This is a genomic window from Cognatishimia activa, assembly GCF_026016445.1.
Lineage (GTDB): Bacteria > Pseudomonadota > Alphaproteobacteria > Rhodobacterales > Rhodobacteraceae > Cognatishimia > Cognatishimia activa_B.
The window spans coordinates 1,550,810-1,606,036 of record NZ_CP096147.1; the positions used below are offsets into that span (position 1 = coordinate 1,550,810).

Below are 55,227 nucleotides of genomic sequence, written 5' to 3' on the forward strand. Positions count from 1 at the left end.
CAATCGGCTGGCCGGCGTCGGTCTTAATCATAACATCTTCACCCTCAAAGAAATCACCGTAGACCGGCATTGGCGAGCCGTGTGACACTAGGGGATCGCGACCATCGATGCGTTGAATCACCCGAAACAACGGGAAGGTTCCATCATTGTTTTCAGATAAGATCCTTAAATCTTTGGGCTTGATCAACATGACGCTCGCCATCCCGCCCTTGCCATCCAAATCTACCCCATGACAGGCTGCACAATTGTTCAGATAAATCTCTTCACCGAGTTCTAAGTTGCTTTCAGCTGCGACCAAAGTCGCTGCGAGACTTGCAGAAACGGTCATCAAAACACTCGACTTCATGATAGCTCCTCCTGTTATTGCAAAGTCATTTTGCCATGACAGAAGGAATGCCACCTTGCGCGGGATCAACTAACGGCTATCCCGAAGTGAGAATACCGTCATCAAGTCGCAGAACACGATCCATCCGCGCCGCCAGTTCCAGATTGTGGGTCGCGATCAAAGCTGACATCCCCGTGCCACGCACGAGTGTCATCAGAGCATCAAAAACCTTATCAGACGTGCCAGGATCAAGGTTACCGGTTGGCTCATCTGCCAAAAGCACCTTTGGCTCATTTGCCAAGGCCCGGCAAAAGGCCACGCGCTGTTGTTCGCCACCAGATAGCGCGGCTGGACGGTGATCGGCCCGATCAGCGACGCCAACCGAAGAGAGCAACTCCTGTCCGCGCTTCCGGGCTGCTGTGGTTGAGACTCCATTGGCCTGTTGCGGAAGAGTGATGTTTTCCATCGCGGTGAATTCAGGCAACAGATGGTGGAACTGATAGACAAATCCTACATCTTCGCGCCGCGTAATTGTCCGGCGGCGGTCGGACTTTCCGGTCATCTCACGTCCAGCAATTTCAACAGTACCAGCATCGGGCGTATCAAGCAGACCTGCAATATGCAGGAGCGTCGATTTCCCGGAACCAGAGGGTGCGACAAGAGCAACGATTTCGCCTGCAGCAAGGGTCAAATCACAGCCACGCAGAACGGATACTTCGTTTGGCAGGCCGGCATTATAGGTCTTTGTGACCCCGGAGAGTTTTAAAAGATCACTCATAGCGCAGCGCCTCCACAGGGTTCATACGCGCCGCGCGGCGGGCTGGGAAAATGGTGACGACAAAAGATAGCCCAAGCGACAGGCTGATCGCTTTCAAAACGTCTTCCAGGCGCAACTCAGCTGGCAGTTGGTAAATCCCGCGCACTGCGGGATCCCAGACACCGCCCCCGGCGATGTAATTTACAAAGGAAAACACCTGGTCGATGTAGATTGCAAAAAGGCAGCCAAGGATGACGCCTAAAGCTGTACCGATGACTCCTGTGAACGCGCCACAGATGAAGAACACCCGCAAAACGGAGCCTTCTGTTAAACCCATAGTGCGCAAGATACCAATGTCCTTGCCCTTGTTTTTCACCAGCATAATCAGGCCACTGACGATATTCATAGCCGCGATCAAAACGAGAATAGAAAGGATGATGAACATCACATTATCCTCAATCTCAAGCGCCCTCAGAAAACCACCTGAGCTGTCTCGCCAGGTCCAGACCAGAGCACGTTCTCCGGCAGCGCGGATCAGATCGAGCGCTAAAATGTCAACGCCTTCTGGATCCTCAACCATGACCTCAATCTCATTTGCGCGGCCTTCGGCATTGAAATAACTCTGCGCCTCCGCAAAGGGCAGATAGACCCGTGTGCGATCAATGTCATAGCGCCCAGCGGTGAAGATATAGACCACCTCATAGGACTTCACTCTTGGGCTTGTACCAAAGGCCGTCTTCACCCCGTTGGGAGAGATCAGTTTGATGCGATCACCCAGAGACGCACCAATTTCACGCGCAACACCTGAACCGATGGCGACACCGTCGGAGAAACGGTCAATATCGCCCTGAGCGGTTTCTGAGCGCGCCACACGTGGAATGGTTTTGAGATCCTCAAGCGATATTCCAAAGACTTCAACGCCCGCATTGCGCTGCCGCAGGTTGGCCATTACCTGCCCTTTGATCAAAGGCGCGGCTCGTGTAACACCCTCAACCGCACGAAGTCGCTCAGCCATTGCTTCGTAGTCGTGAATGCTGCGATCAAGCTGGCCGCGCTCGGTGACTTCCGCGCTCTGATAAACCGTTACATGGGCATTTGACCCCAGGATGGTGTCGACAAACTCAGTTCGAAAACCGGACCTTACAGCCAAAGTGGCAATCAGCGCGAAGACGGCGAGCGTAATGCCCAGAAGGCTGATCCAAGTCATAACACTGACGCCACCTTCGGCGCGTCTTGCGCGCAAGTATCGCCACGCGATCATCCATTCAAATCGTGAAAAAGGCGCTGTGCGGGCCATAATCTGCTCTCTTCAAATCTCGCCCCAACATAAGAGCTATATTTTGAGCGCACCGTAAGCAGCCCCTGCAAAGGGGTCAAGCAGCGCTCTCGGCTGCATTCCGCCGCCGAAAAGGCAATCGAAAGAGTCCGATCAGCATGGAAATTACCAACCACCCTGAGACAAGGCCAGCACCCGAGAACACCGCACCTTCAAACGTCAAAGGCACGGCAGGTTTGAATTCCGCCCAAGCAGCTTGTGCGATATCAAGATCATTTAGATGCGCGGCGTGATAAGCGCGCATAAAAGGACCGGCATCCTTCATATCAACTAGCGCTGTTTCCAGTCGATCATACCGTTCGATGGTGGCCCGCATGGTCTCAGCTCGCGCTGCGCCCAGCGCACCGGCTTCGGCCAATTCCACAAGTGCTGTTTCACGCTCAAGCCCTACGCGGGCCGCATCTGCATCGAAATCACTGATAAACAGGCGAAGCTCATCCACAGCCCCACCGAGGCGCTGCGCATACTGCTGTGAAAACTCTGGAAACTGCGATAGCGCTGCCGCACCGCTCAATCCGCCCGCCAGTGTGAGAACCCGTGCAAACAAGTGCCCTGCCCTTTCTTCTTTGCTCAAATACTCCCGCCGGAGGCATCCCAAAGCAACAACAATCGAATACGGCCAAGATTTAAGCGACAAAACACAAGAAAGGCGGGACCAGCCCGCCTTTTCTAAATCTGTCTGAAATTGAAGATTACAGCCCAATCACGCGATGATTTGCGTAAATCTCCGCAACCTTCTTCACCGCCTCTTCCGGAGACAGCTCTTCGCTTTCACCTGTCCGGCGAGAGGTCAGCTCAACAACACCATTCTTCAGACCACGCGGGCCGACAGTGATGCGCCAAGGCAGACCGATCAGATCCATGGTCGCGAATTTACCACCCGCGCGTTCTTTACGATCGTCATAAAGCGGCTCAAGGCCCAGCGCTTCGAAACTCTTCTCAAGAGCCTCACATGCGGCGTCAGCTTCTTCGTCGCCTTGCTTGAGGTTCACAATACCCACGTGGAACGGAGTGACACCTTCCGGCCAGATGATCCCTTTGTCATCGTGGCTCGCTTCGATGATCGCACCCAACAGACGGGATACGCCAATCCCGTGGCTCCCCATGTGCACGGGCACGTTCTGCCCTTCAGGAGTCTGAACCGTCGCACCCATCGCTTCGGAATACTGCGTGCCAAAGTAGAAGATCTGACCAACTTCGATACCGCGGGCGGTCCGACGACGTTCTTCAGGTACCTCGTTAAAGGCCGCCTCATCGTGGGTCTCATCTGTACGTGCGTAGCGAGAGGTGAACTCTTCTAGTACGGCCTGACATTCCGCATGGCTGTCAAAGTCGATATCGCGGTCGCCGAACTTCAGATCGGTGATTTCACTATCATAGAAGACCTCAGATTCACCTGTCTCTGCCAGCACAAGGAACTCGTGTGTGTAGTCGCCGCCAATCGGACCAGAGTCCGCGCGCATTGGGATCGCTTGCAGGCCCATACGTTCGTAAGTGCGCAGATAGCTGACAAGGTGGCGGTTATAGGCGTGCAGCGCGTCTTCTTTGGTGAGGTCAAAGTTATAACCGTCTTTCATGAAGAATTCACGGCCGCGCATCACACCAAAACGGGGGCGCACCTCATCACGGAATTTCCACTGGATTTGGTACAGTGTCAGCGGCAGGTCTTTGTAGGACTTCACATGGCTGCGGAAGACATCTGTAAACATCTCTTCAGCGGTTGGGCTGAACAGCATGTCGCGCTCATGGCGGTCTTTCATGCGTAGCATCTCGGCACCGTAGCCGTCATAGCGGCCACTTTCACGCCAAAGGTCCGCAGATTGCAGGGTTGGCATCAGCATTGGCACGTGACCCGCACGGATTTGCTCTTCGTGTACGATGTTCTCTAGCTTACGCAGCACCTTGAAACCCATCGGCAGCCAGGAATAAATACCTGCGCTGGATTGTTTAATCATACCTGCGCGCAGCATATAGCGGTGGCTGACAATTTGAGCTTCTGAAGGGGTTTCCTTCAGAACCGGCAGAAAATAACGGGACAGGCGCATCTGGGCTCCATAGTCTGAATGTCTAGTTAGTCTCCGTTTAGGCCCTTCCCCGCAGACAGGCAAGCGGGCAGCACTTCCGAAGAATTGCAATTTTTTTTGAGGCCGCGGTATCCTAACCGGTCTGCCATTCGTCTTAGCCATAAGAGTTTAAAACGAAAGGCATCAGAAATGACTCAGGGATTTACTAAAATCATCGAATACACGGTCAAACCGGAGGCGCGCCAAGGCAATGCCCAGCGCGCTGCGGAATTGACGAAGGCATTGGAGGGCCAGCGGCCTGACGGGTTTTCCTATTTGGCCATGGATCTTGGCAATGGCCGCTTCATGCATATCGCCAATGCCCGGACCGAAGCCGCAAAGGACGTGATCTATGGGCTTCCGGAATTCAAAGCCTGGGCGGAACCTTTGAATGAGATTTGCTCCGATGGTTTGAACTTCACGGACGCCTCAGAAATGTGGACAGCCGCAACCGCCGATCTGCCAATCGATATCACCTACACGAAGGAGGCTTAAGCATGTCACTCTCTGGAAAAACCGTCATGATCACTGGGGCCAGCAAGGGACTGGGGCGCGCGATGGCCGAGAAAGCCGCGTCTTTGGGCGCGACGGTCTGGGCCATTGGGCGTGATCAAGCGGATCTGGCGTCTCTTGCAGCAACTTTTGATGCCATTCATCCTTTGGCCTTGGACATCACCGCAGATGACGCTGCCGACAAAGCCTTCAATGTTGCTTCTCCTGATATTCTGATCCTCTCCGCAGGGGCCGCTCCCAAAATGGCGCCTGTCCGAGAGCTGAGCTGGCAGGAATTCTCTACCAATTGGCAAACAGATGTGCGCCAGTCCTACAACTTTGGTAGAGCCGCTTTGACAAAACCACTGAAGGATGGCTCGACCGTGGCCACGATTTCCAGTGGCGCCGCTCTGAGCGGGTCTTTTGCCTCAGGTGGGTATGCCGGTGCGAAACGCATGCAGTGGTTCCTCTCTGGCTATCTGCAAAAAGAGGCTCAAGAGCTTGGTCGCGATATTCGGTTTCTGACGATCCTGCCCAAGCAACAGTTTCGGGACACCCAGTTGGGGCATCAAGCGTCTACAGGGTATGCGGAGCGGCTTGGTATTCCGCATGAAGAGTTTCTGTCGAGGTTTAAGAATGCGCTCACTCCCGAAGGCTTCGCGGAAAAAGCCTTTGAGGTTCTTCTTGGCCCCGATACCGTTGAAACCAGCAGCTTTGGGATCAACGGCGCTGGCATCGAAAAGCTCGACTAGGCTCCCCCCAATAGAGGCGCGATAGGAACATGACCCAATCAATGACAGAATTTGAAACTCAGTTGATTGCCCTAAGGCCCAAGCTCCATCGCTATTGCGCGCGTATGGTGGGGTCTGCCCTGGACGCTGAAGACATTGTGCAGGATGGCATCGCCGCCGCTCTGCGCAAACTCCCTTCCCAAACGGTCCGCAATCCCGAAAGCTGGCTCTTTCGCATCGTGCATAATCGCGCATTGGATCATTTGCGGCGCGCTGAAAATGTACCGATGCTCCCCTTACCCGAAGACCCCATTGATGAAGACAGCCCTCCCCCTTTTGAACAAAAAGAGATGGCGACTTTTGCATTGTCGATCTTCATGCAGCTCACCCCACTTCAGCGCTGTGCTGTTATACTGAAGGATGTGATGGGGTATTCCCTTTCTGAGGTGTCAGAGCTTTTGGACCTTAGTGTCGGCGGCGTGAAATCTGCTCTGCATCGCGGGCGGGATAATCTCAAACAGATATCCGCCAGAGAGCCAACCACGCAACGAATTGAAATCAAAGACAATCAGCGCGCGTTGTTAAAGGACTATGTGCAACGCTTCAGCACGCGAGACTTCGATGGTATCCGCGCAAGGCTATTAGAGGATGTCGAACTTGAGCTTGTTCATCGTATTCAATCCAAAGGGGCAAAGCGTGTCGGTCGATATTATTCCAACTATGAAGCGGTTGATCTTTTCTCAGTTGTCCCATGTTCTGTGGAGGGACGCCTCGCCATGCATGTGACCGATGAAGTAGGCGCATATTTTGTTTTGCTCAACTGGTGTGATGACCGTCTCTCTGCCATTAAGGACTTCCGCTATGCACGATATGTCTGTGACAGCGTTGAGGTCACCTTCCTCTAGTTGGACTTACAAACCCATCGCATCAGAAACACTCCTATTCTGAGGCTAACTATTTTGCTGCGCGCAAACCACTGTTGCAGTAGCTCATATTCCAAATCGTCGGCCAATTCATAAAGCGATTGTGAAGGATTGCTTGGTTAGATCATCCCCTTTAGTTTCAAATTTGGGATGACTACTAGGAGTAAACTATGACTGTTACCGTCGTGGCAATGACGTCTATAAACGACGATGAACCTCTGGCATTGGCTGAATATTTCCGGGTGACCGGGCCTTTGTTAGAGCGCGCTGGCGCAAAAATTAAGAAATCGTTCCATATCAATGAGGTCGTGGTTGGGCACCGACCTGCAAAGACTGTCTTTATCGTGGAGTACCCAGATAAAGCAGCAGTGGATATGGTTTTTGGAAGTCAGGAATATCAAGATGTTATTCCGTCACGCGACCTCGCCTTTTCAGAGTATAACGTGACAATCGCCGCCGATGATAGTCAGGCCTCAGAGGATTTCGCCTCCGCCGAATAACCAGCTTCGATCAGTGAGCTGGCTTACGGGGCAGAAAAAAATTTGATCCAAAGTGAACAGGCCTGCGTATTCCTGATCAGTTGCACCCCAAATGTGGTGCACACAGAGAGAGGAAAAACCCATGTCGTTCGCAAAGAAATTTGCGGCCACCGTAGTGGCCGCCACCATCGGCTCGTCCGCAGTCGCGTCTAACACCATCGTAGACATCGCTGTTGGCGATGATCGTTTCTCAACACTCGTGGCTGCAGTCAGCGCTGCTGGCCTGGTTGAAACGCTACAAGGACCTGGTCCGTTTACAGTCTATGCTCCAGTCAACGAGGCTTTCGCTGCGCTGCCTGCCGGAACCGTTGAAACACTGTTGAAGCCAGAGAACAAAGGCGATCTGACCAACGTCCTGCTTTACCATGTGGATGACCGCAACCTGACCTCAAGCCAAATCCCTGCTGGCTCCAACTACTTCAAGCCGGTTCTGGCGTCTGAGCGTCTGTGCATCACTAAAGACAGCAATGGCGTTATGATCTCCGATGGTACCGGCGATATGGCGACTGTCGTTATTGCTGACATCAAAGCCGATAATGGCGTCATTCACGTGATTGATAAGGTTCTGCTGCCAGGCACACGCCCAAGCTGCTGATCCATTAGTTACCCCCCCGAGGCGCTTGTAGGGTCAATAGCCTTGCGAGCGCTTCACATTTCCATGCCAGTCCGGAAGCCCATGCTCTTGGCTCGTGCCCAGAGAATTAAACCGGAGGTCTGGTATTTCGACGTAAGACCCCACCCCAAATCCTACTAAAGCAGCGATCATAGTAATCACGGGCCAAATTCCTGAGGAGGCCTGAGCCGGGTGATGCTGTGAATATGTGGTCATGATCTTTCTCCCTGAGTGATGAGAGAAACATGGGGGCTAAGAAAGCATAATGAAAACGAATTAAAGTTAGCGAAGCCATCAACAATTGTGATATTATGGTACCAGTAGATATCGACCGCTGTCTTAAATTCCGCCACCAAAGCTTGCTTTGACCTGCCCCATACGCCATGTGTCACAGCAGAAACGTAGCGAGGCGACCATGGCACTTCCGGTACAAGAACAAGCCAAATATTGGGGCATAGTAACGACGGTATTTCTCGTCGCACTCTGGTTCTTAGGCGATGTCATTTTACCCTTTGTACTGGGTGGTGCGATTGCCTACTTCCTTGATCCAGTGGCAGATAGATTGGAAACCATGGGGTTTTCCCGCGCCATGGCAACAACCGTAATCACCTTGGTTGCCATTTTGATCTTTGTCATCATGGTCTTGGCAGTCGTTCCAACGCTTGTCTCTCAGGCGACCTCCCTAATTCAAACGGCACCGCAACTTGCCTCTGATCTTCAGACCTTCTTAACCACTCGATTTCCTCAGCTACTTGAGCCTGATAGCGCCGTCAGCCAAACACTCGCGGCGATTGGTCAGCAAGTTCAGACCAAAGGCGGAGCTCTACTTCAAACTGCGCTGACATCGGCAGCCTCGATTTTGAATGTTGCGGTACTTCTGGTGATAGTGCCTGTTGTGGCTTTCTACTTGCTGCTCGATTGGGACAACATGATCGCGAAGATCAACGACCACCTGCCATTGGATCACGCACCGGTCATTCGGGATCTCGCTGGGCAAATTGACCAAACACTGGCGAGTTTTGTGCGAGGCATGGGCACCGTTTGTTTGATCCTTGGTACCTATTACGCCATCGCTTTGATGATTGTGGGCCTGCAATTTGGCCTCGTTGTTGGATTTGTCGCAGGTCTTATCACCTTCATTCCTTATGTCGGTGCCCTAGTGGGCGGCGCTTTGGCCATCGGTTTGGGCCTGTTCCAATTCTGGGGCGATTGGGTTTCTCTGGGATTGGTCGCTGGCATCTTTGGGCTTGGCCAAGTGATTGAAGGCAACGTGCTGACGCCAAAACTCGTAGGCAGTTCCGTTGGCCTCCACCCAGTCTGGCTGATCTTCGCCCTTTCAGTATTCGGTACGCTCTTTGGCTTTGTTGGCATGCTTGTGGCTGTCCCTGTCGCCGCCGCCATCGGCGTGCTGGTGCGCTATGCGGCCGACCAATATAAGACCTCTCGCCTTTATGTTGGCGAAACAGGACGCAAAGACGGCTGATGGCAGAACAACTGAGTTTTGATCTCCCCGTTCGCCCGGCTTTGGGGCGGGATGATTTCTTTGTGTCAGAAGCCAACGCTATGGCTGTGGCTCTGGTGGAAAACTGGCCCAATTGGTCAGCAGGCAAGCTGGTGATCAGCGGCCCCGTTGGCAGTGGGAAAACACACCTCGTCCATGTTTGGGCCAATCTCAGCAACGGGCGTATTATTGACGCGACAGAATTGCTGGCCGCCGATATCCCATCACTCGCATCTGACCCTGTTGCCATTGAAAACGTGCATCTGATTGCAGATGACGCCAAGGCTCAAGATGCACTCTTTCATCTGCACAACCTTGTTCTGGCAGAAGGCAATACGCTGCTCCTGACCGGGGTCAGCGCGCCGAAGCATTGGGGCCTGACACTTCCTGATCTGGCCAGCCGTATGCAGGGCACAATGAACGCGACTCTGTCTGACCCTGATGACATGCTGCTTTCGGTGCTACTGGCAAAGCTTTTTAATGACCGCCAGTTGGTCCCATCGCCTGACACAATCCCTTATCTGGTCAAACAGATCGATCGCAGCTACGCCGCTGCACGCGATCTTGTCGAAGACCTAGACCGCGCATCGCTATCTGAAAAGAAGCCCATCACCCGCGCCTTCGCCAGCCGCTTTCTGCGCAATCAAGCGGGATGAGCATCTGCGGCGAGACCATGCTGCCACCCGCAATAAAAATCAAATATGGGTGCCGTAAGCACACCGCTAAACAGCGTATTTTAAAAGATAATCACGCTGGACATCTCTGATATCCCCGTCCAAACTGACATCTTCCCGTTACCGTCTTATGGAATATACAGGTTTATGACACAGGCTGACTTTCTAAAATCTGATTTTCCGACACCGGTTGAACTCCCAGAGATCGATCTCTCCGGTCCATCCCGTTTTTTCAACCGCGAGCTCAGCTGGCTGAGTTTCAACTGGCGTGTTCTTGAAGAAGCGGAAAACCCTTCTGTCCCACTGCTTGAGCGCCTACGGTTCCTATCGATTTCTGCAGCAAATCTGGATGAATTTTACACGGTGCGTGTCGCCGGTCTGCGCGAACTCCAGCGCGAAGGCAACACAACTCCGGGCCAGGATGGTCTATCACCATCGGAACAACTGGTACTGATCAACGAAGACGCACGTAACCTGATGCAGTCCCAACAGCGTATCTTTGTGGCGCTGCGTGATGAGATGGAACAAGAAAACATCGCTCTTCTAAACCACAAGGCGGTCACCAAAGCAGATAAGCCGTTTCTGCAAGAGTTTTTCCTGAATAAGGTGTTTCCGGTTCTCTCCCCTCTGGCGATTGACCCCGCACACCCTTTCCCGTTCATTCCGAACCTCGGATACTCACTGGCGCTGGAGCTAGAGCGCAAGAAAGACAAACGTTTCCTGCAAGCACTTTTGCCGATCCCGCAACAGATTGACCGCTTCATCGAATTGCCAACTGAAGGCGATCAGAAACGCTTCTTGCCTCTCGAAGACCTTCTGCTTTTGCATCTGGACAGCCTCTTCCCAGGCTATAAGGCTAAAGGTCATTGTACGTTCCGCGTTCTGCGCGATAGCGATCTTGAGGTTGAAGAAGAAGCCGAAGACCTAGTGCGCGAATTTGAGGTTGCACTAAAACGCCGCCGCCGTGGTGAAGTGGTGCGCATGAAAATGTCAGCGAATGCGCCCAATAGTCTGAAAACACTGATTATGGCTGAACTGCATGTGAAAGCCGATCAAGTGGTTGAGATCGAAGGCATGATCGGCATTGCTGACCTCAAAGAGCTGGTCTTGGATGAGCGCCCCGATCTGATGTGGCCTTCCTTTGCACCGCGCGTTCCCGAACGTGTACAAGACCACGGAGGGGATATGTTTGCAGCGATCAAGCAAAAAGACATGCTGCTGCACCACCCTTATGAGACCTTCGACATGGTTGTACGCTTCCTGACGCAGGCAGCGCGCGATCCAAATGTGGTGGCGATCAAACAGACCCTTTACCGAACCTCCAATCGCTCCCCTATCGTGGAGGCGCTTTGCGAGGCTGCAGAAGATGGCAAATCCGTCACTGCACTTGTTGAACTCAAAGCCCGTTTCGACGAGGCCGCCAACATTCGCCAATCCCGGCGCCTAGAGCGCGCGGGTGCCCATGTGGTTTACGGTTTTACCGATTGGAAGACTCACGCCAAGATCTCTACTGTGGTCCGCCGCGAGGGCGACCGTCTGGTGACCTACACACACTACGGCACTGGGAACTATCACCCGATCACAGCCAAGATTTATACCGACCTCAGCTTCTTCACCTGTGATGATGCACTGGGACGAGACGCCACCAAAGTCTTCAACTATCTCTCAGGCTACGTTCAGCCCGACAGTCTGGAGAACCTCGCGATCTCACCAATCTCATTGAAGTCCACCTTGATCGATAAAATCAAAGCCGAGATCGAACACGCAAAGGCAGGAAGACCTGCTGAGATTTGGGCCAAGATGAACTCGCTGATTGAGCCACATGTCATCGATGCTCTTTATGAAGCCTCCCAAGCGGGTGTGAAAATCAGTCTTGTTGTGCGCGGTATTTGTGGTCTGCGCCCCGGCGTGAAGGGACTTTCTGAAAACATCCGCGTCAAATCCATTGTCGGACGATTCTTAGAGCACAGCCGCATCGCCTGCTTTGGCAATGGCCACGGGTTGCCATCAAAAGAAGCCGAAGTCTATATCTCCTCTGCCGACTGGATGGGACGAAATTTGAATCGCCGCGTGGAAACCCTGGTGCAGATCAAAAACCCAACCGTGAAGGCACAAATTGTTAGCCAGGTCATGGCAGCCAATCTCGCGGACGTAGCGCAAAGCTGGGTTATGAAGCCAGACGGGAGTTTTGATCGCCTGCCCGTGCCTGAAGGCAAGTTCGCTTTTAATTGCCATAGATTCTTCATGGAATACCCGTCTCTGTCAGGACGCGGCTCTGCAGGCGCGGCAGACGTGCCGAAACTCACGCACACGAATTAAGCACCTGAGACACCGCTGCGCATTGACGCGTCTTTCCCGCTAGCGCATCTTTTAGGCGAAGCTCTAATGGGGTGATTCATGGACGGAACCGGCGATTCCACACAGGAATGGGGGCCCTTTGGTCGCCCGCTATTTGATGATGCCGCGGCGCGCAAACTCTCGCGCGTGGGTGTCGTTGATGTTGGATCGAACTCCGTCCGACTTGTGGTTTTTGACGGCGCAGCGCGCAGCCCTGCCTACTTCTACAATGAAAAGATCATGTGTACGCTGGGCGCTGGCCTATCCGAAACCGGTCGCCTGAACCCTGAAGGCCGCGTTCGCGCGCTCAACGCTATTCGACGCTTCCAGGATATAGCCGCAAATATTTGCGATGAACCGCTTACAGCCGTTGCGACAGCAGCGGTGCGCGAAGCGAAAGATGGACCGGACTTCTGCGCCGAAGTGCTGCGCGAAACGGGCCTCGATATTCACGTCATCGACGGTCAAGAAGAAGCACGGCTTTCTGCGCAGGGTGTCCTCTTAGGCTGGCCGGGCTCATATGGGCTGGTCTGTGACATTGGTGGTTCTTCGATGGAACTCGCTGAGATGAGCGATGGTGAGATTGGCAAGCGCGTCACCTCACAGCTTGGCCCATTGAAACTGCGCGACGTGCCCGGCGGTGCGGAAGGGCGTCGTAAATACATCAACGAAACGCTTGATCAGCTCAAAGACTATATGGGAGATCAGCAAAACCGACTGTTCCTTGTGGGTGGCTCCTGGCGCGCCATTGCACGTATTGACATGGAGCGGCGCAACTACCCGCTCAGAGTTCTGCACGAATACCGCATGAGCACGGATTCCATCAGGAAAACAGCGGCTTATATCCATGCCTATGACCCTGACGATCTGCGTCAGCGCTGCGGAGTTTCCTCACTGCGGATGTCTCTTATTCCGATGGCAGCCGAAGTTCTGATCGGCATTGCAGACCGTTTTGCCCCGGTTGATATCGCCATTTCTTCATACGGCATCCGCGAAGGCATGCTTTATGAGCAAATGCCCAATAAATTGCGCAAGCGCGACCCTTTGATCGAAGCCTGTCGCTTTGCTGAAAACAAAGATGCGCGTCTGCCGGGTTTTGGCAAATCCCTCAATCATTTTGTCACGCCACTATTCCCGGACGCCACACAAGATCGCAAACGCCTGATCAAGGCCGCCTGTCTGTTGCATGACGTCAGCTGGCGCGCGCATCCGGACTACAGAGCTGAAGCCTGTTTTGACTATGCAACGCGTGCAAATCTTGGTGGGCTGAGCCATCAGGAACGGGTTTTCCTAGGTCTCGCCCTGCTGCACCGCTATCGCAACAAACGCGAAGGCACGCGATTTGAAGACATGTTTGCCCTTCTCAGCGAAGAAGAACTGCAAGATGCGGAAATCCTTGGCAAGGCGCTCCGCTTCGGGGCCATGCTGTGGATGAAGAAAGACGCTGAAATGGGGCAGTTCACCTACAATCCTGAGGCAAACACATTGGAGTTCTCCCTACCGCAATCCTCGGCATCGCTGTTTGGAGAAGTGGCCTCTGCCCGATTGAGTTCTTTGGCGACGACCATGGGTGCTGAGCTAAGCATCGTTTCGGTTTAAGCAATCGATCACGACTGGAGCTGCTTCCGTACTGACCGGAGGTACTTCGCAGCAGATCGAAAGTGACTTGGTCCGGCGGCTTCGGCCCATCGTCCAGGCGTCCAGGCATTCTTGGCTCCCTTCATCGGCGCGCCATAAAGCTCAGCCTCTGAGCGATTTTCAATGAACCGCATGAGTTTTTCATAGCCGTCCTGCAACAATATTTGCGCCGTGGACCAATCAATATCGCTCTGAGAAGCTCTGAGGTCAGCGTTATAGCGCTTTAAATCGTTCCATTTGTAGCCTTCTGCTGGAAAATACACCGCCTTTCCGGCCAGCCCGTCCCAATACCAGCCTAGGAACAAATCAATCCAATGCGCCCGATGCGCAATAATATCCTTAACAGAAGTATCCTCGTCCTGCTTTTCCATCGCCTGATCGGGCTGGAAGGACTTAACGAGTTTGATCAGCTTATCAAACTCCTTATCAGACACTGCAATGAGTTCAGCTTTGCTTGTTGCGGCCATCTCAACACCTAGCTTTTACAGCGCAATTTTAGGCGCAACACATGGGAGGTGGCTTTGGTCTAGGTCAAACTATTCTGCCCACCGGACTACAAATCAATCGTCCCGTCTTCGTTTTCTTTAACAGGTGCATCGGGCTTTCTGCGAATAATGATATCCCCATTAGGCAGAACTTCTGGTGCCTCATAAGCGCTCCAGTCTTCGATATTTTCCAAGAGTTCGCCAAAAGCCGGACCCATCTGCGAGAAGAACTCCAGCATCTGTGGACCCATTTCCTCGGTCAGGGCTTTGAGGTCTTCCAGAGCAGGTTCCATCTCGTCAGTCAGCCCACGCAGGAACATCTCGACGCCCTGCTGCATCAGGGATTTGCCCTGTGTTTCCTCTTCGGCTGCAACAGGCGCAGCAAAGGTCATCAGTCCAATCAGAAGTAGCTTTTTCATATCCATGATCTGGGTCCTCAGGCGGCCAGTTTCAATTCAAAGATCAATATCCATTGTAACAGGAAAATGGTCTGATGCGGTCAACAATGCATCGCGCAGTTCGGGGACGCGCCAGCAGTCGCGATCATCAAAGGGATGCCAGATGTGCCACTTGGGGCGTTTGGTGCGCAAATCGGCTGACACCATGATGTAGTCAAGAAGCGCCTGTAAGTATCTGTTTTCTTTTTCAATATAGAACCGAGACGTCGTCGGTTGCGCACCCAGCCTGCGGTTCAAAGCCGCCCTCGCATGTGGATCGTGGAGGCAATCCTGCCCCTCTTCACCCATGACAATTTCAACCGATGATCGGCCAAATAAATCTTCATATTCATCCAGACCCGGACCATCGTTGAGGTCGCCTGCAACGATCAGGGACTCGCCGTCCTGAAGGTGCTGTACAATGCGTCGTCTCAACCATACAGCCTGCGCCAACTGCTTGCGCCGGTTCGCAATCGAAATGCGCATGACCTCATCGCGGTTCCGCGCCCCATGCGGGGCTTTGGATTTCAGATGCGCACCGATCAGTCGGACCTCTGCACCTGATTTGGCTGTTATTGCCAGTTCCAGCGGAGGTTTTGAGAAAACCACGGTGTCCGCGCGCTCATCGACATCAAGGTCGATATCAAACTTCTGATCAAACCGTGGTGCATCTGGCGTGCTTATCGGATCGTGACGGGCCGTCAGAACGTCCGGATCAGATAGCAGCGCCAGTTCCTGCTGAGTGTCGTTTGAGAACCCTATGACGGCTTCGCGCGTGCGTAGATTGAATGCCTCAGCAAAATGCTCAAGCGCTGGCACAGTGGCGCGTTTACTGTTCTGGTCGGGGGCTTCCACCACTAGGATTGCATCAGCATCCATCGCCGTAAAAACAATACCCAAGGCCTCTGCCTGCTGGCGTTTGGTCACGTCATGGCGCGAGGACCAGCTGTCATCCAGGATCAGCTGGTTCTGATCATCAAAGAGATTAGAGAACCATTCGACGTTATAGGTCGCGATGCGCATTAAGCCGCCTTGCCGCTGATGGTTTCCCAAGCCTTATTCACGTCGATCATCTTTTTCTCAGCGATTTTAACGGCTTCCTCAGGCAGACCACGCGCGATCATTGCATCGGGATGCGTGTCCCGCACCAATTGCCGCCAGGCCCGGCGCGCCTCTTCCTGAGAGGCATTCGGATCGATCCCCAAAACCGTGTAGGGGTCAGGCTCCGCATCCGGCACAAAGCGCGTTTTGATGGCCTGAAATTTCGCGGCATCCATTTCAAAGATTTCCGCAACACGTTCCAGGAACACATCTTCATTCGGATGAAACTCTCCATCTGCCATCGCGATATGAAAGAGACCCTCCATCAAATCGCAGAAACAGGCGTGGTCTTCGGAAAACAGATTGCGAATGCGCTGTGCGTATTCTTCAAACCCGGCAGCGTCTTGTCGGGCAAGGTTGAAAACCTTTGCCGCCCCTGCTTCGTCCTGCGGGGCAATGTGAAACACCTCGCGGAACGCTGTAACCTCGTCTCGTGTCACTTGCCCGTCCGCCTTGGCCATTTTGGCCCCAAGCGCAATCACCGCAATCGTGAAAGCAACTGAGCGCTCTGGCGGCGTGCGAAGACGCTCGAACACCTCGGTAAGGCTTTCACCATTCGCAAGGGCTGAAATCGCCTCGCTGATCTGTGTCCAAATGCTCATTGCGTTATCCTAATTGCCCTTAACACTAAGCGATCACAGAAATTTCTGCATCAAAATCAAGTCCATCCAACGATTGAACTTGTAGCCAACCTCTGGGACACGCGCCACATGTTTGAAGCCAAGCGCGGCATGAAAGCGGACACCCGCCTCATTTTCCCCTGAGATGCCAGCCATCATCGAATGCACGCCATCGGCCTTTGCTGCCACCAGAAGCGCATCCATCAAGGCTCGCCCCGCACCAAGACCACGCGCATTGGGTGAGAGGTAGATCGTGTGCTCCTTGCTATGACTATAGCCCACCCCACCACGAAATGGGAAATATGTTGCAAAGCCAATGACTTCGCCCTCGTGTTCCGCCACCTGAAACGCGGGGCCACGGGATTGGATTTGTTCTTCAAGTTCGGCCACGGATTTTTCGACCGAGTTGAAAGTGCTGATCCCATCGCGGATCTCAGCATTCCAGATTTCAGCAGCGACTTCTGCGTCTGACAGTTTGGCAACGCGAATGATCATGCCAGAACCCTCTCCCCTTTTGGCGTTTGAAATAGAGCATCCAGCCGCAATTCACCCCCTAGCGTAAATTCTATCTGAGGTTTCGCCGAAACCGTCGGGAAATGTGATGCGGCCATTGGTGACGTCACAGACAACCGTTTCAGCGCGCATCCAGAAGCGGGCAGCAAATCGCTCGGTATTGGTGTCACTTGCCATTCCAGTAATGAAGGAAAGGCTCCGTTCAGCGGTAAACCGCCATCCGAAGCCACGCTCATCCGCCAGCGCAGGTCTCCGCGCTGCATGTCTATGCAGTTGCCCGCTAAAGGATAGGTCGCAAGTGCGTCCGATAAATCAGACACCCGCGCAGCCCATGTGATCAGTCGCGGAGCTCCGCGGAACTCATCCAGCCCAAACCAGCGCGGCGTATTCTGTGGCGTGGCATCCGGGTTGATGGCAATGGCCTCCAGATAGATGCCATCTGCGAGCCCTAAGAGCCTGTTATGCGTGCCAAAACGCGAATGCTCACCGCCCGGCCCCATTGCAACGCCAAGCGCGTCTTCGACGTGGGCCACAGCCTCTTCCAGAGTTTCCCCTGCTACAACAAGATGATCCAGTTGCATATTTTCCCCTCAGGCCAGATGGTTGGCCGGAGGCAAAGACTAGCAAACTACACGCGCTTGCAAAGGATTAGTTTTGCATAAGCCCCATACAAAAACGGGCCACCCGAAGGCGGCCCGATAATGATGAGATGTTAAGCAGATCAGCTACGTGCTTCGCGGATCAGACACAGGATGTCTTGTGCGGCTTCCGGGATATTTGTGCCCGGACCAAAGATCGCCTTCACGCCAGCGTTTTTCAGGAAGTCATAGTCCTGCTGCGGAATCACTCCGCCGCAGATCACGATGATATCGCCCGCGTCATTGGCTTTCAGCGCTTCAATCAATTGCGGCGCCAATGTCTTGTGGCCTGCAGCCTGAGACGAAATGCCAATGACGTGCACGTCATTGTCGATCGCGTCTTGTGCTGCTTCTTCCGGTGTTTGGAACAGCGGGCCTACATCGACGTCAAAGCCGATATCCGCAAAGGCAGTTGCGATCACTTTCGCACCACGGTCGTGACCGTCCTGACCCATTTTGACCACCAGAAGACGTGGGCGACGGCCCTCTTCTTCTGCAAAGTCTTCGATGGACTTCTGGATGCGTGCAAAATCTTCGTCGCCTTCATAAGCCGCGCCATAAACGCCAGCCAATGTCTTCACTTCGGCGCGGTGGCGGCCGAATTCGTCTTCCATTGCCATGCTGATCTCTCCGACTGAGGCACGTTGGCGTGCGGCTTCGACGGCGGCTTCCAGCAGGTTGCCACCCTCTTTCGCGCGACGTGTCAGCTCGGCCAGAGCCGCCTGACAGGCGTCATTGTCGCGGGTTTCACGGATCTTGTTCAAGCGAGCGATCTGGCTATCACGGACGGCGTGATTGTCCACGTCCAGAATGTCCAGCTCGTCCTCTTTCTCAAGGCGGTATTTGTTAACACCCACAACCACTTCGTCTCCGCGGTCGACAGCGGCCTGACGACGCGCTGCAGATTCCTCGATCCGCAGTTTCGGCATGCCAGAGGCTACAGCCTTGGTCATGCCACCCATTTCCTCGACCTCTTCTATCAGCGCCCAGGCTTTTTCAGCCAGCTCTGCGGTGAGGCTTTCCACATAGTAGGAACCCGCCAGCGGATCGACCACATTGGTCACACCGGTTTCTTCCTGCAGGATCAACTGGGTGTTGCGCGCAATACGTGCAGAGAAATCTGTTGGCAGCGCAATCGCTTCATCCAGAGCGTTTGTGTGCAGCGACTGGGTACCACCCAGAACCGCAGACATCGCCTCATAGGCTGTGCGGATCACGTTGTTGTATGGGTCTTGTTCCTGCAGAGACACACCAGAGGTCTGACAGTGGGTTCGCAGCATTTTGGAACGCTCAGATTTCGCACCGAATTCTGTCATGACCTTGTGCCACAACAGACGCGCAGCACGCAGTTTCGCGGCTTCCATGAAGAAGTTCATGCCGATGGCGAAGAAGAAGCTCAGACGGCCAGCAAACTTATCTACATCCATACCCGCATTGATCGCGGCGCGGACGTATTCCCGACCATCGGCGATGGTGTAGGCCAATTCCTGCACCAAGTTCGCGCCCGCTTCCTGCATGTGATAGCCGGAAATCGAGATCGAGTTGAACTTCGGCATTTCATTAGAAGTATACTCGATGATGTCCGAAATGATCCGCATGGAAGGTTCCGGCGGATAGATGTAGGTGTTGCGCACCATGAATTCTTTCAGAATGTCATTCTGAATGGTGCCCGCCAGCAGCGCCTTGTCGTGCCCCTGCTCTTCCCCTGCAACGATGAAGTTCGCTAGGATCGGAATAACCGCACCGTTCATGGTCATGGAAACGGAAACCTTGTCGAGTGGAATTCCGTCAAAGAGGATTTTCATACATTCAACGGAGTCAATCGCCACGCCGGCTTTACCGACGTCGCCAACCACACGTGGGTGATCTGAGTCATAGCCGCGGTGTGTTGCCAAATCGAAGGCCACGGATACACCCTGCTGTCCTGCCGCGAGGTTACGGCGATAGAAAGCGTTGGATTCTTCTGCTGTCGAGAAGCCCGCATACTGACGGATGGTCCAGGGACGACCCGCATACATCGTTGCCTTCACACCGCGTGTAAATGGCCCAAAGCCCGGCAGGCTACCGAGGTGATCCAGATTGTCGGTATCTTCTTGGGTATAGAGTGGCTTGACGTCGATGCCTTCAAGCGTATCCCAGTTCAAATCTTCAAGCGGACGGCCGCGCAGTTCTTTCTCCGCGAGTTTTGCCCATTCTTCTTTGGTGGTCATAGCGACGTCCTCTTTGCTTCAAGACAGGGAGAGGTTTCACCTGTCTGCTTGCATCCCTTCAATCGCAGGTCTGCAAAAATATTTCTGTCGTTTGCGCCAGCGGCCATCGAATTTGCGTTTTCATGGCCTATATTGGGTGACATGACGCACTTGAAACGATTCTGCTTAGCTCTTGTTTTGCCATTATTTATTGGCCCGGCGCTTGCACAGGACCAAGAGGCGGAAGCCCCCACGCCAAGCATCTTTTTTGATGCCGAAGGTGTGGATATTTCCGAATTCCAATGGGTCAATCGCTTGGTGATTGTCTTTGCAGACAGCCCTGCAGACCCGCGGTTTGTCCAGCAAATGGAAATGCTGGAGGAACTGCCAGAAGAACTGGCAGAACGTGATGTCATAGTGTTGTCGGATGCCAACCCAGCATTGAAAACCGCCTTGCGGACAAAATTCCGTCCGCGTGGCTTCATGATGGTTTTGGTGGGTAAAGACGGTACCGTGTATCTGCGCAAACCCCTGCCTTGGGATGTGCGCGAGATTTCACGCTCCATCGACAAGCTGCCGACTCGCCAGCAGGAAATCCGGGACCGGCGGTTAACGCAGTAAGCCGCGCGCAACGGAGCATCGGGCCGCGAAGCGACCCCAGCCCTTATTTCGCGCGCAGCCAGCATCGGTTTATTCGAACTCCATGATCACATCATCAACCGCAAGACTGTCGCCAGCCCCTGCGTTGATTTTGGTGACCACAGCGGTCTTTTCAGCCCGCAGGATGTTTTCCATCTTCATGGCTTCCACAGTGCAGAGCGCCTGACCTTCCTGCACTTCCTGGCCCACTTCCACGTCGACCTTCACAATCAGACCTGGCATTGGGCACAAGAGCATCTTGGAAGTATCTGGTGGCAGTTTCTCTGGCATCAGCTTCGCAAGCTCTGCCTGACGTGGGGTGCGCACGTGCACCTTCATGTCAGCACCACGGCTGCGGATGCGGAAACCGCCAGAGATTTTGCCGACCTTCAGAACCAATGGGGAGCCATCCACGTCGAGCGTTGCCAGTTGGTCACCCGGTGTCCAATCAGAGGCCACACGCATTGCTGCGCCATCATCGAAAGTCACGCTCGCGCCGTCATGATCCGCATCGATTTTCAATGCAAATTCAGAACCTTGCAGAGTCACAACCCAATCTTCACCAACGCGACGCTCGTGGTTGTCCATGCGACCAGAAACACGAGTTCGGCGGATTTCGGCAACACGGTGCATTGCAGCGGTTGCCGCCGCGATCCGGCGCAGTTCGCCCTCGCCCAGCTCAACGCCTTCGAACCCATCAGGGTATTCTTCGGCGATGAAGGCTGTGGTCATGTCGCCGGAAACAAACTTCTCGTGATCCATCACAGCTGCCACAAACGGCAGGTTGTGACCAATGCCTTCCACTTCAAAGCCATCCAGCGCATTGCGCATCGCTTCGATGGCAGACGCACGATCTGGGCCCCAAGTACAGAGCTTCGCGATCATCGGGTCGTAATACATGGAGATCTCGCCACCTTCGTAAACGCCAGTGTCGTTACGAACCGCTGTTTCGCCTTCCGGCGCATCACCATGCCATGTGTTGTTCACTGCCATTGGGCCAGCTGCCACTTCGACCGGTGGGCGGTAGCGGGTCAAACGACCGATAGACGGAAGGAAGTTGCGATATGGGTCTTCTGCGTAAAGACGGTTTTCAATCGCCCAACCTGTCAGCGTCACATCTTCCTGACGGATGCTCAGCTCTTCGCCGTTAGCCACGCGGATCATCTGTTCCACGAGGTCCACACCGGTGATCAGTTCGGTCACAGGGTGTTCCACCTGCAGACGAGTGTTCATCTCAAGGAAATAGAAGTTCTTGTCGCCATCAACGATGAATTCAACAGTACCCGCAGAGGAGTAGCCCACGGCTTTCGCCAGCGCGACGGACTGTTCGCCCATTGCTTTACGAGTTTCCTCATCCAGGAACGGGGATGGTGCTTCTTCCACGACCTTCTGGTTCCGTCGCTGGATCGAACATTCCCGCTCGCCCAGATAAATGCCATTGCCGTGCTGGTCGCAGAGAACCTGAATTTCGATGTGACGTGGCTGTGTCACGAACTTCTCGATGAAGATACGGTCATCACCGAAAGAGTTCGCGGCTTCGTTCTTGGAAGATTGGAACCCCTCACGGGCTTCGTCGTCGTTCCATGCAATCCGCATGCCTTTACCGCCGCCACCAGCAGAGGCTTTGATCATTACCGGATAGCCGATTTCGTTAGAGATTTTAACGGCTTCGTCCGCGTCCTCAATCAGGCCCATGTAACCCGGAACGGTGGAAACGCCCGCTTCCTGAGCGATCTTTTTCGAGGTGATCTTGTCACCCATTTTTTCGATGGCGCCTTTAGGTGGGCCGACAAAAGCCACGCCAGCCGCTTCCAGAGCTTCGGCAAAATTCGCGTTTTCAGACAGGAAGCCGTAGCCCGGATGCACAGCCTGTGCACCGGATTGCTTGATGGCGTCCATAACCTTGTCGATGACGATATAAGACTGGTTCGCCGGTGGTGGGCCAATGTGGATGGCTTCATCGGCCATAGACACATGCAGCGCATTTTTATCGGCATCAGAATAGATGGCGACCGTAGAGATCCCCATTTTCTTGGCCGTCTTCATCACCCGGCAGGCGATTTCACCCCGGTTGGCGATCAGGATCTTATTGAACATCGAAAGTCCCTTCTGGTTCGTGATCCGCGCAGGCCTGCTGCGAGGACAAAGGCAATAAAAAACCACCAAGGCCTAAGTGGGCCTTGATGGTTCTATTCATCGGTTGCGCCCGCAAAGGCGCAGATGTCAGGTTAGTTGCAGCGTTCTGGATAGGTCTGGCAGTAGGCCAAGTTGGCTGCTGCGCCGACAACGGCTGCTGTTTTGGCGTTGCCGCCTGTGACAATGGCCGCGCCTGCACCTGCACCGGCGCCAAGGACACCCTGTTCAAGCGCCGTGTCGCCACAGGCCGCAAGGCCACCGAAGGCGACACATGTGATCGCCGCAATCTTGAGAATTCGCATCTGCTTTTGCCCCTTGTTCCACTCTGAGTGTGGCGCGAGAATGCCACGCTTTTCAGAGCGCGCAATTCATGACGGTTTCCAGCCTGTCGATCGGCAATCACCCGCGCATCTGCGCTTTGAAAATAAGGGGATAAAGAAATTGCAGCCGGCGCGGTGGGGACAGTACCGGGCCAGCTGCTTTGGGAAGGGTAACGGAATACACAGTTACAGACATCAGCGGGGGTCGCCGTCGATGCCATGTCCTGACTATTCTCGCGTGTTACGCCGCGTGCAACCTCAGCCTTTACGATAGTCAAATTGTCAGCACTATCCCGCGCAATTTTCCGCACCATCGGCGAAGACATGCCAAAAGGCATGCCCTCACAGGTCGCATGGGGCTGAAAATCAGCGGAATATGGCTGACTTAGGCTCATCTCCAATCCGCTCCATCAAAGGCATCAGGAAAGGAGGCGCGCGCCACATCAACGTCAATCCGCAACAAAGCCTCATAGCTTTCAGGATCAAAGGGGTCTTCCGCAGGAACAACCTCACGACCAAAGAGCCAACTCAGACGGCCCGCATCCAGATTGCCGCGTTCAAAGGTCTCTTCGCCAAAATGTTCCCAAAGTGCCTGCATAAAGCCGAGATCGGCTTTACGATCAGGCGGACGACGATCCCGGAACCGCTCAAGACGTTTCAGCGGTGTGACCCCTTTGGGGTTTGGACGGCGAATGGTGAACTGGAAATCTGTACCCGGCAAACGACCCGGGAAGCCACGGTGCTTCAGCATGATGCGCCCTCCGATCCAAAAGACTGACCGGAAGGTCGCGTTGTCAGTCCCCGCTTATGGGCGTCCAGGCGTACCAGGTGTGCTGGTGCTGCCACCTCCGGATGTGCTGCTGTCATCCGGATCATCGTCACGCCCTGGCGGCGGACAAATGACACCGGGCGGCGCAATGGAACCGTCTGGCAAGATACATGGGTCTTCGTCATCGTCAGGCACACAGGTGTTGGTGCCGGGGATGACGTCACATTCGAAATTGCCGAATTTGTCGTATCTGGGTTCTGTTGTGATCGCTTCGGGTTCTGGTGACCCGCAGGCTGCGACAAGGTACAGAGCGGCGAAGGCCGCGACGTGTAAGCGCATAATTCCTCTCCCTCATTGTTCCGAATGGACCAATTCAAAGAGAAATTTGCAGCTGCGTCTAGTTTTTTATGTGAATTTTCAAGCGACCTAACCAAATGATTTAGATCGAAAGATGTAGTTTTGGAGGCAGTCTGGGACTGCCCCCAAAAGGAATTACTTGTATTTGCCGGTGTGTGTCGGCTCAGTGGAGATCGGCGCTGGATCTGTGACCACGAATTCTTCTTCTGGCTCTTGCGCACAGGCTGCAACAAACGCTGCGAGGCCGAGTGCGACCATGACTTTGATGCTCTTGGACATCTTATTCTCCTAATTTTCTTTTCATTAACAACAAGACCGTTAAGTCCTGCCTGCCCCTTGTTTGGGCCCCCGATGGGGAACGAGGTATCTTGGGAATACCCGAGGCAGAATGTAGCGGAAAATGCCAAAGAAATAAACGGATAGGCACGTGGCTCACGGTCATGTGGCGTCAAAGACGCAACTTCCCGCCGATGGCGCGGCGCTACCCCTATATGTTGTGATTGCATCAGAATGCCTCCCAGATACAGGTATCGTTTTCCAAGGTGAAAACCTCGAAATACTGGGTGACATCGGGGTTGGCGACCCCAAATGCGGTTTCACGGTCCGAAAAGGACACAATGATTTGATCAGCTGATTGGCCGGTTTCAGCGAGTTTTGGCAGCCCAACGCCTTCACAGAGAGCAAGGAAGTCATCCGCCACTGTGGCGTAGCTCACATCATCATACCCAATCGCAGGCGCAACAAAGCGCAAACGCAGGGCAGAAGTGCCATCTTGCATGTGATCTGTCAGGACTTCTTGCAGCGTCATCGAAAGACCGGAGGGCACAGCCGGAATATCCTCCAATGCCCCGGCTGTGGTCGCAAGCAGCAAGCTGCCCCCGAATGCGACGATTTTGAGTGGATTAAACACGCGAACCCCCTCCCCGACGCTGCGCAAATCGCACCCAACGGTCTCGCTTGCTGGCATCGTTCAAAAGGTCCGCAATGCGGCTCTCCAAGGTCTGGCGTGCAACTTGGCGATCACATTGACCACCTGCACGGATCGACAGAGATCCATCGCTTTCGCTGACTTCCACCACCGGGGAAAACCCCCGCTGGTTTTGCAGCGCACGCCACAGATCCTGGCGCACTTGCTGTGCCACCCGCAACTTGTCCCCAAGGGGCAGCTTGGCTTCTGAGACCACATCAAACCGGGCCGGGACCCGACGGGCCACGGTCACAGACTGATCGTCTTTCAGGATATGCCAAGCATTGCGGGTCACAGCTTTCGTGCCTCCGATCCAAACAACTCCCGCCTTATAGCGGGATGTTGTCGTGCTTTTTCCAAGGGTTTTTCAGTGACTTGTTGCGCAGGGACGCAAATGCACGGCTCACGCGGCGACGCGTGGAGTGCGGCATGATCACCTCGTCAATAAAGCCCTTCTCTGCCGCCACAAATGGGTTCGCAAAGCGGTCTTCATAGTCTTTGGTGTGCGCTGCAATCTTCTCCGCATCGCCCAGATCGGCACGGTGAATGATCTCTGTTGCGCCCTTGGCACCCATCACCGCGATTTCCGCTGTTGGCCAAGCGTAGTTGAAGTCACCGCGCAGGTGCTTGGACGCCATAACGTCATAGGCACCGCCGTAAGCTTTACGGGTGATTACAGTCACCTTTGGAACTGTCGCTTCGCCGTACGCAAAGAGAAGCTTCGCACCGTGCTTAATAACGCCACCGTATTCCTGCGAGGTGCCTGGCAGAAAGCCTGGAACGTCAACCAGCGTGAGAATAGGGATTTCAAAGCAGTCACAGAAGCGCACAAAACGCGCCGCCTTGCGAGAACTATCGATGTCCAGACAGCCAGCGAGAACCATTGGCTGGTTGGCGACAACGCCCACGGTCTGACCTTCCAGACGGATGAAACCTGTGATGATGTTCTTGGCGAAATCCTCCTGGATTTCATAAAAATCACCCTCGTCTGCCACCTTAGTGATCAGCTCTTTCATGTCATATGGGGTGTTTGGGTTCTCTGGCACCAGCGTATCGAGGCTATCCTCGATGCGGCCTGGTTCATCAAAGAATGGACGAACCGGAGGTTTTTCCTTGTTGTTCAGCGGCAGGAAGTCGACCAGACGACGTACTTCAGCCAGCGCCTCAACGTCGTTTTCAAATGCGCCATCAGCCACGGAAGACTTCTTGGTGTGTGTAGATGCACCACCCAGCTCTTCGGCTGTTACCACCTCGTTGGTCACGGTTTTCACAACGTCGGGGCCGGTGACGAACATGTAAGATGTGTCTTTCACCATGAAGATGAAGTCGGTCATCGCTGGGGAATAGACCGCGCCACCCGCACATGGGCCCATGATTACAGAAATCTGCGGCACAACGCCAGACGCCATAATGTTGCGCTGGAACACTTCCGCATAGCCTGCAAGGGAGGCAACGCCTTCCTGAATACGCGCGCCACCAGAGTCGTTGATGCCAATCACAGGTGCGCCGTTCTGAACAGCCATATCCATGATTTTGCAGATTTTTTCCGCGTGGGTTTCAGACAAAGAACCACCAAAGACTGTGAAGTCCTGAGAGAAGACATAGACCATACGGCCATTGATAGTGCCCCAACCTGTGACAACACCGTCGCCCGCTGGTTTTTCCTTTTCCATGCCAAAGTCCGTGCAACGGTGCGCTTTGAACATGTCAAATTCTTCGAAGCTGTCTTCATCCAGCAGCAATTCAATGCGTTCCCGCGCCGTCAGTTTGCCTTTGCTGTGCTGGCTGTCGATACGACGTTGACCACCACCCAGCCGGGCGACTTCGCGGCGATCTTCGAGCTCTTGAAGAATATCTTTCATTTTGGGTCCCCTTGGATTTGGCAGAAGCATAGCTGCGGCGCAGCATCTCGCAAGGAATAACCCGCAAATTTGCAAATCATCGCAAATTAAGCACTTGCTAATTGCAAATACGCAAACTTTAGACCGATCGGTTCACTTTTTCATAGAGATCAATGGACAAGTCTCAGGATGAACCATAGGGCTATCTTATGTCCGATATGTCCTCGGCGCGATATTTTCACCGCGCCTCCCCACCTCATATCTCAACATTGATCCTGCTGGCCGGGCTTGCTGCGCTTAGCATGAATGTGTTTTTGCCAAGCCTTCCAATTATGGCCGAGCATTTTCAGACCGACTACCGCGTTATGCAGCTTTCAGTTGGCATCTATCTGGGGTGCAGTGCTTTTCTGCAAATTCTGATTGGCCCGATTTCTGATAAGTTTGGCCGTCGTCCAGTGATCCTTTGGGGGCTGGCACTCTTTATGGTGGCCACTGTGGGATGCCTCCTGGCACCGAATATCGAAATTTTCCTCGCCTTTCGAATGGCACAGGCTGTCATTGCGACCGCCATGACCCTTAGCCGAGCGGTTGTGCGTGATCTTTATGACGATGAGAAAGCCGCCTCGATGATTGGCTATGTAACCATGGGCATGTCCGTCGTTCCGATGGTTGGCCCAGCATTTGGGGGTCTTTTGCAGGAGTATTTCGGCTGGGCATCCAACTTCTGGATGCTCCTTATATTTGCAGCTCTGCTCTATTGGATCACCTGGTCCGATCTTGGCGAAACCAAAATGCAAAGCGGCAAAACCCTTGGGGCGCAGTTCCGAGAATATCCAGAACTTCTAACGAGCCCCCGTTTCTGGGGCTACACCATGGCCTCCGCACTCGCCTCAGGCACTTTCTTTGCCTATATCGGCGGCGCGCCGTTTGTGGGCAGCAACATTTTTGATCTTGATCCCAAAAGACTTGGATTGATTATCAGCGCACCCGCTGTGGGCTATATGGCGGGGAACTTCATCTCAGGCCGGTTCTCTACGAGAATTGGCATTAACCGTATGATTTTATTAGGATGTATCATCAGCTCTGCCGGGCCAGGTTTAGCCCTTTTGACGCTGATCGCAGGATCAATTAATCCGTTGGCATTCTTCACCCCAATGATCCTTATCGGACTTGGAAATGGCATGACCATCCCCAATGCGACCGCAGGCGCACTTTCTGTGAGACCACATCTGGCAGGCACCGCTTCAGGACTGACTGGTGCAATGCTGATTGGAATTGGCGCAGCGCTCTCAGCCTTCGCTGGCACATTATTAACGGATGAGACCGGTGCAGCACCGCTTCTGATCCTCATGCTGATCTGCGGGCTGATGGGACTTGTAACCATCGGTCTGGTCGTTATGCGCGAGCGCCAGATCCAAAACTAAATTTGCAAGATTTGCAGACTTGACGTAACAAGACTGCAAATCTGCAAAGGATGTTCACATGGCCACCCAAAAACTCTTTGCTGGTGCGAAACTGCGCGAAATCCGCAATCGTGTCTCACTGACACAAAAGGATTTCGCCGGGAAGCTCGGCGTCTCGCTGCCCTATCTGAACCAGATGGAGAATAACAACCGGCCTGTATCCACCACGGTTGTCCTGGCCCTGGCACAGGAATTTGGGATTGACGTCACCGAGCTGACAACAGGCGACAGCGAGCGTCTGGTCAGCGATATTCGTGAGGCTTTGGCGGATCCTATCCTCTCTGAAGACGATGTGCCACTTGCAGATATACGACTTTCTGCTTCAAACGCCCCCACGCTTGCACGGGCTTTCCTAAAGCTGCACCGCGCCTACAGACAGACCCATGAAAGGCTTGCCTCACTGGACGAAGCACTCGGCCGTCAAGACGTTAAAATGCAGGCCAGCCCCTGGGATGAAGTCCGAGACTTCTTTCACTATTGCGACAATTATATAGATGCGGTTGATCACGCGGCAGAGAGCTTTGCCGAACAGGCTAAATCGAAAGGCAGCATTCAGACCGCAGCGATAAATGCCCTCGAACATATCGGTGTTCGGGTCACTTTAGAGAGCATGAATGCCCTCAGACGTTATGATCCGGAGAGCAAAACGCTCTCTTTGTCCAATCTGGCGACACCCGAGACACGCAACTTTCAACTTCTCCTACAAGTCGCTCTTTTACAACGAAATTCCTTACTTGAAGCGACCCTGGATTTGGCGCGCTTTCAGTCGGAAGCTTCCCGGCAGATCGCGAAAATTGGCCTCGCTAACTATTTTGCGGGCGCTGCGGCCATGCCTTATGGAGATTTTTTGGCCGCCGCACAGAGCACACGCCATGACCTTGAAGTTCTTTCCCGGCAATTTGGTGCTTCGATTGAGCAGGTCGCTCACCGGCTTTCCACACTGCAGCGCCCGCATCACAAAGGGGTACCCTTCTTCTTTGTGCGTGTGGATCAAGCAGGCACAATCACAAAACGCCATTCGGCCACGCGATTGCAATTTGCCCGCTTTGGCGGCGCCTGCCCGCTTTGGAATGTACATCGCGCCTTTGAAACGCCCGGCCGATTCTTGCGTCAATTGGCAGAGACACCCGATGGTGTGCGGTATTTTTCGCTCGCACGCGACGTATCCAAATCAGGCGGGCACTACGGTGCCCCAGTTCGGCGCTATGCGATTGCGCTCGGCTGCGAGCTCAAACACGCAGACCAAATCGTTTACGCAGATAATATGGATGTCTCCACCGCAGCGTCATTTGAACCCATCGGGATTTCGTGCAGGATTTGCGAGCGACCAGATTGTCACCAGCGCTCTGTACCGCCGCTTGAACGCAAGCTGACGATTCACGAAAATGAACGCGGCGTTGTGCCCTACGATGTCAGCTAGTTCAGCCGAAAATCAGCTTTGCAGCAATGGCCCACATAACAAATCCAACCAGAGCATCCAATATGCGCCACGCCCGCGGGCTCGTGAAGAGCGGACGCAAGAGCTTCGCGCCGTAACCTAATGAAAAGAAAAATACAAAGCTGGATACGACTGCGCCAATTCCAAAGCCCCAACTGGGGGAATATTGCGCGGAAATACCACCCAATAGTACAACAGTATCAAGGTAAACATGCGGGTTTGCCCAGGTCAGCAAAAGACAGGTGCTGACTGCAGCCCAAAGGCCTGCAGCGGTTTTGCCATCCGCTTCCAGAGCGCCCCCCTCGCGTAGGGCGGAGCGGAAACTTAGCGCTCCGTAAACGACCAGAAAAGCCGCTCCACCCCACTTTGCCAGGGATACTACGAGTGGGAAAGCAAGGACGAGAGCTCCGAACCCGGCGACGCCTGCGGCAATCAACAGCGCGTCAGATATGGCACAGGTCAGGACCAGCGGCAGGACATATTCTCCTTTCAGACCTTGACGTAAAACAAAGGCGTTTTGCGCGCCGATTGCCAAGATCAAGGAAAAGCCGAGAAAGAACCCGGCACCCATCGCTTCGTACAATTGAAATCTCCACTTCGCATCTCTTGTATCGCCGCAAATCTTTGATTATTCAAATTAAAGTTTGTGACCCAAAATAAGATTCCCTTATGAAGTTAGACGGCCAACATCTAAGAGCACTATCCGCCATACTCAGAAATGGCAGTTTTGAGGCTGCGGCTGCAGAACTTGGTGTCACGCAATCCGCTATATCCCAACGGTTGAAGGCGCTCGAGGAAAATGTGGGTGTAAAACTCGTGCACCGCGAAAAACCCTGTTCCGGAACCGAAGCAGGCCTTCGAATTGCAGCCCATGCGGATCATATGCAGGCGATGGAACAGGCGCTGGCAGTCGACCTGGGCAAGCAAGTGGATACCCAACAAGGCCGCCTACGCATTGCAACCAACGCAGATAGCCTGTCGACCTGGTTCCTGGACGCTGTCGCTGAAGTTCCCGAATATCTTTATGGCATCCATGTAGACGATCAGGATTTCTCTGATGATCTATTGCGCCGCGGTGAAGTGGCTGCGGCGGTCACGTCAAACGGTGCGGCACTTGCCGGTTGTGACGTGCATTATTTGGGTAAACAGACCTATGTTGCCACCGCAAGCCCGTCCTTTGTGGAGGTATACTTCCCAAATGGCATGGACGCGGTGTCGATCGCACGGGCTCCGATGCTGCGCTACAATGAAAAAGACGATCTCCTCTTTCAGTGGCTCGACCGCCATTTCCCTGGGAAAATACGCCCCCCATTCCACCTGATCCCCTCTTCCGAAGCCTATGCGCGGGCGACTCAAGCCGGGTTAGGTTGGGGATTGAACCCTCTGGCGTTGATCAAAGAAGAGCTGATCAACGGCAAGCTTGTTGAAATTCACTCCAAGGCCACATTGGACGTGCCTCTTTATTGGCAAGTTAGCCGGCTTTACAAAGAGCTGCTGGCGCCCCTAACCCGCCGCATTTGCCAAACAACAATCCAATCCCTGCCACAATAACGCCTTAGCGACCGGTCATTCAGCTCCTCGGAGACTTGTATTTCGACCGGAGTTCGCATGAGCGCCATTACAACAGATACGGTCCGCCAAGGGCCAACATTCGCCGGCATCCTTTGGGTGCAGGGCGTTCTGTTGCGTTTGGTTATCAGCTGCTGCGTCGCTGGTTTGACGTTTCTGCAACCCCTGCCCTTAGCCCTGGTGGCTTGTGTCTTGGCCACTGATCTTTTCAGCTTTATGTGGGCCCTCGTCAGATACAACAACGTGGCTGGTCTGCATTTGCAATATACAGGACGATTTTGGCCTGTGGTCTTTGGCTACGTATTCTTTTTCTTCGCGGCCATCGCAATGATGTTGACCTGGTGGTTGCTCATCATCAGTACAGATACATCATCGGTCCTTCGTCACGAGCCTAAAAGCGCATCTTCCAGCCCGGCAGCGCTTGGAGAGCGTTTTGTGGCGGAAATCTCTCGCGACCGTACTCAGGTCATCTTCAAAGGCGTAATCACTCAAGGGCTTGCCACACAGATCGAGCCGACTTTTGAGGAATCAAATAAGATTGATACTCTGGTACTGAACAGCGCGGGCGGAAATGTTCAGGAAGCACGCCGTTTGGCAGAAGACGTAGCGCGTCGCGGATTGGATACACATGTGACCCATGAGTGCAGTGCATCCTGCCTATTGGTCTTTATGGCCGGGCAAAATCGCACTGTTGGCATCGGAGGGCAGCTTGGCTTCCATCGCTACGGCTTGGATTTTGCTCAGGTTCAACCGCATTTGAGCCCGCTTCGCGAGATGCGTATCGATCAACAATTCTATCTTGAGCGTGGCGTGAGCTTGGATTTCGTGGATGAAATCTTTGATCTCAATCGCAATGCCATTTGGTATCCTACCCGTCGAGAGCTCCTGAGCGCTGGGATCACGACTCAATAAAAAACCCGCCTTAAGGCGGGTTTCATATTTCAGATGTCAGACAGATCTTAAAGCTGCGCCATAACCTCGTCGGAGGCTTCAAAGTTTGTTGTTACGCGCTGAACGTCATCGTCATCTTCAAGCGCATCCACCAGTTTCATAAGCTTTTGCATATCTTCCAGACCGAGCTCGGTGGTGGTGGTTGGCTTCCAGATCAGCTTGGTGGATTCAGATTCACCGAGGTCTGTTTCAAGCGCGTTAGACACATCGTTTAGATCAGTGTCAGCGCAATAGATGATGTGACCATCTTCAGAGCTTTCCACGTCTTCTGCACCGGCTTCAATCGCTGCCATCATTATGTCGTCAGCGTCGCCCGCCGTCGCAGGATAAACAACTTCGCCTTTGCGCTCGAACATGAATCCGACAGAGCCGGTTTCGCCGAGATTGCCGCCATTTTTAGAGAAGGTAGAACGCACGGTAGAGGCAGTACGGTTCTTGTTGTCGGTCATGGTTTCCACGATGACGGCAACGCCATTCGGGCCGTAGCCTTCATAGCGGATCTCATCATAGTTTTCCGCGTCGCCGCCAACCGCTTTCTTAATCGCGCGTTCGATCACGTCTTTTGGAACCGATTGGCTTTTGGCTTCTTTTACAGCCAGACGCAGACGTGGGTTCTTATCCGGATCCGGGTCGCCCATTTTCGCGGCAACCGTGATCTCTTTTGCGAGTTTAGAAAACAGCTTGGACCGCGCGGCGTCCTGACGTCCCTTGCGGTGCTGGATGTTTGCCCATTTACTGTGGCCGGCCATGCGTAATGTCCTGTTCTTTGATCAGTGTTTTTCAAGGTTTTGCATCCTATACCGCAAGGTCGGGTTGGGCTGCAAGTTACAGGTTCCGGGCTTTTCCCCTTGCCTGCAGGTCTCGCCTGGGTTTGGCTAAGAAAAGACAATCAGAGGCAGACCATGACGCAGGATCAGATCATTCTATTTGCCCTTTTCGGAGGAGTTTTCGGGTTCTTGCTATGGGGTAAATTTCGCTATGACCTCGTCGCTTTCTCTGCCCTTTTGATCGGAGTCTTGCTGGGGGTGGTTCCAGAAAAAGACGCGTTTTCAGGGTTTGGGCACCCCGCCACCCTGGTGGTTGCCTTGGTGCTGGTGGTTTCAGCGGGACTTGTTAGGTCAGGCGCTGTTTTCCTGATCACACGGACACTGGTGGATAGCTCTCGCAGCCTGGGCGGGCATATCGCCCTCATGGGGGGCATTGGCGGTGTGTTGTCTGCCTTTATGAACAACGTGGCGGCACTGGCACTTCTGATGCCAGTGGATGTGCAGACCGCGCGCAAAGCAGGCCGCAGCCCGGGCCTCTCGTTGATGCCATTGTCTTTCGCCACCATTCTCGGCGGCATGGCCACGTTGATCGGCACGCCTCCGAACATCATCATTGCATCAATCCGGGAAGATGCCCTGGGAGCGCCGTTTCGAATGTTTGATTTTGCTCCCGTAGGCGGGCTGACGGCGATCGCGGGTCTGGCGTTTGTGGCCCTGGTGGGGTGGCGGTTTATTCCCAAACGCGAAGATGCAGGCCAGGCCATGGCTGACATCACAGAATATGTGGCTGAGCTGACCGTTCCCGATGAGAGCAAACTGATTGGGAAACGGCTGGCGGAACTGGAAGAAGATGCCTCAAAAGCTGACGTAGCTTTGCTGGGGCTGATGCGGGATGGAAAACGTCGCTACGGCCGCGCGCGCAATGTTGCGCTGGCGGCGCACGACACTTTGATTTTGGAAGCAACGCCGGACGCTTTGGATGAATTTCGGGCAGCGTTGGGTTTGAACTTTTCAGACGTTGAGCGCGAAGAGCGCCTGAATGCGGCTGGAGAAGGTCTGGATGTGGTTGAAGTGGTGGTCCCTGAGACATCGCGCATTGCGGGCAAAACCGCGGAACGCATTGGCTTGGCCTGGCGTCAGGGCGCCGTTTTGATGGGTCTGTCGCGGCAAGGTCGCCGTGTGACACAGCACCTCCGCAAAACAGAGGTGCGCGCCGGTGATATTCTTTTGCTGCTGGTCCCCAAAGACCGCGGTGCAGATATCACGGAGTGGCTGGGCTGCCTGCCTTTAGCAGATCGCGGTTTGGCCGTGACAGCGGATAGTAAAGTCTGGCTGGCTATCGGGCTTTTTGTCGGGGCTGTGATGGCTGCAGCCTTGGGTATCGTTTACCTGCCAATCGCTTTGGGTTTGGTCGTCATGGCCTATGTCTTCACCCGAATTGTACCTCTTTCTGAGCTTTACACTCATATCGAATGGCCGGTTGTTGTTCTTCTGGGCAGCATGATCCCTTTGGGGGCCGCCCTAGAGCGTGTCGGAGGCACTGAGCTGATCGCGGGCACTCTTGTCGGTTTGACAGAAGGCTTGCCCGCCTGGGCTATTCTGACGGTGCTGATGCTGGTGACCATGACTCTGAGTGATGTCCTGAACAACACAGCGACAACAATTGTGGCAGCACCAGTGGGCATTCAAATGGCGCAATCTCTTGGTGTGTCACCGGATCCCTTTTTGATGGCAGTGGCCGTGGCGGCAAGCGCTGCCTTCCTCACCCCCATCGGGCATAAGAACAACACGCTCATTCTTGGTCCGGGCGGTTATCATTTTGGCGACTACTGGCGTATGGGGTTGCCGTTGGAAATCCTTGTGGTGGCTGTTTCGATCCCGTCGATCCTGCTTTTCTGGCCGCTATAGTGGGAAGCGGCTTTGCCCCTCAGCGCTTTGCGCTTCACCCAAGAGTATTTTTGCAAGGAAGAAGAGATTACGGGACCAGCGGCCAAATGAAGGGGATCACAGCGCTGGCGAGCAAGCCGATGCTGAGATTAAGGGGGATGCCCACCTTCAGGAAGTCACTGAAGCGATAACCGCCGGGACCATAGACCAGCATGTTGGTCTGATAGCCAATAGGTGTTGCGAAGCTCGCGGAGGCAGCGACCATGACGGCCACGACGAGGGGGCGCGCGTCGATGCCCATTACGTCGGCCAATCCAACAGCGATGGGGGTAACGACCACAGCGACCGCGTTGTTTGAGACCATTTCGGTCAATACCGAAGTCAAAAGATAAATGGCCCAAACCACGAGAAATGGCGGTAGCATGCCAAGATAAGGTGCAATTCCCTCCACGATCAGGCTGACCGCGCCGGAGCTTTCCAGTGCCACACCGATGGCAAGCATAGAGAAAATCAACGCCAATAGGCGGCCGTCGACAGCGGCGAAGGCTTCATCGGCATCAATGCAACGGGTGACAAGAACCACAGCGACTGCAAGAATGGCGAGTAGAAAAATTGGTGCAACACCGAGGCCCGCCAGAGCCACAAGACCGATCAATGCCGCGAAGGCAATGGGGGCGTGCTCCCGGCGGTATTCGCGCTCTGTTGGTTGGCTCACAGAAACCAGCTCCATATCTGCTGCCAGACGCTGGATATCTTCCGCGGTGCCTTCCAGCAGGAGTGTATCCCCGACCCGCACAATGAGATCATCCAGTTGCAGGCCTATGTTTTGGTTTTTGCGGTGCACAGCGAGCGTATCGACACCATAGCGGCGACGCAGGCGCAGAGATCCTAGGCGACGCCCCACCATGCGACAACCCGGAGTGATCAGCACCTCTACGGTATTGGTTTCAACCGAACTCACCTGATCCACGCGCTTGAGGGATTTATCCCGCTGTAGGCTGAGAAGCTCTGTCATTTTGGTGCGCAGGACCACGCGGTCTCCGACCTGCAGTTCCACGCCTTTTAGACTACGACGCAGAGAGGTATCGCCGCGCACCACGTCGATCAGACGCACGCCTTCACGCTTAAAGAGCTGTACCCCGGTGACTTCGCGGCCAATCAGGTTGGACTCTGGCGGAATGACCGCTTCCGAGAAGAACTTCATCTGACTGCGATTGCCCAAAAGGTTCGCCATACTGTCACGATCAGGCAGCAAAATAGGTGCAATGAAACGCAGATAGAACATGCCCCAGAGCACCAGAAGAATGCCGAGTGGTGTCACTTCAAAAATGGAAAAGGCTTCAAGACCCTGCGCCCGTGCCACACCGTCGACAAGCAAATTGGTAGAGGTGCCGATCAAGGTCAGCGTACCGCCAAGAATGGCCGCATAACTAAGTGGGATCAAAAGCTTACTGGCGGAAACGCCCAGGGTTCCGCTAAGCTGAATGAAGACCGGGATCATGACAACAACCACCGGCGTGTTGCTGACCACGGCCGAAGAAATCACCACAAAGACCATCAACATGGCAACGGCCAAATGCGGATTGGTTTTGGCTTTGCGGTCGGCGATCGCTGTGAAGGCTGAAAGCGCACCGGTGCGTACCAAAGCCCCCATGACAATGAACATGGCCGCAATCGTCCAGGGTGCCGGGTTTGAGAGCACCGTCAGGGCCTGTTCATAAGGCAAGACGCCTAAAAGCAGTAAAGCAGAGACGCCAGCGATGGCGACCACTTCGGTTGGGAATGTCTCTCTGAGAAAGAGGATAAACATCACACCGACGGTTGCCAGTGTCAGTATGGCCTGGGTGGTCTGGGAAAACTCTAGGTATTCCATAGGTGCCGGAACGCCCCCTTATTGTTCTCTGCACGTAGGCAAAGCATCCCTCATGCAAAAGGCGGGGGCAAGCCTTTCTCGGCTTTGAGGGAAATCTTTCCCCGATAAGGGTTTAGACAGGTCCAGCCTGACTGAGGCGACCGCCTTGACGGACCATCTCGATCCGGGTGGCTGCGCCGGTGCGGTCATCGGTTTCGACATCGACGCCCGCCAGAGTGGCTTCTCCCAATGCCGGCGTGAATCGCGCCTTTGGCATGCCAGTGATGAAACGGCGCATGGGCTCGGCCTTTTCCATACCAATCACAGAATTGTAGTCGCCACACATGCCCGCATCCGCCTGAAAGGCAGTGCCCTTGTCGAGAATTTGCGTGTCCGCTGTTGGTACATGGGTGTGAGAGCCAACCACCAAAGAAGCGCGACCATTGCAGAAATGGCCCATTCCCATTTTTTCAGAGGTGGCTTCGCAATGCATGTCAACGATAATCGCCTGCACGAGCCCGCCGCGCGGGTGGGATTTCAACACGCGATCCACCGCTGAGAATGGATCAGCGTAGGGGCGTTTCATAAAGACCTGCCCCAGCGCCTGCAGTACGAGCACCTTCTTGCCGCGCACATCAAAGATGCGGAATCCCCTGCCTGGCACATCGCCTTGAGCGTAGTTCAGCGGCCGAATAACGCGGGTATCTTCTTGAATATACTGCATCATATCCTTCTGATCGAAGGCATGATCGCCAAGTGTCACACAGTCGGCACCGGCTTCGAAAAGCCCCTTTGCGTGATCTCCACTGAGCCCCATTCCATTGCTGGCGTTTTCACCATTCACAACAACGAAATCGAGCCGCCACTCTTTACGCAGACGTGGCAGGTGCTCTTTGACTGCGTTGCGGCCCGCGCGGCCCATGACATCACCAAGATACAGTATTTTCATGGGGTAATCGCGTATAGGTGACTTGCGGTAAGGGCAAGCCAGAATGGGGCAATCGGGTACTTTTACGAGAAGCTTAGGCTTTCAGGTCGCGAATGCCACTTTCGGTGATGATTAGGTCCAGGGGTTGATCTGTTGCTTCCAGAGGCAGGTTTTCATCCTCTTGGGCATCAAAGGCAAAGCCCAACGCCAGCGTCGCGCGTTTGCTTCGCAAGAGTTCCAGCGTGCGGTCATAGAAACCTCCGCCGTACCCAAGACGCCCGCCATTCTTGTCAAAAGCCACCAGAGGGACGATGACAATCTCTGGCTCAAAGAAACGATCTTCTACGGGAATCTTGGCCCCAAAGGGCCCATCTTTCATAGGCGCGTCTGGCTCCCATTCTGAAAACTTCAGGGGAAGCCCTGCCCCCTGGATTACCGGCACGCCAACTGTGCCATGGGCCGCCGCCTCTGCCATAGCTGGGATCGGATTGATCTCTGTCCGGATTGGCATAAAGCCAGACACTGGCACGCCGCGATAGCCTGCGAGAAACTCTGAAAGATAAGCCGATTGGCCCGGAGTGGCGCTTTCAAACGCTTGTTTGCGGCGCGCAAACCCCGCTTTTCGAGCAGCGTCCTTACGCGCTGCCAAATCTTGATCCATCATAGTAATACCGCACCTGCCAGAGCCAAAAAGGCAAAGAAACCAACCACATCCGTGACCGTTGTCACGAAGGCCCCAGAGGCCAAGGCAGGGTCTATGCCGATTTTCTCAAGCAACACAGGAATGCCTGTGCCTGCAAGTCCAGCCACGACAAGATTGATCACCATTGCGGCAGCGATCACCACGCCAAGCATCGGCGTGCCAAACCAGATGACGCCCACAATCCCCATAATGATGGCAAAGACGATACCATTCACGAGCCCCACAAGCACCTCACGGCGGATAACCCGCCAGACGTTGGCGCTGGTTAAGTCTTTGGTGGCAATGGCACGCACCGCAACGGTCAAAGACTGTGTCCCCGCGTTCCCGCCCATAGAGGCAACAATGGGCATCAGAACGGCAAGCGCCACATATTGCGCGATGGTGGCTTCAAATTGTGCAATCACAAGTGAAGCAAGGATCGCTGTCACGAGGTTCACAGCCAGCCAAGGAATACGCTGACGCGTGGTTTCCATTACCCGGTCAGACAGCGAGCTTTCTTCGCCAACACCCGCAAGGCGCAGGATGTCTTCTTCGTGCTCTTCGTCCAGAACCCCCATCGCGTCATCGATGGTGATGACGCCGACCAATCGATCGTCTTCATCCACAACCGGTGCAGAAATCAGGTGATACTGGTTAAAGGCATAAGCCACGTCACCCTCATCCTGGGTCACAGGAATGACCTGAAACATCTCTTCAGAGAGATTTTTCAAAGGCGTTGTGCGGGGCGCGCCCATGATCTTGCCCAAGGTGACATTGGCGACAGGACGCATGCGCGGATCGACCAGAATGACGTGATAGAACTGCTCTGGCAGCTCTTCAGCGTCGCGCATGTAATCAATCGCGTCCCCAACCGTCCAATGTTCCGGCGCCATCACGGTTTCGCGCTGCATCAGGCGACCGGCAGAGAACTCTGGATAGCTTAGCGCTTGCTCTACCGCGACACGGTCCGCATCTTCCAGAACTTCAAGGATGGCTTCCTGCTGCGGCTCATCCAAATCTTCAAGCAGGTCGACAACGTCGTCAGACTCCATGTCCCGAACCGCCTCGGCAAGCGTTTCAGGGCGCAGGACCGCCATGACCTCTTCACGGATGTTTTCATCTAGCTCAGAAAGGATTTCACCTTCGAATTCCTTATCATAGAGCCGGATCAGACCTTCACGTTCGTTGGGATTGATCTGCTCCAGAAGGTCGGCGATGTCAGCCGCGTGCATCGGCTCCATCAATACCAAAAGCTGGTCGCGATCCCCGGCTTCTACCGCCTCAAGAACCGCCGCAACCTCGCGCCGGTCGAGGATATAGACATCATCCTCGTCCAGTTCCGTTTCGGGTGCGATCTGATCTTCTAATTCCACCAAGATTCGCCTCCCTGCCGTGATATTCTGGGTTGGTCGCGACCATAGGGGAGATCACGGGCAAAACTCAATCCAATTTACTCCAGAGATGCACCCGGCTATCCTTCTTTTGAGAGGGACGAGCATGTCAGACCAAACTGATGAACAAACCACCACATTGTTGCTGGGGCAAACGCTGAGCTTTAAGGCCAGCCCATTTGAGGTGCCTTTTGAAGAAGCCGTGCAGTTTGAAACCTCAGGCGCGGTGTTGATCCGTGACGGCATAGTGGCTGCGGTTGGATCGGCGGAAACTCTCAGACCGCTTAACCCGATGGCGCGCGTCGTGGACTACGGTAAAGGTCTGATTATGGCCGGGTTTGTGGATGCGCATGCGCACTAACCCCAGACAGCGATTATTGCGAGCTGGGGAAAGCGACTGATTGACTGGCTTAACAGCTATACGTTCCCAGAAGAAATGCGTTTTTCTTCAAAGACCTACGCAGCTGAGATCGCTGGGCGCTATTTGGACCTGACCACCGCACATGGCACCACGACTGTTGCGAGCTATTGCACCATTCACCCGGTGTCTGTGGATGCATTTTTTGAAGCAGCTCAACTGCGTGGACAGCGCGTGGTTGCAGGCAAAACCTGCATGGATCGGAATGCGCCTGATGGGCTAATGGACACAGCGCAAACTGCTTATGACCAGAGCAAACAGCTTTTGTCGACCTGGCATAATGTGGATAGGCTGAGCTACGCCATTACACCTCGGTTTTCCCCAACATCGACGCAGGAGCAGCTAGAAGCCATGGGAGCACTTTGGGCGGAGCATCCAGATTGTCTGATGCAAACGCACCTCTCTGAGCAAACCGATGAAATCGAATGGGTTTTGGGCCTTTATCCGGAAGCGCGCGATTATCTGGACACCTATGAGAAATTTGGTCTCTTAGGTAAGCGCGGTCTTTATGGGCATGCCATTCACTTAGAAGACCGGGAAAAAGCGCGGCTGAAAGAAGTGGGTGGGGCATTGGTACATTGCCCAACGTCCAATACTTTCATTGGGTCAGGCCTGTTTGACATGGGCGGCTTGATGGCGAATGGCCACACCGTTGGACTTGCAACAGACACCGGTGGCGGCTCATCCTTTTCCATGCTGCGCACCATGGCGGCGGCTTATGAAGTCGCGCAACTACGCCATAACCCTCTGCATGCATCTCAACTTCTGTGGTTGGCGACGCAGGGCAGCGCGCGCGCCCTACATTTGGATGATCGGATCGGAAATCTCGCAGCGGGTATGGAGGCTGACTTGGTTGTGCTGGATCTGGCAAGCACTGAAGCCATCGCGCAGCGCACCAGCAAAGCCGAAGATATATGGGAAAACATCTTCCCCACCATCATGATGGGAGATGACCGCGCCATTCGCGCAGTCTGGATCAACGGGAAGGCCGCCTAATCGACCTCAGCAGGAGCGACTGCCCAGAACCATCACCCAGGTGTTGCCCTGCCCGCGTGTCACGCCGATCTCCGTGACTGATCGATCCAGCATATTTCGGCGATGACCCGCAGATTTCATCCAGCCTTTGGCCACATCCCGTGCAGAGCGATGACCCTGCGCAATGTTTTCAGCAATCACGCAATAGCGGTAGCCGGCGCGCAAGGCACGGTCGCCAATATCAGACCCATCAGAACCGGAATGCGAAAAGAAACGATTGCGCACCATGTCACGGCCATGCAGCTCGGCAACCTGTTCAAGATTTACGGAAACGCGCAGGGGTGGCAGCCCATATTGCGCGCGATATTGATTGGTCAGACTTGCAACATCCCGATTTGGCTCGGATTGTGCGAAGGTTGGAATTGCAAGGGCGGCAGCGGCGAACATGAAAGCCAGCGCTCGAACCCGAATGCTAGGCTTCGGAGAACGCCCTTTCGTAAAGTCCAGATTTGACATCACAGTGTCTCCTGCAATGCCCCCACAAGCTTGTTCTGTTTTTCAACGATTAATGGCAGGTTTATGGCAGACATGTGGAAATCACGCACAATTTCGACACCTTCTACGAAGAGTGTTCGTACTTTTCGGGGCCCCGACAGTACCAACGCAGCTGGATCCCAGCTGCCTGATGTATCGATGTCAGAGACATCCCAGATCGCGATATCAGCCCGCTTTCCGACTGCAATCTGACCACATTCAGGTCGGCCCAGAACCTCGGCCCCGCCTCGCGTTGCGATCTCCAGAGCTTCACGCGCACTCATCGCATCTGCCCCGTTTTGAACCCGTTGCAACAGCATGGCTTGACGGGCTTCTTCCATCAAATTGCTGCTGTCATTGCTGGCCGATCCATCTACACCAAGACCGATCGACACACCCGCATCACGCATGGCGCGCACCGGCGCAATACCAGACCCCAATCGACAATTCGAGCAGGGACAATGCGCAACACCCGTTCTGGTTTGTGCAAAGAGATCAATCTCTTGGCCATCCAACTTCACACAATGTGCGTGCCATACATCTTCGCCGGTCCAGCCCAGTTCCTCGGCGTATTGACCGGGCCGACAGCCAAAATTTTCAAGCGAATAGGCAATGTCTTCATCGTTCTCAGCAAGGTGGGTGTGCAACATGACACCCTTATCGCGCGCAAGCCTTGCCGCATCCTGCATCAATCCCCGGCTCACAGAAAAGGGTGAACACGGGGCGATACCGACACGCAGCAGGCTGCTTTCGGAGGCATCGTGAAAGCGATCAACGACGCGGATACTGTCTTCAAGAATAGCTTTCTCGTCTTCAACCAGAGAATCCGGAGGTAAGCCCCCCTTACTTTCCCCAATGCTCATCGACCCACGTGTGGGGTGAAACCGCATGCCTGTTTCTGCGGCAGCGGCAATACTGTCATCAAGCCGCGCGCCATTAGGAAAGAGATACAGGTGATCAGACGTCATTGAGCAGCCAGAAAGCGCCAATTCAGCGAGGCCGATCTGCGTGGAGACATAGATTTCTTCCGGGCCAAAGCGCGCCCAGATCGGGTAAAGCGTCTTGAGCCAGCCAAAAAGCAATGCATCTTGCGCTGCCGGAACGGCACGCGTCAGTGTTTGAAAGAGGTGATGGTGTGTGTTCACGAGCCCCGGAGTGACCACGCAGCCCTGGGCGTGTACGATTTCACCATCGGTACTAAGCCCCTGCCCTAACGCTACAATTTCACCATCGCGCATCAAAATATCTGCGCTATCAAACTCTTGACGCTGATCATCCATGGTCAAGATGACGTCAGCCCCTTTGATCAGGGTTTCTTGCTGTCCTTCTGAGTTCATAAAAAACACCACTCCTTTTGGCCCGTTTCGGAGGGTGATGAGATGCGCTGACAGAAAGCGGGCAAAGGACTCAGCGCAAATCTACGCTAGCCAAGCCCGCCATCAGAATCAATTCAGGAGATCAGGACTTGCGCAAAATTGCTAAAGCTTGAGCGTGAATCTCTGCATTTGCAGCAGCAATCGCCGTTCCGCCTTCATGAGCTGGATTGCCTTCCCAGTCAGTCACGATGCCACCAGCTGCTTGGACCACGCCGATGGGCCCCTGAATGTCATAGGCGTTGAGCCCTGCCTCGATCACCAAATCCGCTTGCCCCAAAGCGACCAACGCATATGCATAACAATCCATTCCAAACCGGGTGAGTTTCACCTCATTGGACACTCGTTCAAAAGCAGCACGTTCCTGAGATGTACCGACTTCAGGGAAAGTCGTGAAAAGGATCGCATCAGACAGAGTAGAAGTATCTTTTGTTTTCAAGGGCATCGCGCCCATTGGCCCGTTGAGCTCAGCAGTACCAAACCCGCCCACGAAACGTTCACCAATATAAGGTTGGTCAATGATCCCAAGCTGCGGTCCGGTTTCATCGCTGACCGCAATCAGCACCCCCCATGTGGGCGTTCCACTGATAAATCCACGCGTACCATCAATGGGATCAAGCACCCAAGTTAGCCCAGATTCGCTCGCTGTCTGCCCCAGCTCTTCGCCGAAGATCCCATCCTGAGGACGTCGGCGCTCAAGAACATCTCTCATAGCCAATTCGCCAGCGCGGTCGGCTGCTGTGACTGGGTCGAAACCCTCATCCAATTTGTTTTCAGCCGTCAGAGAGGCCGTGCGGAAAAACGGCAAAATGACCGCACGCGCAGCGTCGGCCATTTCATGCGCCACAGATAAAAGTTCGGCGCGTGTTTGCGAAGTAATCTGCATTGGTTTCCCTCTCCTGCCATAGCCGCGCTACCGCAGGTGGGGGCAAAACTCAAGCGTCAGACTTATGCAACGTTGCTTAGAACGCGTGCCAGTTCAAAAAGGCGACGGCGCTGATTTTCAGGGATCGCATAATAAGAACGCACCAGATCCAAGGCTTCTTTGTCGCCCATCAGATCCGCAGGGAAAGAGCCAGAAGCTTTGTCCTCTGCGCGCTCACCAATACCTTCGAAGAAGAAGCTCACCGGGACATCCAGTGCTTCCGCAATATCCCAAAGGCGAGATGCGCTGACGCGGTTCGCGCCAGTTTCATATTTTTGAATTTGCTGAAATTTAATACCAACTTGCTCAGCAAGCTGCTGTTGGGTCATGCCAACAAGCCAACGGCGGTGCCGAATGCGTTTGCCAACATGCACATCAACGGGGTGCGTCATTGGATAACTCCTAATTAATTACAATCAAACCGACAAAGCTCTCCCGTCGCCCGCCGGGCGTAAAACCAGCTCCCACACTGGCCAAACGTCTTGATGCTTGCTGCGCATCCCTACAACAGCAGCCCATTTGTAGCAGCTTCGTCAAATTGATCAAGTTATTTGAGAATACAAAATGCGCAACATAACCCTAGGTTGCTAGGTTTTACGCTTTTGTGATGTGAGTTTTGGGTTCAAAAATTGCGCTATTACCCTTAGAAACGCGCATAAATTTCGCGAGGAATACGAATCATGCGCGCATATCAGGTTCAATCCTTTGACACACCTCCTTCGTTGGTCGATCTACCTCTGCCTGAACCGGGCAACTCTGAGATCAGGCTGAAAATTGAGGCCTGCGGTCTCAACTTTGCCGATCTTCTCATGCAAAAAGGCACCTATCAGGACACGCCTGAGCCGCCATTCGTCGGAGGGCTTGAGGTCGCTGGTGTCGTCGACGCCTTAGGTGCAAATGTCACCGGATTGCAACAAGGAGATCGTGTTGCTGTCTTCGGCGGACAGGGTGGTTTGGCTGAATATGGCTGTTTTCCTGCTGACCGGGCAGTAAAGCTTCCTGATTCGATGTCGTTTGAGGACGCTGCCGCCTTTCAGATCGCCTATGGCACCAGCCACGTGGCACTTGATTACCGCGCACGCATGCAACCTGGTGAAACGCTGCTCGTACTCGGCGCGGCGGGTGGCGTCGGCCTCACCGCCGTAGAAATCGGAAAGCTGATGGGTGCAACGGTGATTGCCTGCGCTCGCGGGCCTGAAAAGCTTGAGATTGCAAAGGCTGCGGGCGCAGATCACCTGATCGATGCCACAACCGAAGATATTCGTGAGGTGGTGAAGTCACTCGGTGGTGCAGATGTCGTCTATGACCCTGTAGGTGGGGATCAATGGAAAGCGGCCTTCCGCGCTTCAAATCCTGATGCGCGCCTGTTGCCAATTGGGTTTGCCAGTGGAGATGTTCCTCAAATTCCAGCCAACCACATGTTGGTGAAGAACCTCACGGTCATCGGCGTCTATTGGGGGGGATATCTTAAGTACAAGCCCTCTGTTGTGACAGAAAGCATGGCCAAGCTCTTTGCTTGGTATGAAGAAGGCAAGCTGAAACCCCATATCAGTCACAGCCTTCCACTTGAAAAAACTGCGGACGCCATGGCGCTCCTGAAAGCGCGCAAGTCGACCGGCAAAGTGGTTATTACACCCTAGCCTATCCGGCGTTTTTCAGGCGGGAGACATCGAGCGTTCTGATCTGTGCGCTCAACCCGCGGAAGGCTTTGCGCAACAACTCTGCCATCTCCATAACCACCTCGCCTTTGACGGGGTCAGCACCGTGCATGTTGATGTATTGCAATCCGATGTCTGGCAAAGCCCCACCATGGTCGATGATCTCTAGCTGGGCCGGCTCTGTCCCTTCGATCATCGCGCAAACCGCCATGTCTGCAGCGACCGTGACTTCGATTGAGCGGTCTGAATCAGTATCAACCGCATTTTCCCAATCGATGCCATCGCGCTGCAGTGAATCCAGCATACGTGGTCTGAAAGAGCACTTCCGTCCCTGCGCAATCCGCAGAGGGCGACGACGCCATGTGGCCCCGCCCGGAGCACCGATCCACACCAATGGAAGCGCACAGAGCGTTTCGCCACCCTGTGTCGGTTCAGTGGTTAGGATCAGGTCGTATTGCCCTTTTTCAAATTCAGGCAGCAGTTTGTGTGTGTTTTCATTCACCACATTGACTTTGATGCGCGGAAAGGATGCCCGTAATTGCTTCAGCACAATCGGAATGGCCGGATAAAGGATGTCATGAGGCACCCCCAAGGTGATCTCACCCTCAAATTCTTGATCAGACAGACGCCGCACAGCCTCATCGTTCAACGCCACCATACGCCGGGCATAGCCTAGCAACTGCTCACCTGGGGCTGTCAGGATTATGCGCCGACCGGTGCGATCAAAAAGCGCCAGACCCAGCAGCTCCTCCAAACGTTTCAGCTGCATCGAGACCGCAGATTGGGTCAGGTTCAAGAACCCAGCCGCTTTGGTCACGCCACCCAGATCAGCCACCGCAATGAAACTGCGCAGAGTCGTTATGTCGAGATTTCTCATTGATCAAATATCCTGATGATACACCTAACAAACATTCGTTTTGAGAATGTCTCATAATGAGGCATCTATATCAAGAGTTTTGATTGAACTCGAGGAAAGCATCACATTCCAAGAAAGGAGAAAGCCATGACGTTCCTCAGCACTTTTGGCCGTTTCGCAGGTGTCTCTTTGGATAAGGGCATCAGCCTCGCCGATCTCTTTGAGCTGCGCCGCCAGCGTAAGACATTGGCCACCCTATCTGATCGCGAACTGCGCGATATGGGGCTGACACCATATGATGTGAATCAAGAAGTTTCCCGTTCCATTTTCGATGTGCCCTGTAACTGGCACCGATAATTGGAACATTTGAGAGGAATTCCGGCTTCCCCCGTGCCGGAATTCCTTGAAAATCCTCCCAAGAGCACCGATATTCCCTTTCAAAGGCCCGATGCGCGAGCGACGGGACGAAAAGGACAACCTATCGGAGGCTTTAATGGCTGAATTTGACACAATCCGTGGCGTCGCAGGTGCACGCGCTGCCGAGATTGATGCGGGTCTACGCGCCCATATGAACAAAGTTTATGGCACCATGTCCGTTGGCATGCTGCTGACTTTTGCAGTTGCATGGGCAGTGGGCACGTCCCCTAACCTGCTGGCGATCTTCCGTGACCCGATCACTCTGTCCCCGAATATCCTCGGCTGGATTGTGATGTTTGCTCCGCTGGGCATGGTCTTCCTGTTCGGCGCAGCGATTAACCGCCTGTCCGCAGCTGGCGCACAGACGTTCTTCTACGTTTTTGCCGCCGTTATGGGTCTTTCTTTGGCGTGGATCTTTGTGGCCTTCACAGGCTTCTCCATCGCACAAGTCTTCCTCGTGACAGCGATCGCCTTCGCGGGTCTGTCTCTCTATGGTTACACAACTAAGAAAGACATCTCCGGTTGGGGTTCCTTCCTGATCATGGGTGTGATCGGCATCCTGGTCGCGTCCATCATCAACATCTTCCTGGGCTCTCCAGCGCTGCATTTCGCAATCACCATTCTGGGTGTGCTGATCTTTGCAGGCCTGACCGCCTATGACACACAGAACATCAAGAACACCTACCTGGCGCACGCACATCACGGCGATCAGGAATGGTTGGCGAAATCTGCGATCATGGGTGCTCTGAGTCTCTATCTGGACTTCATCAACATGTTCATGTTCCTGCTGCAGTTGCTTGGCAACCGCGAATAAGCAGAGCAACATTGCTTACAGAAAGGCCGGCGATTTCGCTGGCCTTTTTTTGTGCGGGCTTCCGCCAACCGCAGAAAAATCGATTCACATTGTGCGATGACCGTGGCAATGTCCCGAAAAAACCGGAGACAATCATGTGTAACCGCAGGATCGCATTGGCAGCCGCAGTCACTTCTGCCGCCGCTTCAGCAAGCACTGGCGCACAGGCCGAAACAGATGCTTGGACATTGATCGAACAGATCGAGATCGAAGAGATCGTCACCGAGACCACCTATGAGGTGCGCAAAAAGTTCCCATCCCAGATGGATATGAACGGCCAATCGGTCGAGATAACTGGCTATGCTGTGCCGATGTATGCAGGTGAAAAGGTCACCGATCTAATCCTTGTGTCTGACATGGGTCTCTGCCCGCTTTGTGGCAATTCAGATCACAGCGCAAACCTGCAGGTCACTCTGGCAGAGCCAATCACAGTATTGGATGAAACCAAACGCATTCAACTGCGCGGCGACCTGACACCGGTTCTGGACCCGGAAACTTGGCAAGCTGCCATTCTTAAGAATGCGCGTATCATCCAGTGATGCGCGCTCGCTAGGCCTCACATGGGCCTAGCTTCTCAGACATAGCTTCATTTCAATCGCAGGAAAGAAAAGACCCGGTTCGAGCGTCAGCTCAATCGGTTGAATGCGCGTGAAGCCCAATTGCCGATAGAACACCTCTGCCGTCAGCGTGCTCATGCAGCGCAACGCGGTGACCCCACTTTCACGGGCGTTATCAAAGGCGGCCTGTGCAAGCGCACGGCCAACACCGCGCCGTAAATGCGCTGGGTCAACGGCTACATGGCGCATGTGCCCTTCCCCTTGATTACCAAGACCACGGGTCGGGCTGAAGTCTGTCCAGCCCCCTGCCCCTGCAATTTCGCCAGTTTTTGTTTCCGCAACAAAATAGGTTCCACAACCCAAGAGCTCCGGGCGGGCCTGACCGATGCGAGGCAAAGCCTTTGCAAGGATGCGCGGGTTGTAGTCCGGGCGCAGTAGCTCTCCGTAGCTGCGTGTCATCATGGCCGAAATGGATTCGGCATCTGAGGCTATGGCGGGTCGAATAGAATAGTCAAAAGGCATGGTCCCTGTTCCAATGTCATGGTCTGAAGTTTGTTGTCATCTTCAGCGCGGGACTTGCTTTTTAGAGGTTTCCTAGTCTGGAAAAGCAAAAAGCCGCGCTGGTGTAGCGCGGCTTTTGCATGTGTCTCAGAAAGTGATCTTACTTGATCTTGCCTTCTTTGTACTCGACATGCTTGCGCACTACCGGGTCGTATTTACGGACGACCATCTTTTCGGTCATGGTACGTGCATTTTTCTTGGTCACGTAGAAGTGGCCAGTACCCGCGGTCGAGTTCAGGCGGATCTTAATTGTGGTCGGCTTCGCCATTGGTCTTCTCCTGCGCCGGGCAGCACAATTCAGATGCCCGTGAAATCTCTATGAAGCCCGCCTTTTAACGGTCAGGCGGGCCGAGTCAATTGGGGTGGCTTGGAAATGTCACGGAAATCAGGATTTTTTCCTGCCTTATTGCCAAGGATGACCGGTTACATACAGCCTGTGCTCTTTATGTTTTGTTGATCGAGTTCCCACCATCTGCAAGGAAGGCTGCTCCTGTGACGAAGGAAGCCTGATCAGATAGCAAAAAGGCTGCAGCTTGGGCGATTTCCTTGGGATCAGCCATGCGTTTCAATGCGTGCAACCCTTTCACAAATTCATGAAACTCAAGATCATCCCCCGCCATCGGTGTCTTTGTACCACCCGGAAGCAATGCATTCGCGCGAATGCCCTCTGGGCCGTGTTCCGCCGCAAGTACCTGCGTAAGCCCGACGAGCCCAGCCTTGGCCGCTGCATAGGCCCCCATGCCCGGAAAGCCGATGGTATGACCCACAAAAGATGAGGTGAATACCAGCGATCCAGCGCCTGTGGCCTTCATGGCAGGGATCTGATGCTTTGCCGCAAAGAAGGCTGAGGTGAGGTTCACATCCAAGACTGAGCGCCAGTTATCTGCATCCATGTGTGGGATCGGGCACATCTCGCCCATTATGCCAGCATTGTTGAAGGCACATTGCAGCCCTCCGAAAGTCTCAACAGCCAGAGATACAAGCTCGGCATTATAGTCTTCGCTTTGCACGTCGCCCGCCAGCATAACGGCCTCACCATTGCTCTGAATGATCTGATTCACGAGCGTCGTGAGTTCAGCCTCTCGTCGCGCGGCTAGAACCAGCCTTGCGCCTTCTTTGGCAAAGAGGAGTGCCGCCGCCGCGCCGATCCCGCTGCTGGCTCCGGTGATGATAATGGTTTTGTCCTTGAGTTGCATGAGCGCACCTTTTTGTTTGTGGTGCGCTCTGCTTAGAGATTGAGTCCGTTTTGTAGCGACCCGGTTCTTGTGCCTTGCGCACAAGCTGAAGGCCAATGCGCAAGAACTGGATTATGGTGTCACGCGGTTGGTAGCTTCTGTTTGGGCGCGCGTGAACGATACTGCAGCAAACAATCCCAATAAGACAAACGGCGCGCTGCTGGCAAAGATCCAGAATGCAGCATTGGTGGCTTTTTCCGGCACGTCCAAGGACAAAATCCCACTGGCATTGGCGACAATACCCACGTAGGCGGCACCAAACGCATACCCGATGCGCTGCACCGTCGGGATCGCCCCCGACAAACGCTGCACCTCTTCTTGCGGTGCCATGCTGGTCATGCGCCCCATGATGAAATGCCAGCACATGCCAAAGCCCGCCCCTTCGGCAAAACTAAACAGGGCGACAAGCCAGAGCGGACCATAGGGCACCGCAATGGCCAACCCCAATACTCCCAGCGCAACCGTCCCCATTCCCAGACGGATCATTGCGCCCTGATGAGCAGCCGCTATGCCGCTGGTGCTCACAGCCAAAACACTCCAACCGATCGCAGCAGAGGCGATTACGTAACCAATCTGCAAAGGCCCTACTTCATGCAGTGCAGCCAACAGCAAGGGTCCAAAGGCCGACAATCCAACCGTAGAGAAGGACATGCTCAGGCACATCAGAAGACCCGCACCGATGGGGTTTTTGAATTCCAGAAGTTCACGGGGAAAGAGCCGCGTTTCCCCAGCTTTCTGGTCCAGTCTCAGGAAGTGATACAGGGTGAACAATCCCAGAAGACACAGTGGGAGCGTGCGCCCCAGTACGACTTCGACACCGGCAAAGGAAATGAGAACCACAGCAAAGGCCAAGAGCGACAGTCGACGCAATGGAAAACTTCCGTGAGCCATGGCGAGCTGTGGGGGCCTCTCGCCGGACGACAGCCCTATCCAAACCGCTAATAGAACCGCTTTCACTGCAAAAAAGCCAAACCCCCACCGCCAGTTGGCATAAGCTACAAAGAAACTGCCAATCACAGGACCAAGAAAGGCGGCAATGCCCCAAAGCGTTGAAATGACGGCGAGAGCCCGTGCTCGGTACCTAGGTTCAAAAAACAGGCTGACCGCAACAAAAGACATAGCGACCAGCCCTCCGCCGCCAAAACCCTGCACAAGTCGGCCAACCAAAACTTCGGGCATGGTTCGACCGGCAGCACTTACCAGACATCCCAGGGCAAAAACCAACGCTGCCAGAGCCATGGCGCGGCGCACCCCATATTGCATTGTCAAAAGAGCACTTGCGGCGCCGGCGACAATAGAACCGATCTGATAGAGCGAGATTGACCAACCCACCAAAGATGCACCGCCAACTTCCGCGACCATAGTGGGCATCATCGTGGCAACCACCAAAGAGTCTCCCGCGTGCAACCAAACCGCCAGGCTGACAAGCGCCAAAGGCACGACGTTTTTCCGAGTTAGAAAAGTGGACCAGGGCACATAGTCAGATGCAGATAGGTCAAGGGTTTTGCCGACAGCGTGCTCGGCCTCATTCATGTTTATTTTTGTCGCGTCCGTCATGAGAGACTCCTTATTGCGACTCTCTTGATAATCCTTCAAGTTAAGTTGAGGTCAAAGGCAAAGTTTACTTATTTATCAATATCTAAGAACTCCCATCTGGACATTGGTATTGTGAATTGATTGAATCCCGCCGATCAAGGCGACGCGCAATTCGCTTCTCCAAAAGGACTTCCGGTATGTTCAGTCAATTGCTGCTCGGCTCGCTCATAACTTTCGTTTCACTAGTGGGTGCCAGCATTGTTTGGTGGTGGATGAACGAAATCCTATTGGCGCTGGAACCCAAATTACGAGCACCACAGGGACGGCGCATGTCAGCTCTGGTTTTCTTTCTGGCCGTTGTTTCCGCGATGCTGATCATGGCCTTTGGTGTCTTCCTATGGGCCGCGGTCTTTGCACAAATGTCCGTTTTTGCCTCCTGGGAAGAAGCGATCTATTACTCACTGGTCGCTTACTCCACGTTGGGTCTGGGCGACGTCAGCCTGCCCCAGGATCAACGCCTTCTGGGTGGCATGACCGGGGCAAATGGATTTCTGATGTTTGGCCTGATGACCGCAATGCTGACCGATGCGCTCAGGCAGATCGGGCGCATGCAACGCGTTGAAGGGCGCAAGGCGGATCGCACGTCTTAATAAATAGGTAATTTACGCACAGGGAGCCTATAAGCCGGATTCTGTCCAAGAGGTTGCCCTCTCTGGATGACCATTCATCTAAAGCACCTGTTGCCAGATGCCCTCTAGCTGCCAACCCGGACCTGCTCGGGGCAAGACACCCCTGCCTTACGGCGCGCGATCCCTATTTGGCATTGCTCCTGGTGGGGCTTGCCTTGCCGGTTCTGTTGCCAGTCCCGCGGTGGGCTCTTACTCCACCGTTTCACCATCACCCTGACAAGCAGGGCAGTCTCTTCTCTGTGGCGCTATCCCTTGGGTTTCCCCAGCCGGGCGTTACCCGGCACCATTGCCTTGTGGAGTCCGGACTTTCCTCGAGTTGCCCCGCGGCCATCCAGCCCCCTGTGCGAGAGCGGTGATAGGGGGTAGGACAGGAGCCGTCAACGGGGCGCGCAAGGAGCGGTCCTAATTTGAGTATTTATGCAAAGAAGAAACTAAGGGGCTACACGCGCCACCAACCGGGCCATGATGCGGCGATCTTCAGCATCTTCTGGCCCTTTTGCCCAGGGGCGGAAGCGACTGCGGAAGGCTGCAAAACAGGCTGCCAAGGGATCTTCGATGCCAGAAAGGCCGGCCAAAGGATAACCAAAGCGCGCAGCGTTTTCGGTCCAGTCTCCGGTGGCTTGTTCTGCGTCCGGCCAGACTGCTAAACCCTGAAGAGCGAGGCGTTTCCAGTCAAAGCGGGGGCCGGGATCGATTTTGCGATGGGGCGCAAGATCGGAATGCGCGATGACATTTTTTGGCAGGATTGACCAGCGTTGCATGATCTGCGGCAGGAGCCATTCCAGCGCGGCCATTTGCGGTTCCGCAAATCCATGCGTGCCAAGATTATCAAGTTCAATTCCGATGGAATGGGAATTCACATCCGTGATATCCCCCCACTGCCCTGCCCCAGCATGCCATGCGCGCATGTCTTCTTGAACGAGCTGGTCAATCCGTCCCTTTGACGAAATCAGATAGTGTGCAGAGACTTCGGTCTCCGGATTGCAGAGCGTTTTACAGGCAGCCTCAGCCGAGGCCATAGCCGTGTAGTGCAACACTATCAGAGATGGCGTCGCACCATCGCGACGCGGCCCGAAATTTGGGGATGGGGATTGACTCACGTGCGGCGCTTTGGGCGCCATCAGTTGCGGCCCAGATTGCGGAATGGTGTCGGATCCCAGCTGCAGGCATAGCCATCGCCATCCGGGTCCAGACCGAGACGGTCTTTCTGAGGTCCACCACGTGCAAGGAAATCGATCTGTGCCTGATCAGCACTTGGGTATTTCCGGCAGTTCTTATCAAACCGCGCAACAGCGTTCAGGCCAAAGCGTTGGTAGATCGGATTGCCCGGAGGGTTCGTGTGCTGCAGGGCAAACTCAACAATGTTTGGACCAGCGGCCGCTGTCCGTGTTGGCAGTTTTGTCGCCTCAACAACCTGATATTGATTGGCAATAGCTTCACGGCGTCTGGCATCGTCTTCGATGCTGCGACGGGAATCGACCGCGGTAAAGTCGTTCTCATCCGAGATACCGGCATTCTCAAGCTGAACAGGCGCCGGGTTGGACGGGCTGGCTTCGACAACCTGCCGCCCATCAGCGGTATGCGTGTTTACCGGACGGGTCGCATCCAATGTGTTCAAGGTTTCTTCTGAAACGGCCTGCGCCGGTGGGATCACCGGTTCAAAGCCACTGGGAGACGAGCGACGGAAATTATCATTGTCAAAGCCAATGCCAGCCCCGCTGTCAGGGACCGGCGGATCACATGCCGCCAGTGCCAGAATTGCGCATCCGCTGAAAATCCACCGCATCGTCTTGCCTCTTAGCGTTTTACTGTGCCTTCTTGCTTTGGGCTGAGCTTTACCACCATTTACCCGGCTTGGCTACGAAACCCGCCGCAGACTCAAGCGCATAGGCAGTATTCAGCAGATCGCCTTCTTCCCATGGACGGCCAATTAGCTGCAGGCCCAATGGCAGACCTTGGCTGTCGGTACCAGTTGGCACAGCGATACCCGGTAAGCCCGCGAGGTTCACGGTCACGGTGAAAACGTCGTTCAGGTACATTTTGACCGGATCAGCGTCGCTCATTTCGCCCAGGCCGAAGGCCGCAGAAGGGGTTGCAGGTGTCAGGATCGCGTCAACGCCTGTCGCGAAGACATCGTCGAAGTCTTTCTTGATCAGGGCACGCACGCGACGGGCACGGTTGTAATAGGCGTCATAGAAACCAGCGGACAGCACATAGGTGCCGATCATCACGCGGTTCTGAACTTCGTGGCCAAATCCCTGCGCGCGGGTCTTTTCGTACATCTCATTGATGCCATCACCCGCTTCCAGCGTCGCGCGGTGACCGTAACGAACACCGTCGTAACGCGCGAGGTTCGAAGACGCCTCAGCCGGAGCAATCACATAATAGGCCGGCAGCGCGTATTTGGTGTGTGGCAGGGAAATATCAACGATCTCCGCACCTGCGGCTTTCAGCATGGCTGTGCCGTCTGCCCAGAGCTTTTCGATTTCATCCGGCATGCCGTCCATGCGGTATTCTTTTGGGATACCGATTTTCTTGCCTTTGATGTCGCCGGTCAGCATGGCTTCGAAATTTGGCACTGCAAGTTCTGCAGAGGTGCTGTCTTTCGGGTCGTGACCACACATGGCTTCCAGCATAATCGCCGCGTCGCGCACGGATTTGGTCATTGGGCCCGCTTGATCCAGCGAGCTTGCGAAGGCCACAACCCCCCAGCGGGAGCAACGACCGTAGGTTGGTTTGATACCTGTGATGCCAGTGAAAGCTGCAGGCTG

Annotated in this window: 59 protein-coding genes, 1 other RNA gene and 1 pseudogene (2 of these 61 only partly in view); 21 read left to right on the forward strand and 40 right to left on the reverse strand. The window is 54.3% G+C overall.

What is annotated here, in order from left to right:
- The 5 genes from M0D42_RS07710 to proS form a co-directional block, all read right to left on the reverse strand.
- Positions 1-346, reverse strand: the 5' portion of a protein-coding gene (locus M0D42_RS07710) for a c-type cytochrome (RefSeq protein ID WP_265021008.1). 56 nt of this gene lie to the left of the window's left edge; the window shows 346 of its 402 coding nt (coding positions 1-346); it begins with the start codon at positions 344-346; its stop codon lies beyond the left edge, outside the window.
- A gap of 76 nt (positions 347-422) precedes the next feature.
- Complete coding sequence (locus M0D42_RS07715; RefSeq protein WP_265021009.1) at positions 423-1,103, reverse strand: ABC transporter ATP-binding protein; 681 nt, start codon at positions 1,101-1,103, stop codon at positions 423-425.
- Positions 1,096-2,379: a lipoprotein-releasing ABC transporter permease subunit gene (locus M0D42_RS07720; RefSeq protein ID WP_265021010.1), complete on the reverse strand. Its 1,284-nt coding sequence runs from the start codon at positions 2,377-2,379 to the stop codon at positions 1,096-1,098. Before M0D42_RS07720 ends, M0D42_RS07715 begins: the two co-directional genes overlap by 8 nt.
- A 76-nt stretch (positions 2,380-2,455) precedes the next feature.
- The gene (locus M0D42_RS07725; RefSeq protein WP_265021011.1) at positions 2,456-2,965 is read right to left on the reverse strand and encodes a DUF2937 family protein; all 510 of its coding nucleotides are present in this window, start codon (positions 2,963-2,965) and stop codon (positions 2,456-2,458) included.
- Between the two features lie 145 nt (positions 2,966-3,110).
- Positions 3,111-4,463, reverse strand: coding sequence for a proline--tRNA ligase (gene proS, locus M0D42_RS07730; RefSeq protein ID WP_265021012.1), 1,353 nt, complete (start codon positions 4,461-4,463; stop codon positions 3,111-3,113).
- A 168-nt stretch (positions 4,464-4,631) separates the two neighbouring features.
- Here proS and M0D42_RS07735 point away from each other — a divergent pair, with 168 nt between their 5' ends.
- The 5 genes from M0D42_RS07735 to M0D42_RS07755 all read left to right on the forward strand — a co-directional run bounded on the left by M0D42_RS07735 (position 4,632) and on the right by M0D42_RS07755 (position 7,761).
- On the forward strand, positions 4,632-4,976 hold the full coding sequence (locus M0D42_RS07735; RefSeq protein ID WP_265021013.1) for a hypothetical protein: 345 nt from the start codon (positions 4,632-4,634) through the stop codon (positions 4,974-4,976).
- 2 nt (positions 4,977-4,978) lie between these two features.
- On the forward strand, positions 4,979-5,725 hold the full coding sequence (locus M0D42_RS07740) for an SDR family oxidoreductase (protein WP_265021014.1): 747 nt from the start codon (positions 4,979-4,981) through the stop codon (positions 5,723-5,725).
- 41 nt (positions 5,726-5,766) lie between these two features.
- On the forward strand, positions 5,767-6,609 hold the full coding sequence (locus tag M0D42_RS07745) for an RNA polymerase sigma factor (protein WP_265021015.1): 843 nt from the start codon (positions 5,767-5,769) through the stop codon (positions 6,607-6,609).
- Positions 6,610-6,797: 188 nt separating this feature from the next.
- Positions 6,798-7,127 (forward strand): DUF1330 domain-containing protein, encoded by a 330-nt coding sequence (locus M0D42_RS07750; RefSeq protein WP_265021016.1) that lies wholly within the window; start codon positions 6,798-6,800, stop codon positions 7,125-7,127.
- A 121-nt stretch (positions 7,128-7,248) separates the two neighbouring features.
- Entirely contained in the window at positions 7,249-7,761 is a 513-nt protein-coding gene (locus tag M0D42_RS07755) for a fasciclin domain-containing protein (RefSeq protein WP_265021017.1), read from the forward strand.
- Positions 7,762-7,794: 33 nt separating this feature from the next.
- Here the strand turns inward: M0D42_RS07755 and M0D42_RS07760 are convergent, their stop codons facing one another.
- The gene (locus M0D42_RS07760; RefSeq protein WP_265021018.1) at positions 7,795-7,995 is read right to left on the reverse strand and encodes a hypothetical protein; all 201 of its coding nucleotides are present in this window, start codon (positions 7,993-7,995) and stop codon (positions 7,795-7,797) included.
- A gap of 199 nt (positions 7,996-8,194) precedes the next feature.
- On the opposite strand from M0D42_RS07760, the gene M0D42_RS07765 reads away from it, so the two are divergent.
- From M0D42_RS07765 to M0D42_RS07780, 4 genes are all read left to right on the forward strand, one after another.
- The gene (locus M0D42_RS07765; protein WP_265021019.1) at positions 8,195-9,262 is read left to right on the forward strand and encodes an AI-2E family transporter; all 1,068 of its coding nucleotides are present in this window, start codon (positions 8,195-8,197) and stop codon (positions 9,260-9,262) included.
- Positions 9,262-9,936, forward strand: coding sequence for a DnaA ATPase domain-containing protein (locus tag M0D42_RS07770; protein WP_265021020.1), 675 nt, complete (start codon positions 9,262-9,264; stop codon positions 9,934-9,936). Before M0D42_RS07765 ends, M0D42_RS07770 begins: the two co-directional genes overlap by 1 nt.
- Positions 9,937-10,101: 165 nt before the next feature.
- Entirely contained in the window at positions 10,102-12,273 is a 2,172-nt protein-coding gene (locus M0D42_RS07775; protein WP_265021021.1) for an RNA degradosome polyphosphate kinase, read from the forward strand.
- A gap of 78 nt (positions 12,274-12,351) precedes the next feature.
- The gene (locus M0D42_RS07780; protein WP_265021022.1) at positions 12,352-13,890 is read left to right on the forward strand and encodes a Ppx/GppA family phosphatase; all 1,539 of its coding nucleotides are present in this window, start codon (positions 12,352-12,354) and stop codon (positions 13,888-13,890) included.
- Between the two features lie 8 nt (positions 13,891-13,898).
- Here the strand turns inward: M0D42_RS07780 and M0D42_RS07785 are convergent, their stop codons facing one another.
- From M0D42_RS07785 to scpA, 7 genes are all read right to left on the reverse strand, one after another.
- Positions 13,899-14,396, reverse strand: a complete 498-nt coding sequence (locus M0D42_RS07785) for a ClbS/DfsB family four-helix bundle protein (RefSeq protein WP_265021023.1) — start codon at positions 14,394-14,396, stop codon at positions 13,899-13,901.
- 86 nt (positions 14,397-14,482) lie between these two features.
- Positions 14,483-14,839, reverse strand: coding sequence for a hypothetical protein (locus M0D42_RS07790; protein ID WP_330221190.1), 357 nt, complete (start codon positions 14,837-14,839; stop codon positions 14,483-14,485).
- Positions 14,840-14,869: 30 nt separating this feature from the next.
- Positions 14,870-15,874, reverse strand: a complete 1,005-nt coding sequence (locus M0D42_RS07795) for an endonuclease/exonuclease/phosphatase family protein (protein ID WP_265021024.1) — start codon at positions 15,872-15,874, stop codon at positions 14,870-14,872.
- Positions 15,874-16,554: a molecular chaperone DjiA gene (locus M0D42_RS07800; protein ID WP_265021025.1), complete on the reverse strand. Its 681-nt coding sequence runs from the start codon at positions 16,552-16,554 to the stop codon at positions 15,874-15,876. The genes M0D42_RS07795 and M0D42_RS07800 overlap by 1 nt, the downstream gene beginning before the upstream one ends.
- 33 nt (positions 16,555-16,587) lie before the next feature.
- Positions 16,588-17,067: a GNAT family N-acetyltransferase gene (locus tag M0D42_RS07805; protein WP_265021026.1), complete on the reverse strand. Its 480-nt coding sequence runs from the start codon at positions 17,065-17,067 to the stop codon at positions 16,588-16,590.
- Positions 17,064-17,666 carry a VOC family protein gene (locus tag M0D42_RS07810; RefSeq protein ID WP_265021027.1) on the reverse strand — a complete coding sequence of 201 codons (603 nt, stop codon included), beginning with the start codon at positions 17,664-17,666 and terminating at the stop codon, positions 17,064-17,066. Before M0D42_RS07810 ends, M0D42_RS07805 begins: the two co-directional genes overlap by 4 nt.
- Before the next feature lie 140 nt (positions 17,667-17,806).
- Positions 17,807-19,933: a methylmalonyl-CoA mutase gene (gene scpA / locus M0D42_RS07815; RefSeq protein WP_265021028.1), complete on the reverse strand. Its 2,127-nt coding sequence runs from the start codon at positions 19,931-19,933 to the stop codon at positions 17,807-17,809.
- A gap of 177 nt (positions 19,934-20,110) precedes the next feature.
- Here scpA and M0D42_RS07820 point away from each other — a divergent pair, with 177 nt between their 5' ends.
- Positions 20,111-20,533 carry a DUF4174 domain-containing protein gene (locus tag M0D42_RS07820; RefSeq protein ID WP_330221191.1) on the forward strand — a complete coding sequence of 141 codons (423 nt, stop codon included), beginning with the start codon at positions 20,111-20,113 and terminating at the stop codon, positions 20,531-20,533.
- Positions 20,534-20,602: 69 nt separating this feature from the next.
- On the opposite strand, the gene M0D42_RS07825 is transcribed toward M0D42_RS07820, so the two are convergent.
- From M0D42_RS07825 to M0D42_RS07860, 8 genes are all read right to left on the reverse strand, one after another.
- Positions 20,603-22,648, reverse strand: a complete 2,046-nt coding sequence (locus M0D42_RS07825) for an acetyl-CoA carboxylase biotin carboxylase subunit (protein ID WP_265021030.1) — start codon at positions 22,646-22,648, stop codon at positions 20,603-20,605.
- Positions 22,649-22,779: 131 nt separating this feature from the next.
- Complete coding sequence (locus M0D42_RS07830) at positions 22,780-22,989, reverse strand: hypothetical protein (protein ID WP_265021031.1); 210 nt, start codon at positions 22,987-22,989, stop codon at positions 22,780-22,782.
- Between the two features lie 409 nt (positions 22,990-23,398).
- Entirely contained in the window at positions 23,399-23,758 is a 360-nt protein-coding gene (locus M0D42_RS07835; RefSeq protein WP_265021032.1) for a hypothetical protein, read from the reverse strand.
- Between the two features lie 54 nt (positions 23,759-23,812).
- Positions 23,813-24,115 carry a hypothetical protein gene (locus M0D42_RS07840; RefSeq protein ID WP_265021033.1) on the reverse strand — a complete coding sequence of 101 codons (303 nt, stop codon included), beginning with the start codon at positions 24,113-24,115 and terminating at the stop codon, positions 23,813-23,815.
- Between the two features lie 153 nt (positions 24,116-24,268).
- Entirely contained in the window at positions 24,269-24,412 is a 144-nt protein-coding gene (locus tag M0D42_RS07845) for a hypothetical protein (RefSeq protein ID WP_265021034.1), read from the reverse strand.
- 226 nt (positions 24,413-24,638) lie between these two features.
- The gene (locus tag M0D42_RS07850; RefSeq protein WP_265021035.1) at positions 24,639-25,043 is read right to left on the reverse strand and encodes a DUF6497 family protein; all 405 of its coding nucleotides are present in this window, start codon (positions 25,041-25,043) and stop codon (positions 24,639-24,641) included.
- Entirely contained in the window at positions 25,036-25,395 is a 360-nt protein-coding gene (locus M0D42_RS07855) for a hypothetical protein (protein WP_265021036.1), read from the reverse strand. The genes M0D42_RS07850 and M0D42_RS07855 overlap by 8 nt, the downstream gene beginning before the upstream one ends.
- A gap of 34 nt (positions 25,396-25,429) precedes the next feature.
- A complete protein-coding gene (locus tag M0D42_RS07860) occupies positions 25,430-26,962 on the reverse strand; it encodes an acyl-CoA carboxylase subunit beta (RefSeq protein ID WP_265021037.1) in 1,533 nt (510 codons plus the stop codon).
- Positions 26,963-27,150: 188 nt separating this feature from the next.
- Between M0D42_RS07860 and M0D42_RS07865 the strand changes: the two genes are divergently transcribed.
- Positions 27,151-28,365 carry a multidrug effflux MFS transporter gene (locus tag M0D42_RS07865; protein ID WP_265021038.1) on the forward strand — a complete coding sequence of 405 codons (1,215 nt, stop codon included), beginning with the start codon at positions 27,151-27,153 and terminating at the stop codon, positions 28,363-28,365.
- A 58-nt stretch (positions 28,366-28,423) separates the two neighbouring features.
- Positions 28,424-29,824 carry a helix-turn-helix domain-containing protein gene (locus M0D42_RS07870; protein WP_265021039.1) on the forward strand — a complete coding sequence of 467 codons (1,401 nt, stop codon included), beginning with the start codon at positions 28,424-28,426 and terminating at the stop codon, positions 29,822-29,824.
- A 1-nt stretch (position 29,825) separates the two neighbouring features.
- Here the strand turns inward: M0D42_RS07870 and M0D42_RS07875 are convergent, their stop codons facing one another.
- Entirely contained in the window at positions 29,826-30,413 is a 588-nt protein-coding gene (locus M0D42_RS07875) for a LysE/ArgO family amino acid transporter (RefSeq protein WP_265021122.1), read from the reverse strand.
- Positions 30,414-30,511: 98 nt separating this feature from the next.
- On the opposite strand from M0D42_RS07875, the gene M0D42_RS07880 reads away from it, so the two are divergent.
- Together M0D42_RS07880 and M0D42_RS07885 are read left to right on the forward strand one after the other, a co-directional pair.
- Positions 30,512-31,393 carry a LysR family transcriptional regulator ArgP gene (locus M0D42_RS07880; RefSeq protein WP_265021040.1) on the forward strand — a complete coding sequence of 294 codons (882 nt, stop codon included), beginning with the start codon at positions 30,512-30,514 and terminating at the stop codon, positions 31,391-31,393.
- Positions 31,394-31,450: 57 nt separating this feature from the next.
- Positions 31,451-32,323 (forward strand): hypothetical protein, encoded by an 873-nt coding sequence (locus M0D42_RS07885; protein ID WP_265021041.1) that lies wholly within the window; start codon positions 31,451-31,453, stop codon positions 32,321-32,323.
- Positions 32,324-32,370: 47 nt separating this feature from the next.
- On the opposite strand, the gene M0D42_RS07890 is transcribed toward M0D42_RS07885, so the two are convergent.
- A complete protein-coding gene (locus M0D42_RS07890) occupies positions 32,371-33,111 on the reverse strand; it encodes a YebC/PmpR family DNA-binding transcriptional regulator (protein WP_265021042.1) in 741 nt (246 codons plus the stop codon).
- 153 nt (positions 33,112-33,264) lie between these two features.
- Between M0D42_RS07890 and M0D42_RS07895 the strand changes: the two genes are divergently transcribed.
- Positions 33,265-35,037: an SLC13 family permease gene (locus M0D42_RS07895; protein ID WP_265021043.1), complete on the forward strand. Its 1,773-nt coding sequence runs from the start codon at positions 33,265-33,267 to the stop codon at positions 35,035-35,037.
- 67 nt (positions 35,038-35,104) lie between these two features.
- Here the strand turns inward: M0D42_RS07895 and M0D42_RS07900 are convergent, their stop codons facing one another.
- The 4 genes from M0D42_RS07900 to mgtE all read right to left on the reverse strand — a co-directional run bounded on the left by M0D42_RS07900 (position 35,105) and on the right by mgtE (position 39,854).
- On the reverse strand, positions 35,105-36,889 hold the full coding sequence (locus M0D42_RS07900) for an SLC13 family permease (protein ID WP_265021044.1): 1,785 nt from the start codon (positions 36,887-36,889) through the stop codon (positions 35,105-35,107).
- A gap of 112 nt (positions 36,890-37,001) precedes the next feature.
- Entirely contained in the window at positions 37,002-37,817 is an 816-nt protein-coding gene (locus M0D42_RS07905) for a TIGR00282 family metallophosphoesterase (protein ID WP_265021045.1), read from the reverse strand.
- Positions 37,818-37,890: 73 nt separating this feature from the next.
- Entirely contained in the window at positions 37,891-38,460 is a 570-nt protein-coding gene (locus M0D42_RS07910) for a 5-formyltetrahydrofolate cyclo-ligase (RefSeq protein ID WP_419195964.1), read from the reverse strand.
- Positions 38,457-39,854 (reverse strand): magnesium transporter, encoded by a 1,398-nt coding sequence (gene mgtE / locus M0D42_RS07915; protein ID WP_265021046.1) that lies wholly within the window; start codon positions 39,852-39,854, stop codon positions 38,457-38,459. The genes M0D42_RS07910 and mgtE overlap by 4 nt, the downstream gene beginning before the upstream one ends.
- Positions 39,855-39,975: 121 nt before the next feature.
- Between mgtE and guaD the strand changes: the two are divergent.
- Positions 39,976-41,283, forward strand: a pseudogene (guaD, locus tag M0D42_RS07920) (guanine deaminase).
- A 6-nt stretch (positions 41,284-41,289) separates the two neighbouring features.
- Here the strand turns inward: guaD and M0D42_RS07925 are convergent.
- The 4 genes from M0D42_RS07925 to M0D42_RS07940 all read right to left on the reverse strand — a co-directional run bounded on the left by M0D42_RS07925 (position 41,290) and on the right by M0D42_RS07940 (position 44,486).
- On the reverse strand, positions 41,290-41,778 hold the full coding sequence (locus M0D42_RS07925) for a CAP domain-containing protein (RefSeq protein WP_265021047.1): 489 nt from the start codon (positions 41,776-41,778) through the stop codon (positions 41,290-41,292).
- The gene (locus M0D42_RS07930) at positions 41,778-43,133 is read right to left on the reverse strand and encodes an 8-oxoguanine deaminase (protein WP_265021048.1); all 1,356 of its coding nucleotides are present in this window, start codon (positions 43,131-43,133) and stop codon (positions 41,778-41,780) included. Before M0D42_RS07930 ends, M0D42_RS07925 begins: the two co-directional genes overlap by 1 nt.
- A 121-nt stretch (positions 43,134-43,254) precedes the next feature.
- A complete protein-coding gene (hisN, locus tag M0D42_RS07935) occupies positions 43,255-44,055 on the reverse strand; it encodes a histidinol-phosphatase (protein ID WP_265021049.1) in 801 nt (266 codons plus the stop codon).
- Positions 44,056-44,117: 62 nt separating this feature from the next.
- Positions 44,118-44,486, reverse strand: a complete 369-nt coding sequence (locus M0D42_RS07940) for a helix-turn-helix domain-containing protein (RefSeq protein ID WP_265021050.1) — start codon at positions 44,484-44,486, stop codon at positions 44,118-44,120.
- Positions 44,487-44,774: 288 nt separating this feature from the next.
- Here M0D42_RS07940 and M0D42_RS07945 point away from each other — a divergent pair, with 288 nt between their 5' ends.
- Entirely contained in the window at positions 44,775-45,734 is a 960-nt protein-coding gene (locus M0D42_RS07945; protein ID WP_265021051.1) for an NADPH:quinone oxidoreductase family protein, read from the forward strand.
- Position 45,735: 1 nt separating this feature from the next.
- Here the strand turns inward: M0D42_RS07945 and M0D42_RS07950 are convergent, their stop codons facing one another.
- The gene (locus M0D42_RS07950) at positions 45,736-46,629 is read right to left on the reverse strand and encodes a LysR family transcriptional regulator (RefSeq protein ID WP_265021052.1); all 894 of its coding nucleotides are present in this window, start codon (positions 46,627-46,629) and stop codon (positions 45,736-45,738) included.
- A gap of 126 nt (positions 46,630-46,755) precedes the next feature.
- Here M0D42_RS07950 and M0D42_RS07955 point away from each other — a divergent pair, with 126 nt between their 5' ends.
- From M0D42_RS07955 to M0D42_RS07965, 3 genes are all read left to right on the forward strand, one after another.
- Entirely contained in the window at positions 46,756-46,965 is a 210-nt protein-coding gene (locus tag M0D42_RS07955; protein ID WP_265021053.1) for a DUF1127 domain-containing protein, read from the forward strand.
- A 136-nt stretch (positions 46,966-47,101) separates the two neighbouring features.
- Entirely contained in the window at positions 47,102-47,839 is a 738-nt protein-coding gene (locus tag M0D42_RS07960) for a Bax inhibitor-1 family protein (protein ID WP_265021054.1), read from the forward strand.
- Positions 47,840-47,973: 134 nt separating this feature from the next.
- Positions 47,974-48,417: a DUF3299 domain-containing protein gene (locus tag M0D42_RS07965; RefSeq protein WP_265021055.1), complete on the forward strand. Its 444-nt coding sequence runs from the start codon at positions 47,974-47,976 to the stop codon at positions 48,415-48,417.
- 27 nt (positions 48,418-48,444) lie between these two features.
- Here M0D42_RS07965 and M0D42_RS07970 read toward each other — a convergent pair whose 3' ends face one another.
- From M0D42_RS07970 to M0D42_RS07985, 4 genes are all read right to left on the reverse strand, one after another.
- A complete protein-coding gene (locus tag M0D42_RS07970) occupies positions 48,445-48,957 on the reverse strand; it encodes a GNAT family N-acetyltransferase (RefSeq protein WP_265021056.1) in 513 nt (170 codons plus the stop codon).
- 139 nt (positions 48,958-49,096) lie between these two features.
- Complete coding sequence (gene rpmG, locus M0D42_RS07975; RefSeq protein ID WP_007814563.1) at positions 49,097-49,264, reverse strand: 50S ribosomal protein L33; 168 nt, start codon at positions 49,262-49,264, stop codon at positions 49,097-49,099.
- Between the two features lie 175 nt (positions 49,265-49,439).
- A complete protein-coding gene (locus M0D42_RS07980; RefSeq protein ID WP_265021057.1) occupies positions 49,440-50,192 on the reverse strand; it encodes an SDR family oxidoreductase in 753 nt (250 codons plus the stop codon).
- A gap of 111 nt (positions 50,193-50,303) precedes the next feature.
- Positions 50,304-51,788, reverse strand: coding sequence for an MFS transporter (locus M0D42_RS07985; RefSeq protein ID WP_265021058.1), 1,485 nt, complete (start codon positions 51,786-51,788; stop codon positions 50,304-50,306).
- A gap of 176 nt (positions 51,789-51,964) precedes the next feature.
- On the opposite strand from M0D42_RS07985, the gene M0D42_RS07990 reads away from it, so the two are divergent.
- Positions 51,965-52,417, forward strand: a complete 453-nt coding sequence (locus tag M0D42_RS07990) for a potassium channel family protein (RefSeq protein WP_265021059.1) — start codon at positions 51,965-51,967, stop codon at positions 52,415-52,417.
- A 14-nt stretch (positions 52,418-52,431) separates the two neighbouring features.
- On the opposite strand, the gene rnpB is transcribed toward M0D42_RS07990, so the two are convergent.
- From rnpB to gatA, 4 genes are all read right to left on the reverse strand, one after another.
- Positions 52,432-52,799, reverse strand: an RNA gene (gene rnpB, locus M0D42_RS07995) — RNase P RNA component class A.
- Between the two features lie 88 nt (positions 52,800-52,887).
- Entirely contained in the window at positions 52,888-53,577 is a 690-nt protein-coding gene (locus M0D42_RS08000) for an N-acetylmuramoyl-L-alanine amidase (protein ID WP_419195965.1), read from the reverse strand.
- Positions 53,577-54,242: a hypothetical protein gene (locus tag M0D42_RS08005; RefSeq protein ID WP_265021061.1), complete on the reverse strand. Its 666-nt coding sequence runs from the start codon at positions 54,240-54,242 to the stop codon at positions 53,577-53,579. Before M0D42_RS08005 ends, M0D42_RS08000 begins: the two co-directional genes overlap by 1 nt.
- 49 nt (positions 54,243-54,291) lie before the next feature.
- A protein-coding gene (gatA, locus tag M0D42_RS08010) for an Asp-tRNA(Asn)/Glu-tRNA(Gln) amidotransferase subunit GatA (protein ID WP_265021062.1) crosses the window boundary here: on the reverse strand, positions 54,292-55,227 show its 3' portion. Its footprint extends 552 nt past the window's final position; 936 of the gene's 1,488 nt are visible here — the last part of the coding sequence; its start codon lies off the right edge, out of view — the gene reads right to left on this strand; it ends in the stop codon at positions 54,292-54,294.

Excerpts from the sequence above, each read along its gene's own strand:
- M0D42_RS07890 (WP_265021042.1), bottom strand. The coding sequence starts at position 33,111 with ATGGCCGGCCACAGTAAATGGGCAAACATCCAGCACCGCAAGGGACGT.
- M0D42_RS07735 (WP_265021013.1), top strand. The coding sequence starts at position 4,632 with ATGACTCAGGGATTTACTAAAATCATCGAATACACGGTCAAACCGGAG.
- M0D42_RS07990 (WP_265021059.1), top strand. The coding sequence starts at position 51,965 with ATGTTCAGTCAATTGCTGCTCGGCTCGCTCATAACTTTCGTTTCACTA.
- M0D42_RS07895 (WP_265021043.1), top strand. The coding sequence starts at position 33,265 with ATGACGCAGGATCAGATCATTCTATTTGCCCTTTTCGGAGGAGTTTTC.
- M0D42_RS07845 (WP_265021034.1), bottom strand. The coding sequence starts at position 24,412 with ATGTCCAAGAGCATCAAAGTCATGGTCGCACTCGGCCTCGCAGCGTTT.
- M0D42_RS07955 (WP_265021053.1), top strand. The coding sequence starts at position 46,756 with ATGACGTTCCTCAGCACTTTTGGCCGTTTCGCAGGTGTCTCTTTGGAT.
- M0D42_RS07910 (WP_419195964.1), bottom strand. The coding sequence starts at position 38,460 with ATGATGGATCAAGATTTGGCAGCGCGTAAGGACGCTGCTCGAAAAGCG.
- M0D42_RS07830 (WP_265021031.1), bottom strand. The coding sequence starts at position 22,989 with ATGCGAATTCTCAAGATTGCGGCGATCACATGTGTCGCCTTCGGTGGC.
- hisN (WP_265021049.1), bottom strand. The coding sequence starts at position 44,055 with ATGCAGATTACTTCGCAAACACGCGCCGAACTTTTATCTGTGGCGCAT.
- M0D42_RS07810 (WP_265021027.1), bottom strand. The coding sequence starts at position 17,666 with ATGCAACTGGATCATCTTGTTGTAGCAGGGGAAACTCTGGAAGAGGCT.
- M0D42_RS07905 (WP_265021045.1), bottom strand. The coding sequence starts at position 37,817 with ATGAAAATACTGTATCTTGGTGATGTCATGGGCCGCGCGGGCCGCAAC.
- M0D42_RS07835 (WP_265021032.1), bottom strand. The coding sequence starts at position 23,758 with ATGCTGAAGCACCGTGGCTTCCCGGGTCGTTTGCCGGGTACAGATTTC.
- scpA (WP_265021028.1), bottom strand. The coding sequence starts at position 19,933 with ATGACCACCAAAGAAGAATGGGCAAAACTCGCGGAGAAAGAACTGCGC.
- M0D42_RS07790 (WP_330221190.1), bottom strand. The coding sequence starts at position 14,839 with ATGGATATGAAAAAGCTACTTCTGATTGGACTGATGACCTTTGCTGCG.
- M0D42_RS07795 (WP_265021024.1), bottom strand. The coding sequence starts at position 15,874 with ATGCGCATCGCGACCTATAACGTCGAATGGTTCTCTAATCTCTTTGAT.
- M0D42_RS07900 (WP_265021044.1), bottom strand. The coding sequence starts at position 36,889 with ATGGAATACCTAGAGTTTTCCCAGACCACCCAGGCCATACTGACACTG.
- M0D42_RS07860 (WP_265021037.1), bottom strand. The coding sequence starts at position 26,962 with ATGAAAGATATTCTTCAAGAGCTCGAAGATCGCCGCGAAGTCGCCCGG.
- M0D42_RS07785 (WP_265021023.1), bottom strand. The coding sequence starts at position 14,396 with ATGGCCGCAACAAGCAAAGCTGAACTCATTGCAGTGTCTGATAAGGAG.
- M0D42_RS07715 (WP_265021009.1), bottom strand. The coding sequence starts at position 1,103 with ATGAGTGATCTTTTAAAACTCTCCGGGGTCACAAAGACCTATAATGCC.
- M0D42_RS07750 (WP_265021016.1), top strand. The coding sequence starts at position 6,798 with ATGACTGTTACCGTCGTGGCAATGACGTCTATAAACGACGATGAACCT.
- M0D42_RS07980 (WP_265021057.1), bottom strand. The coding sequence starts at position 50,192 with ATGCAACTCAAGGACAAAACCATTATCATCACCGGAGCCAGCAGCGGG.
- M0D42_RS07960 (WP_265021054.1), top strand. The coding sequence starts at position 47,102 with ATGGCTGAATTTGACACAATCCGTGGCGTCGCAGGTGCACGCGCTGCC.
- M0D42_RS07940 (WP_265021050.1), bottom strand. The coding sequence starts at position 44,486 with ATGACGCACCCCGTTGATGTGCATGTTGGCAAACGCATTCGGCACCGC.
- M0D42_RS07720 (WP_265021010.1), bottom strand. The coding sequence starts at position 2,379 with ATGGCCCGCACAGCGCCTTTTTCACGATTTGAATGGATGATCGCGTGG.
- M0D42_RS08005 (WP_265021061.1), bottom strand. The coding sequence starts at position 54,242 with ATGCGGTGGATTTTCAGCGGATGCGCAATTCTGGCACTGGCGGCATGT.
- M0D42_RS07865 (WP_265021038.1), top strand. The coding sequence starts at position 27,151 with ATGTCCGATATGTCCTCGGCGCGATATTTTCACCGCGCCTCCCCACCT.
- M0D42_RS07880 (WP_265021040.1), top strand. The coding sequence starts at position 30,512 with ATGAAGTTAGACGGCCAACATCTAAGAGCACTATCCGCCATACTCAGA.
- M0D42_RS07780 (WP_265021022.1), top strand. The coding sequence starts at position 12,352 with ATGGACGGAACCGGCGATTCCACACAGGAATGGGGGCCCTTTGGTCGC.
- M0D42_RS07765 (WP_265021019.1), top strand. The coding sequence starts at position 8,195 with ATGGCACTTCCGGTACAAGAACAAGCCAAATATTGGGGCATAGTAACG.
- M0D42_RS07925 (WP_265021047.1), bottom strand. The coding sequence starts at position 41,778 with ATGTCAAATCTGGACTTTACGAAAGGGCGTTCTCCGAAGCCTAGCATT.
- M0D42_RS07800 (WP_265021025.1), bottom strand. The coding sequence starts at position 16,554 with ATGAGCATTTGGACACAGATCAGCGAGGCGATTTCAGCCCTTGCGAAT.
- M0D42_RS07950 (WP_265021052.1), bottom strand. The coding sequence starts at position 46,629 with ATGAGAAATCTCGACATAACGACTCTGCGCAGTTTCATTGCGGTGGCT.
- proS (WP_265021012.1), bottom strand. The coding sequence starts at position 4,463 with ATGCGCCTGTCCCGTTATTTTCTGCCGGTTCTGAAGGAAACCCCTTCA.
- M0D42_RS07825 (WP_265021030.1), bottom strand. The coding sequence starts at position 22,648 with ATGTTCAATAAGATCCTGATCGCCAACCGGGGTGAAATCGCCTGCCGG.
- M0D42_RS07745 (WP_265021015.1), top strand. The coding sequence starts at position 5,767 with ATGACAGAATTTGAAACTCAGTTGATTGCCCTAAGGCCCAAGCTCCAT.
- M0D42_RS07965 (WP_265021055.1), top strand. The coding sequence starts at position 47,974 with ATGTGTAACCGCAGGATCGCATTGGCAGCCGCAGTCACTTCTGCCGCC.
- M0D42_RS07805 (WP_265021026.1), bottom strand. The coding sequence starts at position 17,067 with ATGATCATTCGCGTTGCCAAACTGTCAGACGCAGAAGTCGCTGCTGAA.
- M0D42_RS08000 (WP_419195965.1), bottom strand. The coding sequence starts at position 53,577 with ATGGCGCCCAAAGCGCCGCACGTGAGTCAATCCCCATCCCCAAATTTC.
- M0D42_RS07885 (WP_265021041.1), top strand. The coding sequence starts at position 31,451 with ATGAGCGCCATTACAACAGATACGGTCCGCCAAGGGCCAACATTCGCC.
- M0D42_RS07875 (WP_265021122.1), bottom strand. The coding sequence starts at position 30,413 with ATGGGTGCCGGGTTCTTTCTCGGCTTTTCCTTGATCTTGGCAATCGGC.
- M0D42_RS07770 (WP_265021020.1), top strand. The coding sequence starts at position 9,262 with ATGGCAGAACAACTGAGTTTTGATCTCCCCGTTCGCCCGGCTTTGGGG.
- M0D42_RS07840 (WP_265021033.1), bottom strand. The coding sequence starts at position 24,115 with ATGCGCTTACACGTCGCGGCCTTCGCCGCTCTGTACCTTGTCGCAGCC.
- M0D42_RS07985 (WP_265021058.1), bottom strand. The coding sequence starts at position 51,788 with ATGACGGACGCGACAAAAATAAACATGAATGAGGCCGAGCACGCTGTC.
- M0D42_RS07760 (WP_265021018.1), bottom strand. The coding sequence starts at position 7,995 with ATGACCACATATTCACAGCATCACCCGGCTCAGGCCTCCTCAGGAATT.
- M0D42_RS07970 (WP_265021056.1), bottom strand. The coding sequence starts at position 48,957 with ATGCCTTTTGACTATTCTATTCGACCCGCCATAGCCTCAGATGCCGAA.
- M0D42_RS07740 (WP_265021014.1), top strand. The coding sequence starts at position 4,979 with ATGTCACTCTCTGGAAAAACCGTCATGATCACTGGGGCCAGCAAGGGA.
- M0D42_RS07775 (WP_265021021.1), top strand. The coding sequence starts at position 10,102 with ATGACACAGGCTGACTTTCTAAAATCTGATTTTCCGACACCGGTTGAA.
- rpmG (WP_007814563.1), bottom strand. The coding sequence starts at position 49,264 with ATGGCGAAGCCGACCACAATTAAGATCCGCCTGAACTCGACCGCGGGT.
- M0D42_RS07945 (WP_265021051.1), top strand. The coding sequence starts at position 44,775 with ATGCGCGCATATCAGGTTCAATCCTTTGACACACCTCCTTCGTTGGTC.
- M0D42_RS07930 (WP_265021048.1), bottom strand. The coding sequence starts at position 43,133 with ATGAACTCAGAAGGACAGCAAGAAACCCTGATCAAAGGGGCTGACGTC.
- M0D42_RS07870 (WP_265021039.1), top strand. The coding sequence starts at position 28,424 with ATGGCCACCCAAAAACTCTTTGCTGGTGCGAAACTGCGCGAAATCCGC.
- M0D42_RS07755 (WP_265021017.1), top strand. The coding sequence starts at position 7,249 with ATGTCGTTCGCAAAGAAATTTGCGGCCACCGTAGTGGCCGCCACCATC.